The 41,653-nt window shown below is 59.1% G+C and carries 44 protein-coding genes and 2 pseudogenes; 28 read left to right on the forward strand and 18 right to left on the reverse strand.

All coding sequences use genetic code 11. From position 1 onward, the window contains the following. Positions 1 to 237, forward strand: a 237-nt coding sequence (locus L9059_RS27420; protein WP_247294073.1) for an amidohydrolase family protein, incomplete at its 5' end; no start/stop codon positions are given. A 36-nt stretch (positions 238 to 273) separates the two neighbouring features. Here the strand turns inward: L9059_RS27420 and L9059_RS27425 are convergent. Next, a complete protein-coding gene (locus L9059_RS27425) occupies positions 274 to 705 on the reverse strand; it encodes an NINE protein (RefSeq protein WP_247294075.1) in 432 nt (143 codons plus the stop codon). A gap of 250 nt (positions 706 to 955) precedes the next feature. Here L9059_RS27425 and L9059_RS27430 point away from each other — a divergent pair, with 250 nt between their 5' ends. Beyond that, positions 956 to 1,564 carry a C40 family peptidase gene (locus tag L9059_RS27430; RefSeq protein ID WP_247294076.1) on the forward strand — a complete coding sequence of 203 codons (609 nt, stop codon included), beginning with the start codon at positions 956 to 958 and terminating at the stop codon, positions 1,562 to 1,564. 139 nt (positions 1,565 to 1,703) lie between these two features. On the opposite strand, the gene L9059_RS27435 is transcribed toward L9059_RS27430, so the two are convergent. Further along, the gene (locus L9059_RS27435; RefSeq protein ID WP_247294078.1) at positions 1,704 to 2,738 is read right to left on the reverse strand and encodes a type IV pilus twitching motility protein PilT; all 1,035 of its coding nucleotides are present in this window, start codon (positions 2,736 to 2,738) and stop codon (positions 1,704 to 1,706) included. A 57-nt stretch (positions 2,739 to 2,795) separates the two neighbouring features. On the opposite strand from L9059_RS27435, the gene L9059_RS27440 reads away from it, so the two are divergent. From L9059_RS27440 to L9059_RS27480, 9 genes are all read left to right on the forward strand, one after another. Further along, positions 2,796 to 3,494, forward strand: a complete 699-nt coding sequence (locus L9059_RS27440; RefSeq protein ID WP_247294080.1) for a YggS family pyridoxal phosphate-dependent enzyme — start codon at positions 2,796 to 2,798, stop codon at positions 3,492 to 3,494. 24 nt (positions 3,495 to 3,518) lie between these two features. Continuing rightward, entirely contained in the window at positions 3,519 to 4,337 is an 819-nt protein-coding gene (proC, locus tag L9059_RS27445; RefSeq protein WP_247294082.1) for a pyrroline-5-carboxylate reductase, read from the forward strand. Between the two features lie 10 nt (positions 4,338 to 4,347). Then, positions 4,348 to 4,938, forward strand: a complete 591-nt coding sequence (locus L9059_RS27450; RefSeq protein ID WP_247294084.1) for a YggT family protein — start codon at positions 4,348 to 4,350, stop codon at positions 4,936 to 4,938. A gap of 195 nt (positions 4,939 to 5,133) precedes the next feature. Then, positions 5,134 to 6,273 (forward strand): homoserine O-succinyltransferase MetX, encoded by a 1,140-nt coding sequence (gene metX, locus L9059_RS27455; RefSeq protein ID WP_247294086.1) that lies wholly within the window; start codon positions 5,134 to 5,136, stop codon positions 6,271 to 6,273. A gap of 7 nt (positions 6,274 to 6,280) precedes the next feature. Then, the gene (gene metW, locus L9059_RS27460) at positions 6,281 to 6,901 is read left to right on the forward strand and encodes a methionine biosynthesis protein MetW (protein ID WP_045059822.1); all 621 of its coding nucleotides are present in this window, start codon (positions 6,281 to 6,283) and stop codon (positions 6,899 to 6,901) included. A 26-nt stretch (positions 6,902 to 6,927) separates the two neighbouring features. Then, positions 6,928 to 7,362, forward strand: a complete 435-nt coding sequence (locus L9059_RS27465; protein ID WP_247294088.1) for a DUF4426 domain-containing protein — start codon at positions 6,928 to 6,930, stop codon at positions 7,360 to 7,362. Beyond that, a complete protein-coding gene (gene rdgB / locus L9059_RS27470; RefSeq protein WP_247294090.1) occupies positions 7,359 to 7,955 on the forward strand; it encodes an RdgB/HAM1 family non-canonical purine NTP pyrophosphatase in 597 nt (198 codons plus the stop codon). The genes L9059_RS27465 and rdgB overlap by 4 nt, the downstream gene beginning before the upstream one ends. Beyond that, on the forward strand, positions 7,952 to 9,157 hold the full coding sequence (hemW, locus tag L9059_RS27475) for a radical SAM family heme chaperone HemW (protein ID WP_247294091.1): 1,206 nt from the start codon (positions 7,952 to 7,954) through the stop codon (positions 9,155 to 9,157). Before rdgB ends, hemW begins: the two co-directional genes overlap by 4 nt. 22 nt (positions 9,158 to 9,179) lie before the next feature. Beyond that, the gene (locus L9059_RS27480; protein ID WP_122841138.1) at positions 9,180 to 9,503 is read left to right on the forward strand and encodes a DUF3392 domain-containing protein; all 324 of its coding nucleotides are present in this window, start codon (positions 9,180 to 9,182) and stop codon (positions 9,501 to 9,503) included. Between the two features lie 132 nt (positions 9,504 to 9,635). Here L9059_RS27480 and trmB read toward each other — a convergent pair whose 3' ends face one another. The 4 genes from trmB to L9059_RS27500 form a co-directional block, all read right to left on the reverse strand. Then, the gene (trmB, locus tag L9059_RS27485) at positions 9,636 to 10,361 is read right to left on the reverse strand and encodes a tRNA (guanosine(46)-N7)-methyltransferase TrmB (protein ID WP_247294093.1); all 726 of its coding nucleotides are present in this window, start codon (positions 10,359 to 10,361) and stop codon (positions 9,636 to 9,638) included. A 9-nt stretch (positions 10,362 to 10,370) separates the two neighbouring features. Then, positions 10,371 to 11,165 (reverse strand): thiazole synthase, encoded by a 795-nt coding sequence (locus L9059_RS27490; RefSeq protein ID WP_247294095.1) that lies wholly within the window; start codon positions 11,163 to 11,165, stop codon positions 10,371 to 10,373. A gap of 60 nt (positions 11,166 to 11,225) precedes the next feature. Then, positions 11,226 to 11,426 carry a sulfur carrier protein ThiS gene (thiS, locus tag L9059_RS27495; RefSeq protein ID WP_247294097.1) on the reverse strand — a complete coding sequence of 67 codons (201 nt, stop codon included), beginning with the start codon at positions 11,424 to 11,426 and terminating at the stop codon, positions 11,226 to 11,228. A gap of 199 nt (positions 11,427 to 11,625) precedes the next feature. Continuing rightward, entirely contained in the window at positions 11,626 to 11,997 is a 372-nt protein-coding gene (locus tag L9059_RS27500; protein ID WP_247294099.1) for a DUF423 domain-containing protein, read from the reverse strand. Between the two features lie 73 nt (positions 11,998 to 12,070). Between L9059_RS27500 and mtgA the strand changes: the two genes are divergently transcribed. After that, the gene (gene mtgA, locus L9059_RS27505) at positions 12,071 to 12,793 is read left to right on the forward strand and encodes a monofunctional biosynthetic peptidoglycan transglycosylase (protein ID WP_247294100.1); all 723 of its coding nucleotides are present in this window, start codon (positions 12,071 to 12,073) and stop codon (positions 12,791 to 12,793) included. Between the two features lie 124 nt (positions 12,794 to 12,917). Here mtgA and rpoH read toward each other — a convergent pair whose 3' ends face one another. The 4 genes from rpoH to ftsY form a co-directional block, all read right to left on the reverse strand. Further along, on the reverse strand, positions 12,918 to 13,772 hold the full coding sequence (gene rpoH / locus L9059_RS27510) for an RNA polymerase sigma factor RpoH (RefSeq protein WP_033060492.1): 855 nt from the start codon (positions 13,770 to 13,772) through the stop codon (positions 12,918 to 12,920). Between the two features lie 113 nt (positions 13,773 to 13,885). After that, positions 13,886 to 14,908: a permease-like cell division protein FtsX gene (gene ftsX / locus L9059_RS27515; protein WP_247294101.1), complete on the reverse strand. Its 1,023-nt coding sequence runs from the start codon at positions 14,906 to 14,908 to the stop codon at positions 13,886 to 13,888. Next, a complete protein-coding gene (gene ftsE, locus L9059_RS27520; RefSeq protein ID WP_095164552.1) occupies positions 14,905 to 15,576 on the reverse strand; it encodes a cell division ATP-binding protein FtsE in 672 nt (223 codons plus the stop codon). The genes ftsX and ftsE overlap by 4 nt, the downstream gene beginning before the upstream one ends. After that, the gene (gene ftsY, locus L9059_RS27525) at positions 15,573 to 17,051 is read right to left on the reverse strand and encodes a signal recognition particle-docking protein FtsY (RefSeq protein WP_247294102.1); all 1,479 of its coding nucleotides are present in this window, start codon (positions 17,049 to 17,051) and stop codon (positions 15,573 to 15,575) included. Before ftsY ends, ftsE begins: the two co-directional genes overlap by 4 nt. Positions 17,052 to 17,394: 343 nt before the next feature. Between ftsY and L9059_RS27530 the strand changes: the two genes are divergently transcribed. The 4 genes from L9059_RS27530 to L9059_RS27545 all read left to right on the forward strand — a co-directional run bounded on the left by L9059_RS27530 (position 17,395) and on the right by L9059_RS27545 (position 21,926). After that, a complete protein-coding gene (locus tag L9059_RS27530; protein ID WP_247294103.1) occupies positions 17,395 to 18,750 on the forward strand; it encodes a M16 family metallopeptidase in 1,356 nt (451 codons plus the stop codon). Continuing rightward, a complete protein-coding gene (locus L9059_RS27535; RefSeq protein WP_247294104.1) occupies positions 18,743 to 20,233 on the forward strand; it encodes a M16 family metallopeptidase in 1,491 nt (496 codons plus the stop codon). The genes L9059_RS27530 and L9059_RS27535 overlap by 8 nt, the downstream gene beginning before the upstream one ends. Continuing rightward, entirely contained in the window at positions 20,233 to 20,847 is a 615-nt protein-coding gene (gene rsmD, locus L9059_RS27540; protein WP_247294105.1) for a 16S rRNA (guanine(966)-N(2))-methyltransferase RsmD, read from the forward strand. Before L9059_RS27535 ends, rsmD begins: the two co-directional genes overlap by 1 nt. Positions 20,848 to 20,909: 62 nt before the next feature. Continuing rightward, positions 20,910 to 21,926: a hydrolase gene (locus L9059_RS27545; RefSeq protein ID WP_247294106.1), complete on the forward strand. Its 1,017-nt coding sequence runs from the start codon at positions 20,910 to 20,912 to the stop codon at positions 21,924 to 21,926. A gap of 95 nt (positions 21,927 to 22,021) precedes the next feature. Here the strand turns inward: L9059_RS27545 and L9059_RS27550 are convergent, their stop codons facing one another. Together L9059_RS27550 and L9059_RS27555 are read right to left on the reverse strand one after the other, a co-directional pair. Then, entirely contained in the window at positions 22,022 to 22,876 is an 855-nt protein-coding gene (locus L9059_RS27550) for a sulfurtransferase (protein WP_247294108.1), read from the reverse strand. A 15-nt stretch (positions 22,877 to 22,891) separates the two neighbouring features. Then, the gene (locus tag L9059_RS27555; protein WP_247294109.1) at positions 22,892 to 23,581 is read right to left on the reverse strand and encodes a TetR/AcrR family transcriptional regulator; all 690 of its coding nucleotides are present in this window, start codon (positions 23,579 to 23,581) and stop codon (positions 22,892 to 22,894) included. Positions 23,582 to 23,730: 149 nt separating this feature from the next. Here L9059_RS27555 and L9059_RS27560 point away from each other — a divergent pair, with 149 nt between their 5' ends. From L9059_RS27560 to L9059_RS27580, 5 genes are all read left to right on the forward strand, one after another. After that, entirely contained in the window at positions 23,731 to 25,161 is a 1,431-nt protein-coding gene (locus L9059_RS27560) for a coniferyl aldehyde dehydrogenase (protein ID WP_247294110.1), read from the forward strand. 25 nt (positions 25,162 to 25,186) lie between these two features. Beyond that, positions 25,187 to 25,732: a twin-arginine translocation pathway signal protein gene (locus tag L9059_RS27565; protein WP_247294111.1), complete on the forward strand. Its 546-nt coding sequence runs from the start codon at positions 25,187 to 25,189 to the stop codon at positions 25,730 to 25,732. A 113-nt stretch (positions 25,733 to 25,845) separates the two neighbouring features. Next, the gene (locus L9059_RS27570; RefSeq protein ID WP_247294113.1) at positions 25,846 to 27,441 is read left to right on the forward strand and encodes a GMC family oxidoreductase; all 1,596 of its coding nucleotides are present in this window, start codon (positions 25,846 to 25,848) and stop codon (positions 27,439 to 27,441) included. A 115-nt stretch (positions 27,442 to 27,556) separates the two neighbouring features. Further along, positions 27,557 to 28,036, forward strand: coding sequence for a pantetheine-phosphate adenylyltransferase (coaD, locus tag L9059_RS27575; protein WP_045059801.1), 480 nt, complete (start codon positions 27,557 to 27,559; stop codon positions 28,034 to 28,036). A gap of 106 nt (positions 28,037 to 28,142) precedes the next feature. Then, positions 28,143 to 28,394, forward strand: a complete 252-nt coding sequence (locus tag L9059_RS27580) for a YfhL family 4Fe-4S dicluster ferredoxin (protein ID WP_247294115.1) — start codon at positions 28,143 to 28,145, stop codon at positions 28,392 to 28,394. A gap of 124 nt (positions 28,395 to 28,518) precedes the next feature. Here L9059_RS27580 and L9059_RS27585 read toward each other — a convergent pair whose 3' ends face one another. From L9059_RS27585 to L9059_RS27595, 3 genes are read right to left on the reverse strand one after another with little or no spacing between them, the layout of a single operon-like run. Continuing rightward, positions 28,519 to 28,842, reverse strand: coding sequence for a multidrug transporter (locus L9059_RS27585; RefSeq protein WP_247294117.1), 324 nt, complete (start codon positions 28,840 to 28,842; stop codon positions 28,519 to 28,521). Between the two features lie 52 nt (positions 28,843 to 28,894). After that, the gene (mutM, locus tag L9059_RS27590) at positions 28,895 to 29,707 is read right to left on the reverse strand and encodes a bifunctional DNA-formamidopyrimidine glycosylase/DNA-(apurinic or apyrimidinic site) lyase (protein ID WP_247294118.1); all 813 of its coding nucleotides are present in this window, start codon (positions 29,705 to 29,707) and stop codon (positions 28,895 to 28,897) included. 41 nt (positions 29,708 to 29,748) lie between these two features. Then, complete coding sequence (locus L9059_RS27595; RefSeq protein WP_247294134.1) at positions 29,749 to 30,564, reverse strand: HDOD domain-containing protein; 816 nt, start codon at positions 30,562 to 30,564, stop codon at positions 29,749 to 29,751. A 207-nt stretch (positions 30,565 to 30,771) separates the two neighbouring features. Between L9059_RS27595 and L9059_RS27600 the strand changes: the two genes are divergently transcribed. Next, positions 30,772 to 31,311 (forward strand): type 1 glutamine amidotransferase domain-containing protein, encoded by a 540-nt coding sequence (locus L9059_RS27600; RefSeq protein WP_247294120.1) that lies wholly within the window; start codon positions 30,772 to 30,774, stop codon positions 31,309 to 31,311. A 167-nt stretch (positions 31,312 to 31,478) separates the two neighbouring features. Further along, on the forward strand, positions 31,479 to 32,675 hold the full coding sequence (locus L9059_RS27605; protein WP_247294122.1) for a class I SAM-dependent rRNA methyltransferase: 1,197 nt from the start codon (positions 31,479 to 31,481) through the stop codon (positions 32,673 to 32,675). A gap of 195 nt (positions 32,676 to 32,870) precedes the next feature. On the opposite strand, the gene L9059_RS27610 is transcribed toward L9059_RS27605, so the two are convergent. Continuing rightward, a complete protein-coding gene (locus L9059_RS27610; RefSeq protein WP_247294124.1) occupies positions 32,871 to 33,512 on the reverse strand; it encodes a hypothetical protein in 642 nt (213 codons plus the stop codon). Between the two features lie 402 nt (positions 33,513 to 33,914). Here L9059_RS27610 and L9059_RS27615 point away from each other — a divergent pair, with 402 nt between their 5' ends. From L9059_RS27615 to ilvD, 3 genes and pseudogenes are all read left to right on the forward strand, one after another. Beyond that, complete coding sequence (locus L9059_RS27615; RefSeq protein ID WP_247294125.1) at positions 33,915 to 35,117, forward strand: Bcr/CflA family efflux MFS transporter; 1,203 nt, start codon at positions 33,915 to 33,917, stop codon at positions 35,115 to 35,117. Between the two features lie 188 nt (positions 35,118 to 35,305). Continuing rightward, positions 35,306 to 35,763 (forward strand): annotated as a pseudogene (locus L9059_RS27620) (REP-associated tyrosine transposase). A gap of 320 nt (positions 35,764 to 36,083) precedes the next feature. Continuing rightward, positions 36,084 to 37,925, forward strand: coding sequence for a dihydroxy-acid dehydratase (gene ilvD / locus L9059_RS27625; RefSeq protein WP_247294128.1), 1,842 nt, complete (start codon positions 36,084 to 36,086; stop codon positions 37,923 to 37,925). 136 nt (positions 37,926 to 38,061) lie between these two features. On the opposite strand, the gene L9059_RS27630 is transcribed toward ilvD, so the two are convergent. After that, entirely contained in the window at positions 38,062 to 39,117 is a 1,056-nt protein-coding gene (locus tag L9059_RS27630) for an HAD family hydrolase (RefSeq protein WP_247294130.1), read from the reverse strand. Positions 39,118 to 39,357: 240 nt separating this feature from the next. On the opposite strand from L9059_RS27630, the gene L9059_RS27635 reads away from it, so the two are divergent. Further along, complete coding sequence (locus L9059_RS27635; RefSeq protein WP_247294132.1) at positions 39,358 to 40,749, forward strand: L-cystine transporter; 1,392 nt, start codon at positions 39,358 to 39,360, stop codon at positions 40,747 to 40,749. An 88-nt stretch (positions 40,750 to 40,837) separates the two neighbouring features. Here the strand turns inward: L9059_RS27635 and L9059_RS27640 are convergent, their stop codons facing one another. Then, positions 40,838 to 41,380 (reverse strand): dihydrofolate reductase, encoded by a 543-nt coding sequence (locus L9059_RS27640; protein ID WP_247294133.1) that lies wholly within the window; start codon positions 41,378 to 41,380, stop codon positions 40,838 to 40,840. Positions 41,381 to 41,479: 99 nt separating this feature from the next. On the opposite strand from L9059_RS27640, the pseudogene L9059_RS27645 reads away from it, so the two are divergent. Beyond that, positions 41,480 to 41,653: pseudogene (locus L9059_RS27645) on the forward strand (DUF2868 domain-containing protein); the annotation flags it as partial.

The raw sequence follows: 41,653 nt of genomic DNA on the forward strand, positions 1-41,653 counted from the left end.
GATCTGCCGACACTGCTGGCGCGCCTGAGTGCCGGTCCGGCCGAGGCACTGCGCCTGCCGGCGGGCAAGCTGGCGGTGGGAGGCGCAGCGGATATCGTGTTGTTCGATCCGGCGGCTTCGACCGTGGCCGGTGAAACCTGGCTGTCCAAGGGGGAGAACTGCCCGTTTATTGGCCACAGCCTGCCGGGGGTGGTGCGTTACACCCTGGTGGATGGGCGGATTAGCCACCAGGCGTAACACCTGTGGTGAGGGAGCTTGCTCCCTCGCCACCAATTACTGGAAAGTGCCGCGGTTTTGGGCGTTACGCACCGACACCTGGTCATTCAAAGTCCAGAAGTCATACAGCACCCCTATAAAGAACAACCCGCCTGTCACCAGATACAACAACCCGCTGATCCATTTTCCCTGATACATGCGGTGCACACCAAGCACACCCAGGAAAGTCAGCAGAATCCAAGCGACGTTGTATTCGATCGGCCCAGCGGTAAAACGCAGGTCCGCCTCACGGTCCATGGCCGGGATCAGGAACAGGTCGATCAGCCAACCTATCCCCAGCAAACCAAAAGTGAAAAACCAGATCGTCCCGGTCACCGGCTTGCCGTAATAAAAGCGGTGAGCACCAGTGAATCCGAAGATCCACAGCAGGTAGCCAATGACCTTGCTATGGGTGTCCTGGTGCGGAACAGGGTGTTGATAGGTATTCATGGATGACCTCGATTCACACGATAGATAAATATTCTTTAATTCTTTGTGACTTTTTTACGGGTGGCCGACAGATGGCAAATGTTATCCTCCGGCTCGCTAAAGTCTTGTCGCATAAGACATTTGCTTAAAGTCCCGCGTACATCTGTCGCCCACTTGGTTCCCTTGAGACTGTTGCGAATCGACCAACGGACCCGGAATGGACCAAAAAGCTGTTATAAAGTTGCGCGCTAACCAATATGAGCCCTGCCTAATGCGTCCATTTTTCAAGACATGGCTAACCATTTGCCTTTTGATGCCACTGGCCGCCCACGCCACCAATCGTGAGCAACGTCTTCCTAACGTTAATGGTTACACCCCGAAATCCCATGCGTCTGCTCCTTCGAGCAAAAGCAAAAACACCGCTCCAACCCTGACCAGCAAAAGCAGCCTGGTTCCGCCGATGGCGAGCAAGGAAAGCAGCAATGTCCTGAGCCGTGCGGTAAACGTACTCGGTACTCCTTATCGTTGGGGCGGTAGCAGCCCAAGTAAAGGGTTCGACTGCAGCGGCTTGGTGAAATACGCGTTCAACGACGCAACATTCGATCTGCCTCGCACCTCGAATGCCATGGCCAGTGGCCATGGCGAGAAAGTCGATCGCAAGGATCTGAAGCCTGGCGATCTGATTTTCTTCAACATCAAAAGCCGTCGGGTCAATCACGTCGCCATTTACCTGGGCAATGACCGCTTCATCCACGCACCGCGTCGTGGCAAGTCGGTGAGCATCGATACCCTGAAGAAACCGTATTGGGAAAAACACTACGTGGTGGCCAAGCGAGTGCTGCCGAAAGAACAGGCCGCGTTGCGGGTTGTTCAGCGCTGATCTGAAGCCACGATTCAGGCCCGGCACTTGCTTCGGTCATGCCGGCCTCTTCGCGAGCAAGCCCACCACCTTGGAATGCATTCTCCTGTGGGGGCGGGCTTGCTCGCGAAGGCGCCTCTGAACACACCACAAACTCTCCTCAGAAGTTATCCGGCGACCGCGCCTTCTCCCGCGCATGCTCGCGACTGATCAGCCCCTTGCTGACCAGATCCTTCAAGCACATATCCAACGTCTGCATCCCCAGCGACGCACCAGTCTGAATCGACGAATACATCTGCGCCACCTTGTCCTCGCGGATCAGGTTACGGATCGCCGACGTTCCCACCATGATCTCGTGCGCGGCAACCCTACCGCCGCCAATCTTCTTAATCAGCGCCTGTGACACCACCGCTAGCAACGACTCGGACAGCATCGAACGCACCATGGACTTCTCGTCACCCGGAAACACGTCCACCACCCGGTCGATGGTTTTCGCCGCTGAAGTGGTGTGCAGCGTGCCGAAGACCAGATGCCCGGTTTCCGCCGCCGTCAGCGCCAGGCGAATAGTCTCCAGGTCGCGCATTTCACCCACAAGAATCACGTCCGGATCCTCGCGCAGGGCCGAGCGCAGGGCGGTGGCGAAACTGCGGGTATCGCGGTGGACTTCACGCTGATTGATCAGGCATTTGCGCGATTCGTGAACAAATTCGATCGGGTCCTCGATCGTGAGGATGTGGTGATGACGGTGGTTATTCAGATAATCGATCATGGCCGCGAGGGTGGTCGACTTGCCTGACCCGGTGGGCCCGGTCACCAATACCAGGCCGCGCGGGGCCTCGGTAATCTTACGAAACACGTCCCCCATGCCCAGGTCATCCATGCTCAGGACTGTCGAAGGGATGGTACGAAAAACCGCGCCAGCGCCACGGTTCTGGTTGAAGACATTGACCCGAAAGCGCGCCACGCCGGGCACATCAAAGGAAAAGTCGGTCTCCAGGTGCTTCTCGAAGTCCACGCGCTGGGTATCATTCATGATCGCGTAGATGAGTTCCTGCACCTGCTTGTGATCCAGTGCTGGCAGGTTGATGCGCCGCACATCGCCATCGACTCGAATCATCGGCGGCAGGCCGGCGGACAAGTGCAGGTCGGACGCGCCCTGTTTGGCGCTGAAAGCCAGCAGCTCAGTGATATCCATAGCACTCCTCAATTCCAGTAGAATGCCGCCAACCTCAGAACCGCTGGCGCCTCTTGAATGTCCACGATAGCAGACAACATCACTCAGGTTAGTTCGCGCATCCATGCTGCGGCCCAGGCGGCTCACCGCGACGAGCACAGCGTGCAGTTGCTCGCAGTGAGCAAGACCAAGCCCGCCGAAGCGTTGCGCGAAGCACACGCCGCCGGGATTCGCGACTTCGGCGAAAACTACCTGCAGGAAGCCTTGGGCAAACAGCTCGAATTGGCCGACCTGCCCTTGATCTGGCACTTCATCGGCCCCATTCAATCGAACAAGACTCGCGCTATCGCCGAGCACTTCGCCTGGGTGCATTCCGTGGATCGCTTGAAAATCGCACAACGCCTGTCCGAACAACGTCCCTCCGATCTGCCCCCACTGAACATCTGCATCCAGGTCAACGTCAGCGGTGAAGCCAGCAAATCCGGCTGCACCCCTGAAGATCTGCCGGCGCTGGCGCAAGCCATCAGCCAATTGCCACGCATCCGGTTGCGCGGGCTGATGGCGATTCCCGAGCCGACTGAAAATCGCGCTGACCAGGACGCGGCCTTTGCTGCCGTACAGCAACTGCAAGCCAGTTTGAACCTGCCGCTCGACACACTTTCCATGGGCATGAGCCACGACCTCGAGTCGGCCATCGCCATGGGCGCCACCTGGGTCCGTATCGGTACGGCCCTGTTTGGCGCCCGGGGCTCTCAACAAACGCCTAGCCAGCCTTAATGGCTCTCTTTATAAGGACCTGACATGAGCAAGACTCGTATTGCCTTTATCGGTGCCGGCAACATGGCCGCCAGCCTGATCGGCGGCCTGCGCGCCAAAGGTCTGGGAGCCGCGCAAATCAGCGCCAGCGATCCTGGCGCCGAAACCCGCTCGAAAGTCGCCGCTGAACACGGTATTGCCGTATTTGCCGACAACGCCGAGGCCATCCAAGACGCCGAAGTGGTCGTTCTGGCGGTCAAACCCCAGGCAATGAAGGCGGTGTGCGAAGCGATTCGTCCGAGCTTGAAGCCGAATCAACTGGTGGTGTCCATCGCCGCCGGCATTACCTGCGCGAGCATGAATAACTGGCTTGGCGCCCAGCCGATCGTGCGCTGCATGCCCAATACCCCGGCATTGCTGCGCCAGGGCGTAAGCGGTTTGTTCGCCACTGCCGAAGTCAGCGCCGAGCAACGTCAGCAAGCCGAAACGTTGCTGTCTGCTGTCGGCATTGCCTTATGGCTTGACCAGGAACAGCAGCTGGACGCGGTCACCGCCGTTTCCGGCAGCGGCCCGGCGTATTTCTTCTTGCTGATTGAAGCGATGACCGCTGCCGGCGTCAAACTCGGCCTGCCGGCGGACATCGCCGCTCAGCTGACGGTGCAAACGGCACTGGGCGCCGCGCACATGGCGGTTGCCAGTGACGTCGACGCGGCTGAATTGCGTCGCCGGGTGACGTCGCCGGGGGGTACCACCGAAGCTGCAATCAAATCGTTCCAGGCTGGCGGCTTTGAAGCGCTGGTAGAAAAAGCACTTGGCGCCGCTGCGCACCGCTCGGCCGAGATGGCCGAACAATTGGGTCAATAAGGAGCCTTACATGATTGGATTGAACACTGCAGCGGTTTACGTGCTGCAAACCCTCGGCAGTCTGTATCTGCTGATCGTGCTGTTGCGCTTCGTACTGCAACTGGTGCGGGCGAACTTCTATAACCCGCTCTGCCAATTCGCGGTAAAAGCCACCCAGCCGCTGCTCAAGCCCCTGCGCCGGATCATCCCGAGCATGTTTGGCCTGGACATGTCGTCCCTGGTGCTGGCGATCCTGGTGCAACTGGCGCTGATGGCGCTGACGCTGCTGCTGACCTACGGCACCCTTGGCAACCCGCTGCAGCTGCTGATCTGGTCGCTGATTGGCGTGACCGCGCTGTTCCTGAAGATTTTCTTCTTTGCCCTGATCATCAGCGTAATCCTGTCGTGGGTTGCACCGGGCAGCCACAACCCTGGCGCCGAATTGGTCAACCAGATCTGCGAACCGGCCCTTGCACCGTTCCGCAAAATCCTGCCAAACCTCGGCGGCCTGGACATCTCGCCGATCCTCGCGTTCATGGCCCTGAAGCTGCTCGACATGCTGGTGATCAACAACCTGGCCGAGATGACGATGATGCCGCAGATTTTGCGGTTGCTGATCTGACTCGCAGGCTGACCGCGTTTTCGTTCTTCGCGAGCAAGCCCGCTCCTACATTTGAAATGCATTCCAATGTGGAAGCGGGCTTGCTCGCGAAGGGAGCGCCTGGGCGCTGACTGAATGAAATCATCCCCGGCCTTTGCTTGCCGCTAACCCCACCGGTCTTTAGACTTACGCCTCATTTCAACGAGAGCAGGGTCGATGCCAACTGCCTTTCCCGCCGATTCTGTTGGTCTGGTGACGCCGCAAGTGGCGCACTTCAGCGAACCCCTGGCCCTGGCCTGTGGCCGCTCGCTTCCAGCCTATGACCTGATCTACGAAACCTACGGCACACTGAACGCCACGGCGAGCAACGCCGTGCTGATTTGCCACGCCTTGTCTGGCCACCACCACGCCGCCGGCTTCCATAGCCCCGACGACCGCAAACCCGGTTGGTGGGACAGTTGCATAGGCCCCGGAAAGCCCATTGATACAAATAAATTCTTCGTCGTCAGCCTGAACAACCTGGGCGGCTGCAATGGTTCCACCGGTCCGAGCAGCATCAACCCGGACACCGGCAAGCCATTTGGTGCCGACTTTCCGGTGCTCACCGTTGAGGACTGGGTGCACAGCCAGGCGCGCCTGGCCGACCTGCTCGGCATCGGCCAATGGGCCGCCGTGATCGGTGGCAGCCTGGGTGGCATGCAGGCGATGCAATGGAGCATCACCTATCCCGAACGCATCCGGCACTGCCTGGCCATCGCCTCGGCGCCCAAGTTGTCGGCGCAGAACATCGCGTTCAACGAAGTGGCGCGCCAGGCAATCCTTACTGACCCAGAGTTCCATGGCGGTTCGTTCCAGGAAGCAGGCGTGATCCCCAAGCGCGGCCTGATGCTGGCACGGATGGTCGGGCACATCACTTACCTGTCCGATGACTCCATGGGCGAGAAATTCGGCCGCGGGCTGAAAAGTGAAAAGCTCAACTACGACTTCCACAGCGTCGAGTTCCAGGTCGAAAGCTACTTGCGTTATCAGGGCGAGGAGTTTTCCGGGCGCTTCGACGCCAATACCTATCTGCTGATGACCAAGGCTCTGGATTACTTCGATCCTGCGGCGAATTTCGACGACGACCTGGCGAAAACCTTCGCCAACGCCCAAGCCAAATTCTGCGTGATGTCCTTCACCACCGACTGGCGCTTCTCCCCTGCCCGTTCGCGCGAGTTGGTGGATGCGCTGATGGCAGCCAAGAAAGACGTTTGCTACCTCGAGATCGATGCTCCGCAAGGCCACGACGCCTTCCTGATTCCGATCCCGCGTTACCTGCAGGCGTTCAGCAACTACATGAACCGAATTTTGCGTTGAGGACATCATGAGAGCCGATCTGGAAATCATCCAGGAATGGATCCCCGCCGGCAGCCGCGTGCTCGACCTGGGCTGCGGCGACGGCGAACTGTTGACCTGGCTGCGCGACAACAAGCAGGTGACCGGGTACGGACTGGAAAACGATCCAGACAACATTGCCGAGTGCGTCGCCAAAGGCATCAATGTCATCGAGCAGGACCTGGACAAGGGCCTTGGCAACTTCGCCAGCAACAGTTTCGACATCGTGGTCATGACCCAGGCGTTGCAAGCGGTGCACTATCCGGACCGGATCCTCGACGAGATGCTGCGGGTCGGTCGCCAGTGCATCATCACCTTCCCGAATTTCGGCCACTGGCGCTGCCGCTGGTATCTTGCGAGCAAGGGGAGGATGCCGGTTTCCGACTTCCTGCCGTACACCTGGTACAACACACCAAACATCCACTTTTGCACTTTCGGTGACTTTGAAGAGTTGTGTCGCGAACGTGAAGCCAAGGTCATTGATCGGCTTGCCGTGGATCAACAGCACCGCCACGGGTGGGCAAGTAAGCTATGGCCTAATCTATTAGGTGAAATCGGCATCTACCGCGTCAGCAGCCCCGGGCTGCAGGATCACAAGATCGCGGTGTGAAACACCACATTTCGAGGAGAACCAACATGGGTCGTCTAGCGCTGTTTCTACTTACTGCCTGCCTGAGCGTAACCGCCATGGCCGCCGACGTCATCAAGGGTGAACGCCAGGAAAAATTCGGTGACGTGACGGTGCACTACAACACCTTCAACTCCACCTTCCTGACCCCGGACATTGCCAAAGCCACGGAACTGACCCGCAGCAAGAACCAGGGCGTGATCAACATTTCGGTGCTCAAGGACGGCAAACCGCAGATGGCCCAAGTCAGCGGCACCATTAAGGACCTGACCAGCCAGAGCGTGAAGCTCAACTTCCGCCAGATCACCGAACAGAACGCGATCTACTACATCGCGCAATACCCGGTCGATCAGCAGGAGACCCGCACCTTTGAAATTCAGGTGCAGATTGGCGATAAAATCAACACCATCAACTTCAACCAAGAGCTTTTCCCCGGCCGATGATGAACTTCACCCAACTCGTACTGGCCAGCCACAACGCCGGCAAGCTCAAGGAACTCCAGGCCATGCTCGGCGACTCGGTGCAATTGCGCTCGATCGGCGAGTTAAGCACTGTCGAGCCTGAAGAAACCGGCCTGTCGTTCGTCGAGAACGCCATTCTCAAGGCCCGCAACGCCGCGCGCATCTCCGGCCTGCCGGCGCTGGCCGATGATTCGGGCCTTGCAGTGGATTTCCTCGGCGGCGCACCGGGCATTTATTCGGCTCGCTACGCTGACGGTCAAGGTGACGCGGCGAACAACGCCAAGCTGCTCGACGCCCTGAAGGGCGTGCCTGAGGCCGAGCGCGGCGCTCAATTCGTTTGTGTACTGGCACTGGTGCGGCACGCCGATGACCCGTTGCCGATCCTCTGCGAAGGCTTGTGGCAAGGGCGCATCCTGGCCCAGGCCAGCGGCGAGCATGGTTTTGGCTATGATCCGCTGTTCTGGGTACCGGAACGCGACTGTTCCAGCGCAGAGCTGAGCCCTGGCGACAAGAACCTGATCAGCCACCGCGCCCGCGCAATGGAACTGCTGCGCCAGCGTCTGGGCTTGAAATGACCCACGACGCCTCCGCGCCGCCGTTGATTTACGGCGGTGCCGCACAATCACCTCGGGCTGCGCTGGCGGTGCTGCCGCCCCTGGCGCTGTACATCCACATCCCGTGGTGTGTACGCAAATGCCCTTATTGCGACTTCAATTCCCACACGGCCAGCCCGGTGCTGCCGGAAGAGGAATACGTCGACGCGTTGCTGGCCGATCTCGATCAGGATTTGCATGCGGTCTACGGCCGCGAGCTGAGTTCGATCTTCTTTGGCGGTGGCACGCCGAGCCTGTTCAGCGCTGCGGCCTTGGGTCGACTGCTCAAAGGCGTTGAGCAGCGCATAACGTTTGCTGCCGACATCGAAATCACCCTGGAAGCCAATCCCGGAACCTTCGAGCAAGAGAAATTCATTGCTTACCGGGCGCTGGGGATCAATCGCCTGTCGATCGGCATCCAGAGCTTTCAGGAAGAGAAACTCAAGGCGCTGGGGCGCATTCATAATGGTGACGAAGCACTGCAGGCCGCCGGCATGGCGCGTCAGGCCGGGTTCGACAACTTCAACCTGGACCTGATGCACGGCTTGCCCGATCAGTCCCTGGACGACGCGTTGAGCGACCTGCGCCAGGCCATCGCCCTGAAGCCGACTCATCTGTCCTGGTACCAACTGACCCTGGAACCGAACACGGTGTTCTGGAACCAGCCGCCCGCGCTGCCGGAAGACGACACGCTGTGGGACATTCAGGAGGCCGGGCAGGCGTTGTTGGCCGAGCACGGTTACGCGCAATATGAAGTGTCCGCCTATGCACAGGCTGGCCGCGCGGCGCGCCATAACCTGAACTACTGGAGTTTCGGCGACTTCATCGGCATCGGCGCTGGAGCCCATGGCAAGCTCAGCCATCCGGACGGGCGCATCGTACGCACCTGGAAGACTCGGCTGCCCAAGGATTACCTCAACCCGGCGAAAAATTTCCAAGCCGGAGAGAAAGCGCTGCCCAACGAAGAGCTGCCATTCGAGTTCCTGATGAATGCCCTGCGCCTGACGCAAGGCGTGGATTCGCGGCTCTATCCCGAGCGTACCGGTCTGCCGCTGGAAAGCCTCGCGCAACGTCGGCTGGAGGCAGAACAAAGTGGCTTGTTGCAGGTCGAACCGTCACGTCTGGCGGCCACCGAACGCGGCCAGCTGTTTCTCAATGACTTGCTGCAGAATTTTCTGAGCTGATTTCAGCCCTAAGGGAAAACGAATGGATTTGGTACTCGACCTTCTCGCCACGGTGTCTCGCTGGAGCCGCAGCAACCTATCGGAAATCGCCCTGGCCCTTGTGGGGTGCCTGCTGGTGTTGTTTGGAGCGGATTTCAAAGGCTGGGTCGAGCAACGCCTGGGCAGCGTCGCGGGCGCCTTGCGTGTCCCGATGATGGCCCTGCTGTGCATGGTCGGCAGCGGAGCCGCGCTGATTTATGCGACCCCATGGATCGTCAAGGGCTTGAGCCAGTTCAATAACTACAGCCTGGCACCGGTATTGGTGGTGGTGCTGGTGTTGATTGGCGTAGTGGCTGACCGCCGCTGACCTCTGGACACACCCAAAACAACTGTGGGAGCGAGCCTGCTCGCGATGGCGTCATAACATTCAACATCTTCGTTGACTGTCAGACCGCAATCGCGAGCAAGTTCGCTCCCACAGTTTTTACAGCGTTACGGTTCAGGACTGCTTTTCGAACTTCAGATCCCACACGCCATGCCCAAGACGTTCGCCGCGGCGTTCGAACTTGGTGATCGGCCGCTCGGCCGGGCGCGGTACGCACTTGCCGTCTTCGGCCAGGTTGCGATAACCCGGCGCGACGCTCATCACTTCCAGCATGTATTCCGCGTACGGCTCCCAGTCCGTGGCCATGTGCAGCACACCGCCGACCTTCAACTTGCTACGCACCAGTTCAGCGAACGACGCCTGCACGATACGACGCTTGTGGTGACGGCTCTTGTGCCACGGGTCCGGGAAAAACAGCATCAGCCGATCGAGGCTGTTGTCGGCCACGCAGCGGTTGAGCACCTCGATCGCATCGCAATCGTAGACCCGAAGGTTGGTCAGGCCCTGGGTCAGCACGCCATTGAGCAGCGCGCCAACACCCGGACGGTGCACCTCGACGCCAATGAAATCCTGCTCCGGCGAAGCTGCGGCCATCTCCAGCAACGAATGGCCCATGCCGAAGCCGATTTCCAGGGAACGCGGTGCAGAACGACCAAACACCTGATCGAAGTCTACAGGCGCGTCAGCCAGCGGCAGAACGAACAGCGCAGTGCCCTGCTCCAGGCCTTTCTGCTGGCCTTCGGTCATGCGCCCAGCGCGCATCACAAAACTCTTGATACGGCGATGTTGGCGTTCTTCGCCTTCTTCCGGCTGGATAGGCGTTTCGTTTGATTCAGTCATCAATGGCTCTTACTTGATCAGACCATCCAGCGGCGAGGAGGCGCTGGCATAGAGTTTTTTCGGCATGCGACCGGCGAGGTAGGCCAAGCGGCCCGCGACGATGGCGTGTTTCATGGCTTCGGCCATCATGACCGGCTGTTGGGCATGGGCGATGGCCGAGTTCATCAGCACCGCCTCGCAGCCCAGTTCCATGGCAATAGTGGCGTCCGAAGCGGTACCCACACCGGCATCTACCAGTACGGGAATCCTGGCTTCTTCAAGGATGATCTGCAGATTGTAAGGGTTACAGATCCCCAGGCCCGTACCGATCAGACCGGCCAGCGGCATCACCGCGATGCAGCCGATTTCCGCCAACTGGCGGGCAATGATCGGGTCATCGCTGGTGTAAACCATCACATCAAAACCTTCCTTGACCAACACTTCGGCGGCCTTGAGGGTTTCAATAACGTTGGGAAACAGGGTCTTCTGGTCCGCCAGCACTTCCAGCTTCACGAGGTTGTGGCCGCCAAGCAGTTCCCGGGCCAGGCGACAGGTGCGCACGGCCTCGGTGGCATCGAAGCAACCGGCAGTGTTCGGCAGGAAGGTGTAGCGATCCGGCGACAGGACTTCCAGCAGGTTCGGTTCGCCCGGGTTCTGGCCAAGGTTGGTACGGCGCACCGCGAATGTCACGATCTCGGCACCCGAGGCCTCGATGGCCAGGCGGGTTTCTTCCATGTCACGGTACTTGCCGGTACCTACCAGTAAACGCGACTGGTAAGTACGACCGGCCAGGACGAAGGGCTTGTCGCTACGAACGATGCTCATGGGAAATCCTCTGTAGGAGTGAGGTTCTTGCAGAATTCTGTGACCTTGCGGACCGGGCGACTAGCCGCCGCCGATGGCGTGCACGACTTCGACTGAATCGCCGTCATTCAGGATGGTTTCGGTATGCTGACTGCGCGGGACGATATCCAGGTTAAGCTCCACTGCCACCCGGCGTCCGGTCAGTTCCAGACGGGTCAACAGGGCCGCAACGGTTTCACCGTCGGGCAATTCAAGGGATTCGCCGTTCAACTGAATGCGCATGCCGCAGGCCACCATCATTTTAAGGGGCTGGCATTCTAGCCCGATCAGTCAGATCGACCCAAGCCATTCGTCATGTCGCCGACCTTGCAGGAGCGAGCTTGCTCGCGATGGACGTTCACGATAACGCTGGGAGCCTGGCGCCTCGCGGCGCTCTCAGGTTTTTCGCGAGCAAGCTCGCTCCTACAGGGATCGGGGCAACTCAGGAGAGGCGCCAGGCGGCAAGACCCAGGCAGAACCAGCCTACCAGGAACGCCAGCCCGCCAAACGGGGTGATGATCCCAAGCTTGCTGATGCCCGTCATGGTCAACACATACAAGCTGCCGGAAAACAGCAGGATGCCGATCGCAAACGAAGCACCCGCCCATGTAACCAGCCGTCCCGGCATTTGCGTGGCCAGTAGCGACACGCCCAGCAACGCCAGGGTATGCACCAGTTGATAAGTGACGCCGGTATGGAAAATCGCCAGGTATTCAGGCGTCAGGCGGCTCTTCAGGCCATGGGCGGCGAACGCTCCAAGGGCAACTCCGGTAAAGCCGAAAAAAGCAGCCAGCATCAGAAAGCCACGCAGCATGAGAACTCCAGTCAGACTCGATCAACAGGGTCTGTATAATGGCCCGCTCAACGGGTTCGGCCAAGCCATCTCTATGCTGCGTTTAATTCTACGAAGATTCTCCAAGGCCGCACTCTGGTTCGCGGGCGGCAGCGTGCTGCTGGTGCTGATATTTCGCGTAGTACCACCCCCAGGCACGGCCTTGATGGTCGAGCGCAAGATCGAATCCTGGCTCGACGGCGAGCCCATCGACCTGCAACGCACCTGGAAACCCTGGAATGAGATCTCCGACGACCTCAAGCTCGCGGTGATTGCCGGTGAAGATCAGAAATTCCCGGAGCATTGGGGATTCGATTTTGTCGCGATACAAAAAGCCCTGGCTCACAACGAGCTTGGCGGCTCGATTCGAGGTGCCAGTACCTTGAGCCAACAGGTTGCGAAGAACCTGTTCCTGTGGTCAGGCCGCAGCTGGCTGCGAAAGGGCCTGGAGGCGTGGTTTACCGGGTTGATCGAGGTGTTCTGGCCAAAGCAGCGGATACTTGAGGTTTACCTCAACAGTGTCGAGTGGGATGAGGGCGTGTTTGGCGCTGAAGCGGCGGCCCGGCATCACTTTGGCGTCAGCGCAAAAGGGCTCAGTCGTCAGCAATCCAGCCTGCTGGCGGCCGTACTGCCAAACCCGCGAGCCTGGAGCGCGAGCCATCCCACCAGCTATGTCGCGCGACGCGCAGGGTGGGTTCGGCAGCAGATGAGTCAGTTGGGTGGTGACAGCTACCTGCTGGGCCTGAACGATTCGCGCCGGGCGCCTTGGTCCCAATAGCCGAACATCAAAATACCAGTCAAAAAATCTCCAATAGGGGGCCAAGGCGCCGCTAAATATGGGCACCCAACAAAAACGCCCCGATCAGTGCTGATCGGGGCGTTTTTCATGGCGTTCGCGGAAGTTAAGCGGCGATCGACAACTTGAGCTTGTTCATCGCGCTTTTCTCAAGCTGGCGAATACGCTCGGCCGACACGTTGTACTTCTGCGCCAGGTCATGCAGCGTGGCTTTCTCTTCAGCCAACCAGCGCTGATAGAGAATGTCACGACTGCGGTCGTCCAGCACTTCCAGCGCTTCGTGCAGGTTGTGGTTGGAGTTGTCACTCCAGTCGGCATCTTCCAGTTGACGGGCCGGGTCGTACCGGTGGTCTTCCAGATAGTTGGCTGGCGATTGGAACGCACTGTCGTCGTCTGCTTCCGTAGCAGGGTCGAAGGCCATGTCATGGCCGGTCAGGCGGCTTTCCATCTCGCGCACTTCCCGCGGTTCAACGCCCAGGCTCTCCGCCACACGGTGAACTTCCTCGTTGTTCAACCAGGCCAGACGTTTCTTCTGGCTGCGCAGGTTGAAGAACAGCTTGCGCTGGGCCTTGGTGGTCGCGACTTTCACGATGCGCCAGTTGCGCAGGATGAACTCGTGAATTTCCGCCTTGATCCAGTGCACAGCAAACGAAACCAGACGCACGCCCATTTCCGGATTGAAGCGCTTCACGGCCTTCATCAGGCCGACGTTGCCTTCTTGGATCAGGTCAGCCTGAGCCAGACCGTAGCCGGAATAGCTACGGGCAATGTGTACAACAAAACGCAGGTGGGCGAGCACCATCTGCCGAGCCGCCCCCAAATCCTGCTCATAATAGAGACTCTCGGCCAGTTCACGCTCCTGCTCCGGCGTCAGCAAAGGAATGCTGTTCACCGTGTGCACATAGGCTTCCAGGTTCGCACCCGGGACCAGAGCATATGCAGGTTGCAAAGAATTGGTCATACGAAAAAACCTCCGTCTTACATAACTCGTGCAGTTCAGCACTGCGAAAATTGACCGGAAACCGAAGAACAAGTTCCCATAAACGCTGAAAGGTCAATACGAGCAAAATGATATTACTTTGGCGCAAGCTCCCGCAGGTGGCGTGCGACTGCAATCCATGCACCGATATACCCCAACAGCACCGCGCCAAGCAAGAGTGACAGACCATCGGCAACCGGCACGCCGGCCAAGGCGAAATCACTGCCGTACAAACCGGCCAGGCCGACCACCGCATCGTTCAGCCAGTCCAGGCCAAACGCCAATACGCCCCAAGAAAAAACCCCTGCACCGAAGCCATATAGCGCACCCATGTACAGAAAGGGTCTGCGCACATAACTGTCAGTGCCTCCGACAAGTTTAATCACTTCTATCTCTGTGCGGCGGTTTTCAATATGAAGACGAATGGTATTGCCTATCACCAAAAGTAATGCAGAAACCAGCAGCACCGTCAGACCGAAGACAAAACGGTCGCCCAGCTTCAGGATCGCGGCCAAACGCTCGACCCAGACTAGATCAAGTTGCGCCTGTTGTACCTTCGGCAACTCGGAAAGTTTTTGTCTCAATGCTTCAAGGGCGGGCTTGTCGACCTCGTTGGGGGTCACCAGCACCACGCCCGGCAGCGGGTTTTCCGGCAATTCCTTGAGCGCATCGCCTAGGCCAGACTGCTGCTGGAACTCTTCGAGCGCCTGATCGCTGCCCACGTATTCAGCCTCGGCAACGCCGGGGATAGCCTTTATCTGCTCTCGCAACGCTTCCCCCTGCTCGGGGCTGGCGTCGAGTTGCAGGTAAAGGGAAATCTGCGCCGCCCGCTGCCAGGAACCACCGAGGCGTTCGACATTACCTAGCAGAAGTGACAGCCCCATGGGCAGGCTCAAGGCGACCGCCATCACCATGCAAGTAAAAAAGCTGCCAATGGGTTGCTTACCCAAACGGCGCAGGCTGTCCATCAGGCTGGCGCGATGGCTTTCGACCCAGGCATGGAACAGCGTCGAAAAGTCGGGACCGTCATCGTCGTCGCGTTTTTTCTTCTTCGGCTGCGGATCGGCGGCCTTGGGGGCCACGCGCTCGGAAACCTTGGGGCTGCGAGTCGCACTCATACGCCGGCCTCCCCGTCACCGATCAATCGACCGCGCTGCAAGGTCAGCATGCGGTGACGCATGCGGGCGATCAGCGCCAAGTCATGACTGGCGATCAGCACGCTGGTACCCAGGCGATTGATATCTTCGAAAACACCCATAATCTCGGCCGCCAGGCGCGGATCGAGGTTACCTGTGGGTTCATCCGCCAGCAGCAAGGCCGGGCGATGCACGATGGCCCGGGCAATACCGACGCGCTGTTGTTGACCGGTAGACAGGTCACCCGGGTATAGATCGGTTTTGTCGGAAAGCGCCACTCGCTCAAGGGCAGAGTCCACGCGCTTAACGATCTCGGCCTTCGACAGGCCGAGAATCTGGAGCGGCAAGGCGACGTTGTTGAACACGGTGCGATCGAACAGTAGCTGGTGATTCTGGAACACCACGCCAATCTGCCGCCGCAGAAAGGGGATCTGCGCATTGCTGATGGTGGCCAGATCCTGCCCGGCCAGCAGCAATTTGCCGGTCGTCGGGCGCTCCATGGCCAACAGCAGGCGCAGCAATGTGCTTTTACCGGCTCCGGAATGCCCGGTTACAAACAAGAACTCGCCCCGACGGACACGAAAGCTCAGCTCATGCAAGCCGACGTGACCGTTCGGATAGCGTTTACCGACCTGTTCGAAACGAATCATGAACGCTCCCGCTCGGCAAACAGCGCCTGGACAAAGGGTTCTGCTTCAAAAGTACGCAAATCATCGATGCCTTCGCCGACGCCGATATAGCGAATAGGCAAACCGAACTGCTTGGCCAGGGCGAAAATCACCCCGCCCTTGGCCGTGCCGTCAAGCTTGGTCAGGGCCAGACCGGTCAATGCAACGGTCTGGTTGAATTGCTTGGCCTGGTTGATAGCGTTCTGGCCTGTCCCTGCGTCGAGCACCAGCAACACCTCGTGCGGCGCGTCCGCATCGAGCTTGCCGATCACCCGGCGAACCTTCTTCAGCTCTTCCATCAGGTTGTCTTTGGTGTGCAGGCGCCCGGCAGTGTCGGCGATCAGTACGTCGATGCCACGGGCCTTGGCGGCCTGCACGGCATCGAAGATAACCGATGCCGAGTCGGCGCCGGTGTGCTGTGCTATCACCGGGATCTTGTTGCGCTCGCCCCAGACCTGCAACTGCTCGACTGCAGCAGCGCGGAAGGTGTCACCGGCAGCCAGCATGACTTTCTTGCCTTCGAGCTGCAGCTTTTTGGCCAGCTTGCCGATGGTGGTGGTCTTGCCGGCGCCGTTGACGCCGACGACCAGAATAACGAACGGTTTGCTCTGCGAGGTGATCTTCAGTGGCTGCTCAACTGGCTTGAGCATCGCGGCCAACTCCGCCTGCAGCGATTTGTACAGCGCATCGGCATCGGCCAGCTCCTTGCGCGCGACCTTCTGGGTCAGGCGCTGGATGATCACCGAGGTGGCTTCGACGCCAACGTCGGCAGTCAGCAGACGGGTTTCGATGTCTTCGAGCAACTCGTCATCGATTAACTTTTTGCCCAGGAACAGGCTGGCCATGCCTTCGCCGATGCTGGCGCTGGTCTTCGACAACCCTTGCTTGAGCCGCGCGAAGAAGCCCGCCTTGGATTCTTCGGTACGCACAGGCTCGGCAACAGGCTCGATGACGGCCATCGACGTCTCGACCACTGGCGGGATAACTGGCGCTGGCGCCGGGGCAGGCACTGGCACCTCTACTAGCGGCTCGGGTTCGGCCAACACCACCGCAGCGGCAGGCGGCTCGACAACCGGTGCCTGAACGGGCTCAGGCGCAACAACAGTCAGCGCCGGGATTGGCGGCGGCAGATGCGGCGCCATTTCATCCACGACCAACGCCACCGGTTCCTCTGCCACGGGCAGCTTCAACCAGGGCTCGGCGACCGGGGTCGAAATCGAGGGTTGCTCCGCCACGACTTCAGGTTCAGGCTCGACGGGCGGCTGCAGCACCGGCTCGACGATCGGCAGGACAATGGGCGCCGGCTCCTCATTCAATAGCGGCTCTGGGGCCGGCTCATTAAGCGGCTGTGGCTGTTCGACGACGGTTTCCTGCGGCTTTTTGCGCAGCCATCCGAACAGGCCTTTTTTCTCGCCAGCCGCAGCTGGGGTCTTCTTGTCGTCGTTGGAACCAAACATGGAGGACGGCTATCTCACGGTAGCGACGCGCCCACAGGCGCCTCGGCAAATAAATATTCAATGCTGAACAGACTGCGATTGATCGAGCTTGTTCACGCGCAACATTTTGTAGAGGTACCCAGGACACCTCAGGAAAACGATTTAACACAGGACTGATGCGGCAAAATCGGCGAAAAAGTACAACTCTGCTGATAAATGTCGAATTCCCGTCGCGAACCCATACAACCTGATCAAGCATCAAGGCCTGATAGGCGTGGCCGCCGCTAAAACGGATCAGTATCCTAGCACCCTCTCGCCCGCTGACGCTAAGACCAAGCGGGCAGCCCAACAGGTTTAAAAACGAATGAATGCTCTTGCCCGCCGCGCTGCCGGCCTGCTGCTCAGCACAGTTTGTCTGCCACTCTCAGCCATGGCTGCCGCCCCCCAACCCACCCACGAATTCACCCTGGACAACGGCTTGAAGGTCGTGGTGCGCGAAGACCATCGTGCCCCGGTGGTCGTTTCCCAAGTCTGGTACAAGGTCGGCTCCAGCTATGAAACCCCAGGCCAGACAGGCTTGTCCCATGCACTGGAACACATGATGTTCAAGGGCAGTGAAAAAATCGGCCCCGGCGAAGCCTCGCTGATCCTGCGCGACCTGGGCGCTGAAGAGAACGCATTCACCAGCGACGATTTCACCGCCTATTACCAAGTACTGGCCCGGGATCGCCTGGGCGTGGCCTTCGAACTTGAAGCCGACCGCATGGCCAGCTTGCGCCTGCCACCTGACGAGTTTGCCCGCGAGATCGAAGTCATCAAGGAAGAACGTCGCCTGCGCACTGATGACAAGCCGATGTCCAAGGCTTATGAGCGCTTCAAGGCCATGGCTTACCCGGCCAGCGGCTATCACACGCCGACCATCGGCTGGATGGCCGACCTGGACCGCATGAAGGTCGAAGAGCTGCGTCACTGGTACCAATCCTGGTACGTACCGAACAATGCCACCCTGGTGGTGGTCGGCGACGTCACTCCGGACGAGGTCAAGAGCCTGGCCCAGCGCTATTTCGGCCCGATCGCCAAGCGTGACGTTCCATCAGCGAAACAGCCTCTGGAATTGGCCGAGCCCGGTGAACGCAAGATAACCCTGCACGTGCAGACCCAATTGCCGAGCCTGATGCTGGGCTTCAATGTGCCGAGCATCGCCACCGCCGAAGACAAGCGATCGGTAAACGCCTTGCGTCTGATTTCGGCGCTGCTTGACGGCGGCTACAGCGGACGCATCCCGACTCAACTGGAGCGAGGTGAAGAACTGGTGTCCGGCGGCTCGTCGAGCTATGACGCCTATACCCGTGGCGACAGCCTGTTCACCTTGTCGGCTACCCCCAACACCCAGAAAAACAAAACCATCGCCCAGGCCGAGGCCGGTTTGTGGAAACTGCTCGACCAATTGAAAACCACCGCGCCTACCGCCGAAGAACTTGAGCGAGTGCGGGCACAGGTTATCGCCGGCCTTGTCTACGAACGCGACTCAATTACCAGCCAGGCCACCGCCATCGGCGAGCTGGAGACGGTAGGCCTGTCGTGGAAGCTGATGGACACCGAGCTCGCCGACCTGGAAAGCGTGACCCCGGAAGACATCCAGAAAGCCGCCAAGCTGTATTTCACCCGCGAACGTCTCAGCGTCGCCCATGTACTGCCACAGGAGACGACTCATGAGTGAGCGTAAAAAACCGAGCCTGGCGCTGATCGGCCTTATCGTTGTCGCGCTGATCGGCTCCGCGACCGTCTACTTGCTGCGGCCCGATGACTCGACGGCCAGCGAGGCCCTCGACAAGGCCAAGTCCAGCCAGAAGCTGCAATCCCTGGCCGAGCTCGATGGCAAGGCGCCGAGCCACCGCACGCTCGACGTGCAGACCTGGAACACCGCCGAAGGCGCCAAAGTACTGTTCGTCGAAGCTCGCGAGCTGCCGATGTTCGACCTGCGCCTGATTGTTGCAGCCGGTAGCAGCCAGGACGGCGATGCGCCAGGCCTGGCCCTGCTGACCAACGCCATGCTCAATGAAGGCGTTGCAGGCAAGGATGTCGGCGCTATCGCCCAAGGCTTTGAAGGCTTGGGTGCCGACTTTGGCAATGGTGCATTCAAGGACATGGCGCTGGTCTCGCTGCGCAGCCTCAGCGCAGCGGATAAACGCGCGCCAGCCCTGGAGTTGTTTTCTGAAGTAGTAGGTAAACCGACCTTCCCTGCCGACTCCTTTGCGCGCATCAAGAACCAGATCCTCGCCGGCTTCGAATACCAGAAGCAAAACCCCGGCAAACTCGCGAGCATGGAACTGATGAACCGTTTGTACGGCGATCACCCCTACGCCCATTCGAGCGACGGCACGGCGAAAACCATTCCTGCCATTACCCTGGCGCAACTCAAGGCCTTCCATGAGAAAGCCTACGCAGCTGGCAACGTGGTCATTGCCTTGGTGGGAGACCTCTCGCGCGCCGATGCCGAGGCGATTGCCGCGCAAGTTTCCAGTGCTCTGCCAAAAGGCCCGGCACTTGCGAAAATCGCGCAACCGGCAGAGCCCAAGGCCAGCGTCGGCCATATCGAGTTCCCATCCAAGCAGACCAACCTGATGCTCGCGCAATTGGGCATCGACCGTGCCAATCCGGACTATGCAGCATTGTCCATGGGCAACCAGATCCTTGGCGGTGGCGGTTTCGGTACTCGGTTGATGACCGAAGTCCGGGAGAAACGCGGCCTGGCCTACGGTGTCTACTCCGGCTTCACGCCGATGCAGGCGCGCGGCCCGTTCATGATCAACCTGCAGACCCGCGCCGAAATGAGCGAAGGGACGTTGAAGCTGGTGCAGGATGTCCTCGCCGACTACCTCAAGACCGGCCCGACCCAGAAAGAACTCGACGACGCCAAGCGCGAACTGGCCGGCAGCTTCCCGCTGTCCACTGCCAGTAATGCCGATATCGTCGGCCAACTGGGCGCCATGGGGTTCTACAACCTGCCGCTGAGTTACCTGGACGACTTCATGCGCGAGTCGCAAAGCCTGACCGTCGAGCAGGTCAAGGCGGCATTGAACAAACACCTGAGCACGGACAAAATGGTCATCGTCAGCGCTGGCCCGACCGTGCCGCAAAAGCCGTTACCGGCCCCTACTGATAAACCTGCCGAGCAACCGCTCGGGGTTCCGGAGCATTAATGGCCAGTTCTCGCCCTAAAAAACCTGTTCACAACGTGCATAACGGCGTGAATCAATTGCGCATCATTGGCGGCGAATGGGGTAGCCGAAAGCTGAGCTTCCCCGATGCACCGGGCTTGCGCCCGACGCCGGACCGGGTGCGTGAAACCCTGTTCAACTGGCTCGCGCCCTATGTCGCCGGGGCGAAAGTATTCGACCCGTTCGCCGGGAGCGGTGCGCTGTTCCTCGAAGCGTTGTCCCGTGGCGCAGCGATGGGCCAGGCGCTCGACGCCAGCAACATTGCCGTATCGAGCATCAAGGAGCACCTGGGCACGCTGCGCTGCACCACCGGGCAAATCCAGACGGCCGACGCCTTACGCTACCTGGAAACCCAGGCTGCCGTCGCTTACGACCTGGTATTCCTCGACCCACCGTTCAACCAGAACCTGTTGCCGACCGTGTGCACCCTTCTTGAAGAGCGCCAGTGGCTGGCCGATGAGGCCTGGATTTATACCGAGAGCGAAAACGCGCCATCAAGCCTTGGTTTGCCTGGCAACTGGCGCCTGCACCGGGAGCAGAAATCCGGGCGGGTGTACTACTCACTGTGGCAACGTATGGCAGAGATCGCCGGTTAATCGACCCGCCTGAAAAGGTGCATGCCTCAGCAGAGGCAAGCACCTCTGCCTCGAGAGCAATCGTGTCCCTTCCGTCAAAACGCTTCACCCCCGCCTTCGGCCTTGGCAACCCGCACTTGCAGACTTTGTGGGGACCGCTGTGGCGTAAAACCACCCATATTGAACGCGAGCGCGAGCGCCTATGGCTTGAGGATGGTGACTTTCTTGACCTCGACTGGCATGGCCCGCATAACGCAGACACACCCCTGGTGCTGGTGCTGCACGGGTTGACCGGCTCTTCGAATTCACCTTATGTCGCCGGCGTGCAAAAGGCGCTGGCGGCCCAAGGCTGGGCCAGTGTCGCGCTGAACTGGCGCGGCTGCTCGGGGGAACCCAACCTGCTGCCGCGCAGTTACCATTCCGGCGCCAGTGAAGACTTGGCTGAGACCCTCAAGCATTTGCGCGCCAGGCGGCCACTCGCTCCCCTGTACGCAGTCGGCTACTCACTAGGCGCTAATGTGCTGCTTAAGTACCTGGGCGAAACCGGCGGCGACAGTGGCTTACAGGGTGCGGTGGCGGTATCGGTGCCCTTTCGCCTGGATCAATGTGCCGATCGCATCGGCCAGGGGTTTTCAAGGGTCTATCAGGCGCACTTCATGCGCGAGATGGTGGCCTACATCAAGAACAAGCAGCGCCAGTTCCAGCATGACGGACGCGAGGACGGGCTGGCGGCGCTGGCAGCTCTGGGCTCTCTGGAGAACATGCGCACTTTCTGGGACTTCGATGGCCGGGTAACTGCCCCTCTGCACGGTTATGCCAATGCCGAAGATTATTATCGCCGAGCCTCGAGCCGTTATTTCCTTGGGCAGATCGAAACTCCAACACTGATGATCCAGGCGGCTGACGATCCGTTTGTATTCCCGCACAGCCTGCCCCAGGCCGACGAATTATCCGCAGCCATCCAGTTCGAATTGCACGCCAGCGGCGGGCATGTCGGCTTTGTCGATGGCTCGATCAGGCAGCCGGGATATTACCTGGAGCGGCGTATCCCGGCGTGGCTGGCAAATCCCCTGGAGCGAGCTTGCTCGCGAAAAGCCTGAGAGCGCCGCGCGGCGTCAGATTTCCCGCGTTATCGTTCACCTCCATCGCGAGCAAGCTCGCTCCTACAGGGACCGTTACAGGTATGGGTTTGCGGTTAATCGCCTTGGGCGATGCCCCGTGCTGGATCATTGATCCACTCGCTCCAGGACCCCGCATACAACGCCCCAAGCGGATAACCCGCCAAGCACAGGGCGAACAGGTTGTGGCACGCTGTCACGCCAGACCCGCAATATGCCACCAGCTCCGTCGGCGAACGGCCTGCCAGTTTCGCGGCAAAGCGCTGCTTGAGCTGATCCGCCGGCAGGAATCGCCCGTCGACGCCCAGGTTGTCGGTGAACGCTGCGCACTGAGCACCGGGAATGTGCCCGGCCACAGGATCGATCGGCTCCACTTCACCCTTGAAACGCGCCAAGGCACGGGCATCGAGCAAGGTCATGGCCGGCCGGTCGAGCCGCTGCTGCAATTGTTCGGAACTCAACAGCAACGAGGCGTCCGGCTGACCGGTAAAGGTGCCGCGCTCTTTACCGGGAGCGTCCAGGCTCAGTGGCAGGCCGGCGGCATGCCAGGCCTTGAGTCCGCCATCGAGGATAAACACGCCATCACGCTTGCCCAGCCAGGCCAGCAACCACCAGGCTCGCGCCGCGAAAGCACCGGGGCCGTCGTCATACAGAACCACTTCACTGTCGGCATTGATGCCCCAAGCCTGCAGTCGTTCGATCAGGTCTTCGGGGTTTGGCAACGGATGTCGGCCGGTCACTCCCTTGACGACCGCCCCGCTCAGATCACGCTCCAGGTCGGCGAAACTCGACCCGGCGATATGGCCTTCCGAGTAACTGCGCTGGCCGTAGTCCGGGTCCTCTAGGGCAAAACGACAATCCAGGATCACCAGCCCCGGCTGCTCCTTCTTCAGGTCCAACGCTTGCGGGCTGATCAACTGCGCAATAGGCATAACGGGCTCCTGTGATTAAAGCGGTTCTGAATCCTCATGCGCTTCTTCAAGCGCCTGACCCAATGGCACATAAAATTCTTCATAAAGCGCATTGACCGCATCCCGCGCCTGATCCGTAACGAAACCGGCCTCCAGCACCAACACCTGATACACCCCGCGCTTGATGGCCTGCTCACTCAAGTGATTGGAGTTGTCTCGCGTAGTGCAGAGAAAGCGCACCCAGGAGGTCAGGATAATCCAGGCGTTGAGGGTCAGGGACTCGATCTGCACCTTGTCCATGCGCAGGATCCCGGCCTCGACGAAGCCGGCGTAGATGTGGGTGCCATGAATCAGGCAGCGCTGGGAAAAGCGCCGGTAGCGCCCGGCCAGCTCCGGATCGCTGTCGAGCAGGTGCTCGAGGTCTCGATGCAAAAATCGATATCGCCACATGGCCGCCAGCAGTTCCTTGAGATAGAAACGCTTGTCTTCAACCGTGGAGGCGCGGCCCTGCGGCGGGCGCAGAAAACTGTCCACCAGGCTTTCGTACTCACTGAACAGTACGGCGATGATCGCCTGCTTGTTAGGAAAGTGGTAGTACAGGTTGCCCGGAGAAATCTCCATGTGGGCGGCAATATGGTTGGTGCTGATGCTGCGTTCGCCTTGCTGGTTAAACAGCTCGAGGCTGTTCTGCACGATGCGCTCGCTAGTTTTTATTCGAGGTGCCATGGCTTGAGCTTTAATTCAGGAATGCGATGAAGAGCATCTTACGGCCTATCCGTAAACGGATAAAACAAAGCTGCACCAGGATGTCAGTTGACTTTATAGAGCATAGACTCTAGAAAGTGTTTCAGTAAAATAAAAATCCGGAGCTGACCATGACCGCTGACATCGCCTATCTGCAAAATTTGCAGCAGCCGTTGGATGAATTACGCAGCCTATTTGATGCTCAACGCGCTGCGTACGCTACCAACCCGATGCCACCTGCGGCTCAGCGTCAGCAATGGCTGAAAGCGCTAAGGGACCTGCTCAGCAATGAGCGTCAGGCCCTGATCGACGCCATCAGCCAGGACTTCAGTCACCGCAGCGCCGATGAAACCCTGCTCGCCGAACTGATGCCCAGCCTGCATGGTATCCATTACGCAAGCCAGCACCTCAAAAGCTGGATGAAACCCTCGCGGCGCAAGGTCGGGGTTGCCTTCCAGCCAGCCAGCGCCAAAGTCGTATACCAGCCATTGGGCGTGGTCGGCGTGATCGTGCCGTGGAACTATCCGTTGTACCTGGCCATTGGGCCGCTGGTGGGCGCGTTGTCGGCGGGCAACCGGGTGATGCTCAAGCTCAGTGAATCCACGCCTGCCACCGGATTGCTGCTCAAGCAACTGCTGGGGCGCATCTTCCCCCAGGATCTGGTCTGCGTCGTGCTCGGCGAAGCTGATATTGGCGTAGCATTTTCCCGACTGCGCTTTGACCATCTGTTGTTCACCGGCGCCACCAGCATCGGCAAGCACGTAATGCGCGCGGCGGCCGAGAACCTCACACCGGTGACCCTCGAGCTCGGCGGCAAATCCCCCGCTATCGTGTCCAGCGATGTGCCGCTTAAAGATGCTGCCGAGCGCATCGCCTTCGGCAAGACCCTCAATGCCGGGCAAACCTGCGTGGCTCCGGACTACGTGCTGGTGCCGCAAGACCGGGTCGGAGGTTTCGTTGAAGCTTATCGCCAGGCCGTTCGCGGGTTCTATCCAACACTGGCGGACAACCCGGACTACACCGCCATCATTAATGACCGCCAACTGGCGCGCCTCAACGGCTACATAAGCGACGCCACCAGCAAAGGCGCGCTGTTGATTCCGCTGTTCGAGCAGGGACAGGGTCGGCGCATGGGCCATAGCCTGCTGCTCAACGTCAGCGATGACATGACCGTGATGCAGGACGAAATCTTCGGCCCAGTGTTGCCTATCGTGCCCTATACCGATCTTGATCAGGCATTTACATACATCAACCAGCGCCCCCGCCCGCTCGCCCTGTATTACTTCGGCTACAACAAGCGCGAACAGGATCGCGTTCTTCATGAAACCCACTCCGGCGGTGTCTGCCTCAATGACACCTTGCTGCACGTGGCTCAGGACGACATGCCATTTGGGGGTATCGGCGCATCGGGCATGGGTCACTACCACGGTCACGAGGGTTTTCTGACGTTCAGCAAAGCCAAGGGGGTGTTGATCAAGCAGCGTTTTAATGCGGCCAAGCTGATCTATCCACCTTATGGCAAAACCATCCAAAGACTCATCCAGAAACTGTTCATTCGCTAAACCTTATCGCCGGGTAATAACAATAATGAGCCCCAGCCTGTCCGATACACCTGAACTGTCACGTCGCGGCCTGCTGAAATTCAGCCTGGGAGCAACTGCTTTCCTTGCCACGGCCGGATTGGGCGCCAGCCTCAGCGGCTGCTCCTCAACTACTCCAGCCAGCGGTTTCGCGATCCTGCGCCGAGGCGACCTGCTGTTTTTGCGCGCACTGATTCCAGTGCTGCTCGATGGCGCGGTAGCCACCGAAAAAATGGCGCAAGCCGTCGATAACACGCTAAAAAATCTGGATAACAGCCTGAATCACCTCTCGCCGGAGATGCTCAAGCTGACACAGCAGTTGTTCGACGTTCTGGGATTGACCGTCACTCGCGGTCCGCTGACCGGAGTCTGGGGGAGCTGGGAGAATGCCAGCGCCGATGAAATCCGGCAGTTCCTCGATCGCTGGGAAAACAGTTCGCTGAGTTTGCTGCGCATGGGCCATAACTCGCTGCTGCAGTTGGTGATGATGGCTTGGTATAGCCGGCAGGAGTCGTGGGCACATTGCGGGTATCCGGGGCCGCCTGCAGTCTGAGACCGGGGGAATGCCATCGCGAACAGGCTCACTCCCACCTTTATCGCGTAACCCTGCTCGCGATGGCGTCGGTAGCCTCACCACAAAACCAAAACAATAACGAGAACCCGAACATGCCCGTACCTGATCCGTTCCGTGAAGGCCTGGCCCGCGGCTGGAAAACCTACAACGGTTCGCAACTGACCGAGGACCTGACCCTGGAAGCCGACGTGGCGATTATCGGCAGCGGAGCAGGTGGCGGCACTACTGCGGAAATTCTCAGCGCCGCCGGATACAAGGTGCTGCTTATCGAAGAAGGCCCACTCAAGACCAGCAGCGATTTCAAGATGCTCGAAGACCAGGCCTACACCAGCCTGTATCAGGAAGGCATCGCCCGCATGAGCAAGGACGGCGCCATTACCATCCTGCAAGGGCGCGCAGTGGGCGGTACCACGCTGATCAACTGGACATCGAGCTTCCGCACCCCGCCCCCGACGCTCGAACACTGGGCCCGGGAACATGACGTAATAGGCCACAGCCCCACCGACATGGCGCCCTGGTTTGAGAAAATGGAGCAGCGCCTGGGGGTCTCCCCATGGATGGTACCGCCCAACGCCAATAATGACGTGATCCGCAAAGGCTGCGAGAAACTGGGCTACAGCTGGCATGTGATTGCGCGCAACGTTCGCGGCTGCTGGAACCTGGGATATTGCGGCATGGGCTGTCCGACCAACGCCAAGCAGTCGATGCTGGTGACCACCATTCCCGCGACCCTGGAAAAAGGCGGTGAATTACTTTATCTGGCGCGCGCTGAAAAGCTCTTGATCAAGGACGGCAAGGTCACCGGCCTGAATTGTGTCGCTATGGATGAGCGCTGCGTTGCGCCAACGGGCAGGACTGTCACGGTCAAGGCACGGCATTACGTACTGGCTGGTGGAGGCATCAACAGTCCGGCACTGCTGCTGCGCTCCGCCGCCCCCGACCCTCACAAACGCCTGGGCAAACGCACGTTCCTGCACCTGGTGAACATGTCCGTCGGCTTGTTCGATGAGGTGATCAACCCGTTCTACGGCGCCCCGCAGTCGATTTATTCCGATCATTTCCAGTGGCAAGACGGTACCAGCGGCAAGATGTCCTACAAACTGGAGGTGCCACCTCTGCACCCGGCACTGGCCACCACCCTGCTGGGCGGCTTCGGCGAAGAAAACTCCCGACACATGGAAAATCTGCCGCACACCCACGCCATGCTGGCGCTGCTGCGCGACGGTTTCCACCCGGACAGTCCTGGTGGCAGCGTCGAATTGCGCGGGGATGACACCCCGGTCCTCGACTACCAGGTTTCTGCCTACGCCTGGGACGGCTTGCGCCGGGCGTTCCACAGCATGGCCGAAATCCAGTTCGCCGGCGGCGCCAATGCGGTAATGCCAATGCACGCTGATGCTCGACACGTTAAAACCCTGGCCGAAGCGCGCACGCTGATCGACGGTTTGAGCCTGGAGCTGTACCGCACCCGCTTGGGAAGTGCTCATGTGATGGGAGGCTGCGCCATGGGCGAAGATCCGAAAAACGCCGTGACCGACAGCCTCGGCCGTCACCACCAGATCAGCAATCTGTCGATCCATGATGGCTCGCTGTTCCCCACCAGCATTGGTGCAAACCCACAATTATCGGTATACGGACTGACCGCGCAATTGGCCACTTTCCTCGCCGATCGTTTAAAAAACCCGTGAAAACGAGGAATATTCCCATCGTCTATAGTGCTTTCTTACCCAACTGGCGACTTGGCCGACCGGGAAGGCTGCGATACCATCCGACTCCCCAACGGACTCCCGCCAGGACGACGCGATGAACCGAGTGTTGTACCCAGGTACCTTCGACCCTATTACCAAGGGCCATGGCGATCTGGTCGAACGCGCCTCGCGCCTGTTCGATCACGTGATCATTGCCGTCGCCGCCAGCCCGAAGAAAAACCCCTTGTTTCCCCTGGAACAACGGGTGGAGCTGGCTCGCGAGGTCACCAAACATCTGCCGAACGTGGAAGTGGTCGGTTTCTCGACGCTGCTGGCGCATTTCGCCAAAGAGAAAAACGCCAACGTTTTTCTCCGTGGTTTGCGCGCAGTGTCGGACTTCGAATACGAATTTCAGCTGGCCAACATGAACCGTCAGCTGGCACCGGACGTGGAAAGTCTGTTTCTCACTCCGTCCGAGCGATATTCGTTCATCTCTTCGACGCTGGTCCGTGAAATTGCGGCCCTTGGCGGCGATATCACCAAGTTCGTGCACCCTGCGGTGGCGGACGCCCTGACCGAACGCTTCAAAAAGTAAACCGGTAGGAGCCGGCCGTAACAAGCTGGCTCCTACAGCGCCAATGCGGCACAATTGCGCGCATTGGTTTATAGCGCCCGGGTCTTGCACCCTGGCTGGAGTTAGCATGTCCCTGATAATCACCGACGATTGCATCAACTGCGACGTCTGCGAACCTGAGTGCCCGAACGCTGCGATCTCCCAAGGCGAAGAGATCTATGTGATCGACCCCAACCTGTGCACCCAGTGCGTCGGCCACTACGACGAGCCGCAGTGCCAGCAAGTGTGCCCGGTGGATTGCATTCCGCTGGATGAGGCGCATCCGGAAACTCAAGAGCAGTTGATGGCTAAATATCGGGTGATTACCGGTAAGGCCTGATTTCTGTTGTGTGGTTGATGGCCCCTTGGCGGCAAGCCCACTACCACAGTGTGCGCAGCGAATCCTTGTGCGAGCAGGCTTGCCCGCGAAGGGGCCATCAGCCATACCAAAGCTCTGAACACCTTCATTCCCTCTGCTCAAACCCCTCCCCGATACATCCCAAACACCGTACAAACGCTGCCCGCGCCGGATCCACCACCAGCGCCTGACCCGCATCCCCAATGCCGCCGCCCAACGCAGTAAACGGAAGCGACAGCACAAACGCACCGGCACCGATCACCGTCGCCACCACCAGCAAGGGTCGGGCGATCAGCAAGTCGCCGATCATGGCGTAAGCCGGAGGATTCTGGATGGTGTAGCGCGGGTCGCCGCTGCCATTGCTGGCTGCCAGTACCGGCGCAGCGACGCTTAACAACAACACGACGACAAGGGTTCGAAACGAATTCATGGCACGGTCCTTCGGCTGGGCAGTGAACATTGACTATAGCCTGTCGAACCTGTCAGCTTTGACAACGGGGGCAAAAGACGCTGGCGCGCTGTCCCAGCTTCACTTCCCGCAACCCGGTTCCGCAGACCTTACAGTGCTCGCCGCTGCGGCCGTAGACAAATAATTCCTGCTGGAAATAACCCGGCTGCCCGTCACCGCCGATAAAGTCGCGCAAGGTGGTGCCGCCGCGCTCGATGGCGTGGATCAAGATGCGCTTGATCTCGATCGCCAGTTTCAGATAACGCGCCCGGGAAATGCTCTTGGCCTCGCGGCGCGGGTCGATTCCGGCGGCGAACAGCGCTTCGGTCGCGTAGATATTACCCACGCCCACCACCACTGCGTTATCCATGATGAACGGCTTGACCGCCATAGATCGCCCGCGGGACTGTTGAAACAGGCGCTCGCCGTCGAACAGCTCGGTCAACGGCTCCGGCCCCAGGCGTGTCAGCAGTTCGTGATTGAGCGGATCAAGGCTCCACAGCATTGCACCGAACCGTCGCGGGTCGGTGTAGCGCAGCGCCAAGCCTGATTCCAACTCGATGTCCACGTGCTCATGCTTGGCGGCCGGGGTGCCGACTTCCACCAGGCGCAAATTGCCGGACATGCCCAAGTGGCTGATCAAGGTGCCGACTTCGGCATTGATCAGCAGGTACTTGGCTCGCCGCTCCACCAGCACGATGCGCTGCCCGGATAGCCGCACGTCCAGGTCCTCGGGTATCGGCCAGCGCAGGCGTCGATCACGCACAATCACCCGGCTGACGCGCTGGCCTTCAAGGTGTGGCGCGATCCCGCGGCGAGTTGTTTCAACTTCTGGCAGTTCAGGCATGGCGAACTCGAATCAGGACGTTGTCAAAGAAGGATCAGCACTCAGCGGTGATTGCCAAGGTCGCGAATCGTTTGCTTGAGGGTCTCGAAGTCGTAGTCCGAGAGGCCGACATAATCGAGCACCAGATGGCTGATGCTGTTCCACTCGTGGTCGATTTTCTGATTGCCCAGCACCCGATAAGACACGCAGATATGCTCGGCCATCTTGAGGATCGCCAGCAGATTCTTCAACTGACTGTTGCGTGACGAGTCGTCGCTGAAGATCGCCAGAGCATTGTGATGGTTGGCGATCGCATGGGACACGTGTTCCGGCAGGCGCCAGGACTTGGCCGTGTAGTAGCCCACAACAGCATGATTGGTGTTGAACCGGCTGTTTTCCGTATCGACCACCCGACATTCCGCGCTAGCGTTGGCGTAAGCCTCCTCCAGTACGCTCATGTAGGCGGGGAAGCGCTGCAGCATCAGCGGCACACCGCAGTCGTGGAACAGGCCCAAAGCGTAGGCTTCGTCACCTGCCTGACCACCCAGGCGCTTGGCCAGTGTGAGGCAGGTCATCGCCACGTCCTGAGCGGTGTCCCAGAAGCGGTTCAAAGTGACAATGGTGTCATCGTTCATCTCGCCCTTGATCGACATCGCATTGATCAGGTTGATGACCGAACGGCTACCCAGCAGATTCACCGCGCGCTGAATCGAGGCGATCTTGTTGCTCAAGCCGTAGTACGGCGAGTTGACGATCTTCAACAGTGAACCGGACAGGCCGGGGTCCTGGGAGATCAGCTTGGCAATTACCTCCAGGTCCGGGTCCGGCATGTACTGCTCCATTTGCAAATCCACCATGATCTGCGGCTGCGCCGGCACGCTAATGCCTTGCAGGGTCTGTTGAATCTGTTCGGTGGTCAGCTCTTGGGACATAAGTACACGCTCGGGGACAGGCGGCAATTCTAACCTTTATGAAGTTGGATCCGACACACCAGCGGGCACATCGAAGGAACTTTCATCCGCGCCCAGGCTTCGGACTGAGTAATGCCCACACGCAATAATTCAATCTTTTCAGGAGCTGTAATCATGTCCAATTCCCTGAACGGCAAGCGTGTCGCGATTCTGGTTACCGATGGTTTCGAACAGGTCGAACTCACGGGCCCAAAACAGGCTCTTGAGGAGGTCGGCGCCCAAGTCGATATCCTGTCGGCCGAGGAAGGCCAGGTCAAAGGTTGGAATCACGACGAGCCCGCAGATGATTTCAAGGTCGACGGCACTTTCAAGGGGGCCAGCGTCGACCATTACGACGCCATTATCCTGCCAGGCGGCGTGCAGAACTCCGACACCATCCGCCTCGACCAGAACGCCCAGCATCTGGTCAAGACCGGCACCTCGGCCGGCAAGCCGATCGCAGTGATTTGCCATGGTGGCTGGTTGCTGGTGTCTGCCGGACTGGTCAACGGCAAGACCATGACCAGCTACAAGACGCTCAGAGACGATCTGGTAAATGCAGGGGCTAACTGGGTCGACAAGGAAGTGGTGAAGGACGGCAACTTGATCAGCAGCCGCCAGCCGGATGATATTCCTGCGTTCAATCGGGAGTTGATTGCCGCACTCTCCGAGTAATAATTCGAGACCGCCTTCGCGGGCAAGCCCGCTCCCACAGGGATCTGCTGTGCATGCATTATTTGCATTCGGCACCAAAGCGCTGTGGGAGCCGGCGTTTCATCACCTCCAAGCCCGCCACCGACCCCAACACGCTATACTCCCGCTCTTTTTTCCGGAGCGACGTCATGTCCCTGCCTAGCCTGCGCCTCAAAGCCAACGCCGACCGTCGCCTGCGAAACGGCCACCTGTGGGTCTACAGCAACGAAATCGATGTTGCCGCCACACCGTTGCACGGCTTCAAGGCCGGCGATCAGGCGATCCTCGAAGCCGCCGGTGGCAAGACGCTGGGCATCGTTGCCATGAGCCCGAACAACCTGATCTGCGCCCGCCTGCTGTCGCGCGACATCAAGTTGCCGCTGGACAAGTCGCTGCTGGTGCACCGCCTCAACGTTGCCCTGTCCTTGCGTGATCGCCTGTTCGACAAGCCGTTCTATCGCCTGGTCTACGGTGATTCCGACCTGCTGCCAGGCCTGGTAGTCGACCGTTTCGGCGACATCCTGGTGGTGCAGATCGCCTCGGCGACCATGGAAGCGCATAAGGAAGACGTGATTGCCGCACTGACCCAAGTGCTCAAGCCAAGCGGCATTCTGTTCAAGAACGACTCCGCCGCCCGTGACGCCGAAGGCCTCAACCGCTACGTCGAGACCGTATTCGGCCTGGTGCCTGAGTGGGTCGCGCTGGAAGAGAACGGCGTGAAATTCGAAGCACCGGTCATTCAAGGCCAGAAAACCGGCTGGTTCTATGACCACCGCATGAACCGTGCACGCCTGGCGCCTTATGCCAAGGGCAAGCGCGTACTCGACCTGTACAGCTACATCGGCGGCTGGGGCGTGCAAGCGGCTGCCTTCGGCGCCAGTGAAGTCTTCTGCGTCGACGCTTCGGCCTTCGCCCTCGACGGTGTCGAGCGCAACGCTGCGCTGAACGGCTTCGCCGAGAAAATGACCTGCCTCGAAGGCGATGTGTTTGATGCCCTGAAAGAACTCAAAGCCAGCGAAGAACGTTTCGACGTGATCGTGGCCGACCCGCCGGCGTTTATCAAACGCAAGAAAGACATGAAAAATGGCGAAGGCGCCTACCGTCGCCTGAACGAGCAAGCCATGCGCCTGCTCACCAAGGACGGCATCCTGATCAGCGCTTCGTGCTCGATGCACCTGCCGGAAGATGACCTGCAGAACATCCTTCTGACCAGCGCCCGCCACCTGGACCGCAACATCCAGGTGCTGGAACGCGGCGGCCAAGGCCCGGATCACCCGGTTCACCCGGCAATTGCCGAGACGCGGTACATCAAGAGCATCACCTGCCGTTTGCTGCCCAACAGCTGAGAAACTCCCGAGTGCCGACTGACAGAGTGCTCATCGCTTGCAGAGACTATGTTCTGAGACTGTACAGCCGGCACATCGGGCGCTTTGGACCTTCACACAATAACCTCTGACTTAGCCTGAGGTTATTGATTGTGGAGTTAATAATATATCGAATACATATCCTACACGGGCATTATGCAGCGCAGGCACTTCACGTCATAGTCTTTCAAATGAAAACCAAGTGGCATCCTTAGTATAGTCATACTCTTGCACGAGCATGCCATCGCTGCACTTCACCCCTAGCCAATACGATTTGCCCTGCACACCAAACGCATAATAATTTGGGTTGCCACCATAAGGTTTTTGGTAGGCCACAAACCAATGATCTCGACTACTATACACATAGTTATAAGGCCCTAAGCCTAATATGGTATAGGGGGTTTTTATCCTATCAAAAAACTCCATTCTATTATCAGCCTGCATTCGCGAAAGATATACCACAGAACGTTGTGTTGCAGACCAATGGGTACTCCACGTATAAGAAAACACGCCACCCCCTCCACTCACACGCCAGGTGATTGGCTTCTGGGTTGTAACTCCGGAACATACATAAGTTGCGTACACTTCATAAGTCTGACCTGGAACCAGGCTTCTTCCTTGGGTATCGGTAGGTACTGCGTAACGAAGTCCTTGTTTATCCGGAGCCACTACGGCAGTCGTCGAAAGCTCTTCGGACGTGCCGATATTATTTTTCACCTCTGCAACAGCACTAAAAGAAAAGATGCCCATCAGGCATAGAGCCTTTCGTAACACATGCATTTTTTTCGCATAATTTGATAAAACAGATGATGCAATCATGAGATTTCCCTCATTCCTTGTGGACAGGGTGACAAGCCTGCATCACAACCTACTTGAAATCTACTGACAGAGCTGACAGGTATACACGCGAGAACATGATGCTTTTCGGCATTCAAATGGCATGTGCGCCTTAATATAATTCACGAGACTTTTGGCTCGGAAGGCATTAAGACATCTTGACATGGCACTTTATCGGCCGAGATACCCAGTGGTGGTTTCGCGCGCTAGCGCTCGCACACTCATTAACAAAATTCGCAACGCTGGCGGGTTGAGACTCATCTCGGAGTTCGCAAGCAAGCTCGCTCCTACAACAGACTCAGAAAGGTCTTACAGGGCCTGTATTGACTTCCATGCTCATCAAGCCAACTCTCGACCACCCCTCACGGATCGAGAGCATTGTCGATGTCCCCTGCTGCGCACACTGCGAAAAAATCCTCGCTGATCCTACTATTAATGACCCTGACGCTGCTGGGCGTTTTCCCCCTGGACGTTGTCCTCCCGTCATTTCCCGCGCTGTCTGACCACTTCCAGACCTCGTCATCGGAGATCGCTCTTTCTGTCAGCCTGTTCGCCATCGGCTTGGGGATATCCGTGGTGCTGGTGGGGCCGTTGTCGGACTTATGGGGACGCAGGCAGCTTCTGCTGATCGGTATCGCCATCTCGGTGATCGGTGCGGCAGGCTGCCTGATGGCCCCTGACTACGGCTGGTTCCTGGTTTTCCGCGTTGTCCAGGCGGTGGGCTGCGGCTCCTTCGTGCTGTCGCAGGCATTGATCCAGGATTTGTTCGTCGGCAGGGAACAGGAGCGCCTCAGGATCTGGATGACCACCGCGGGAGGCGTCTTCATTTCCATATCACCGCTGCTGGGAACATGGCTGCAAATGCATCTGGGCTGGAACGGCAGTTTCTATGTCTTCATCGCCCTGGCGGTCATCGTCTGGACTAAGGCTGGTGTGCTACTCAAGGAAACCCCACGCAGTCGCAATCCGGCCTCCAGGCGCTTTTTCAGCGCCTACTGGCGCCTGTGTTCGGACCCACGGTTCATGGGCTATTGGCTGATTTCGGCGCTGGCTTTTGCCTGTCATTTTTCATTCATCGTCATCTCGCCGATCATTTTCATGGAGCGCCTGGCGCTCACGCCGTACGAATTTGCCTGGGCACTGTTGTTGTACGGCGTGGCTTACATTTGCGGGGGGATAGTCGCCAGCGCGCTGCATCGGCGCCTGCAGGCCAATACCCAAATCATCATCGGCCTGGGACTGATTGCCCTCTCGGGATTGGCCATGCTGTGGCTCGCCAGCCTGGTTGGCCTCACTGCCGCAGCGGTGCTGATACCGATGCTCATTTGCACCGCCGGCACCACCATTGCCAGGCCGATCGCCAACTCCAAGGCCATGACCCTCTACCCACAGGATGCCGGCACTTCCTCGTCGGTGGGTGGTGTGATGATTTTCATGTGCGGTGGAGTGATCAGCGTGGTGATCAATCTGGCATCCGCAGACCTGACCACGGCGCTTGCCTCGTGCTTCCTGATACTCAGCGCTGCGGGTCTGGCTGTGAACGCGCTGATCACGCGCATTAACCTCACATCATGCAGCCAACGATAACGCGGGCAGCCTGGCACCCCGCGGCGCCCTCTGGTTTTTCGCGAGCAAGCTCGCTCCTACAGGGTGTTGCGTCATGGCCGGATACGCCGCTCCTGCAGTGGCCGTGACATATCCGGAACTACTGTCGCGGCGACAACCGCCAGTCATGCATCTACCGTTTCTCTTGTACCCAGAATGAGGACAACGGAATGTCCAGCACGCCAAGAGCCCACTGCTTACGAACTGGCCGTTACTCTGAACCCGGCCGTATTTATCTTCTGACTGGGTTACCCATCGACGACAACCAAACTTCAAGGATTGGCGTACTGGACGGCTGCAGGTCAATGAACTCAGACGAGCCCAGGAAGACAGTAATGCCACTTCATTGGCCTGGGTTGTCATGCCTGATCACTTCCACTGGCTGGTTGAACTGCACAATGGTGATTTGCCGAAGCTGATGCAAACGACCAAATCTCGCAGCGCGAGAGCCATCAATCAGGCGCGGGGGGTTTCTGCTCCTGTATGGCAAAAAGGCTACTTCGATCGGGCGCTCCGCCGCGAGGAAGATCTGAAAGCGATGGCTCGATACGTTATCGCCAACCCATTACAAGCAGGGTTGGTCGCACGTATCGGTGACTATCCACTGTGGGACGCCATCTGGCTGTAGGAGCGAGCTCGCTCGCGATGGGCGTCAACGATGACGCTGGCAGCCTGGCACCCCACGGAGACCGTCCTCCTACAGGGCGCCCGCACGTCTCGTAAGCACTCCCTGCGCACTCACCGGCATTCCCTCTAGCCGCCAGCCGTGTAGAATCGCCTCATTCATCGCCAGTCATCCCCCGGCGGGTTTATGAGCTCAAGCTGAAGCGCGCGGCGATCCCGCAAAGTTATCGGCAACTTCCGGACACACGGCCATTTCTGAGTGTTCCAGACGTCAATAGAAGCTCACTTCCCTTTTGATACCTGATTAGCCGCCTGGAGTGCTTCATGCCTGATTACCGCTCGAAAACATCCACCCACGGCCGCAACATGGCCGGCGCCCGCGCACTGTGGCGCGCCACGGGGATGAAAGATGACGACTTCAAAAAGCCGATCATCGCCATTGCCAACTCCTTCACCCAGTTCGTACCGGGCCACGTCCACCTCAAGGACCTGGGCCAGCTGGTTGCCCGCGAAATCGAACGCGCTGGCGGTGTGGCCAAAGAATTCAACACCATCGCTGTCGATGACGGCATCGCCATGGGCCACGACGGCATGCTGTATTCGCTGCCGAGCCGCGAGATCATTGCCGACTCCGTCGAGTACATGGTCAACGCCCACTGCGCCGATGCGATCGTCTGCATCTCCAACTGCGACAAGATCACCCCCGGCATGCTGATGGCCTCCCTGCGCCTGAACATCCCGGTGATTTTCGTTTCCGGCGGCCCGATGGAAGCCGGCAAGACCAAACTCGCCTCCCACGGTCTCGACCTGGTCGATGCCATGGTGATCGCCGCCGACTCCAGCGCTTCTGACGAGAAAGTCGCCGAGTACGAACGTAGCGCCTGCCCAACTTGCGGCTCGTGCTCAGGTATGTTCACCGCCAACTCGATGAACTGCCTGGTCGAAGCCCTCGGCCTGGCATTGCCGGGCAATGGTTCGACCCTGGCCACCCACAGTGACCGCGAACAGCTGTTCCTGCAGGCTGGCCGCACCATCGTCGAGCTGTGCAAGCGTTACTACAGCGAGAACGACGAGTCGGTACTGCCACGCAATATCGCCAGCTTCAAGGCGTTCGAAAATGCCATGACCCTGGACATCGCCATGGGCGGTTCCACCAACACCATCCTGCACTTGCTGGCCGCCGCCCAGGAAGCCGAGATCGATTTCGACCTGCGCGATATCGACCGTCTGTCCCGTCACGTGCCACAGCTGTGCAAAGTCGCGCCGAACATCCAGAAGTACCACATGGAAGACGTGCACCGTGCCGGCGGGATCTTCAGCATCCTCGGTTCCCTGGCCCGTGGCGGCCTGTTGCACACCGACCTGCCGACCGTGCACAGCAAGTCCCTGGCCGAAGGCATTGCCAAGTGGGACATCACCCAGACCGACGATGAGGCAGTGCATCACTTCTTCAAAGCCGGCCCGGCGGGCATCCCGACGCAAACGGCGTTCAGCCAGTCGACCCGCTGGGAAACCCTGGACGACGACCGTGAACACGGCTGCATCCGCAGTGTTGAACACGCTTACTCGAAAGAAGGCGGCCTGGCCGTTCTGTACGGCAACATCGCGCTGGACGGCTGTGTGGTGAAAACGGCTGGCGTTGACGAGTCGATCCACGTGTTCGAAGGCAACGCGAAGATATTCGAAAGCCAGGACAGCGCCGTACGCGGCATTCTCGCGGACGAAGTAAAGGCCGGCGACATCGTGATCATCCGTTACGAAGGCCCGAAAGGCGGCCCAGGCATGCAGGAAATGCTCTACCCGACTTCGTACCTGAAATCCAAAGGCCTAGGCAAGGCCTGCGCCCTGCTCACCGACGGTCGCTTCTCCGGCGGCACTTCGGGCCTGTCCATCGGCCACGCTTCGCCGGAAGCCGCAGCGGGTGGTGCAATTGGTCTGGTTCAGGACGGCGATAAGGTGCTGATCGACATTCCGAACCGTTCGATCAACCTGCTGATCAGCGACGAAGAAATGGCTGGCCGCCGTGCCGAACAGGATCAGAAAGGCTGGAAGCCTGTGGAAAAACGTCCACGCAAAGTGACCACGGCCCTGAAGGCCTACGCGCTGCTGGCGACCAGCGCCGACAAGGGTGCGGTGCGTGACAAGGCGATGCTTGACGGGTTGTAAGCGTCAGTCGCAGTAATAAAATGCCCCGCCAAGAGCGGGGCATTTTTTTTGCTATCAACTCGGACACTGCCATCCACAACTTTGCAGACAACCCGAATCAACTGTGGGGCTTGCCCGCGATGGCAGCACCTCGGTGTTATTGAATCTCTTCAGGCTTCACGATCACCCAGTTCTTGTCTGCCGTCACCGGCAACCCTTCCTTGGCCTGGGCCGCAGCATTCTTCGCCATCATCCCGTTAATCTGAGTCATGTACTTGTCCTTGCGGTTGATCCACAAGTGAATGCCGCCCTTGGCCACGTCGACGCTGTGGAACAGCATGAAACCATCACTGGTTGGCGTATCACCGCCGACCAGTACCGGTTTTTTCCACTCGTCGATGTAAGTCAGGATCGCCGCGTGCTTGCCCGCCATCCACGTCGCCGGGGTCCACAGGTACGGGGTCAATTCGAGGCCGAGGTTGGCTTTCTCGTCATATTTGCCGGCGGTGATCTGCTTGCGTGCGGTGGTCAGTTCGCCGGTCTTGGTGTCCTTGAGCAACAGACTCACGCCGATTACGTTCTGCGGCTTGACGTTGTAGCCGTACTGCGGATCCGAGGCGACCATACGCACCAGCTCTTCCGAGGCAGCGGTCATCACGTAGACCTCGATGCCGTTTTCCATCAGCTTGTTGTAGAGCTCTTTCTGCCCGGTGAAGATTTTCGGCGGGTTGACGTCGAGTTTCTTCACCACGTCGCCTTCGTAGTAAGTGGCCGGCACCGGTTTACCTGATGCCATCAACTCATCGACGTAACCCTTGAGCTCTTTGAGGGTGAAACCGGAAAACACCTGCGCGACCCATGGATAGCAGACCATGTCGTCGAGCTCGCAGAGGCGATAGTAATAACTGAACAGGCTTTCCTTGTGCTCGGCGGTGTCTTTGAAAGGGATCAGTTTCAAGGAGGGGTCGAGCTTGTCGCGAGTGATAAGGCCCTTGTTCTCCATGAACGGCAGCAATGACTCTTCGAGGTCATAACGGTAACTAGTGTTGTCCATGTCGAACACCGCGTAGTTACCTTTGTTGGCATTGGCCGCGATCATCGCGTCCAGCGCCTTGGCCTGATCGGCTGGCCAATGTTTAAGGTCCGTGGCGAAGGCCTGGCCAGCCAAGCCCAGGCAGAGTGCTGCAACCAGAAATTTCGGTGCAAGCTTCATCGTAGTTCTCCCTGATTCAAAGAGATCGACGCTATCAAATTAGTGTGACAGTCCCCACCTGCTTGCGACGGCTCACGTCTCCATTGCGCCAGCTGCGCTCCAGAAAGCGACATGCGCTTATTCCAAAAACGACAGCTACCATGCGTTTTTGGTATTAATTCATTATTTTTCAAGCTGTTAGGCTTGCCGGTTCGCACCTGCCCCGCAAGGCAACGGGCACAAGTCTTACTCGGAGTTTTCATGAATCTGCCGCTGATCCTCAATCTGCTGGTGTTCCTTGCCTTGCTGTTCGGCTTGGCGCAAACCCGTCACTCCAACTGGAGCCTGGCGAAAAAAGTTCTGCTCGCACTGGTGCTGGGCGTTGTGTTCGGCGTGGCTTTGCACACCATTTATGGTGCTGGCAACCCGGTGCTGAAGGCGTCGATCGGCTGGTTCGATCTGGTGGGTAATGGTTACGTGCAACTGCTGCAAATGATCGTGATCCCGCTGGTGTTCGCCTCGATCCTCAGTGCGGTGGCGCGTCTGCACAACGCCTCGTCGCTGGGCAAAATCAGCTTCCTGACCATTGGCACGCTGCTATTCACCACCGCCATCGCCGCCCTCGTCGGTATTGGCCTGACCAACCTGTTCGGCCTGACAGCTGAAGGCCTGGTCGCCGGCACCCAGGAAATGGCCCGCCTGCAAACCATCCAGACCGACTACGCAGGCAAGGTCGCGGACCTGAATGTGCCGCAGCTCTTGTTATCGTTCATCCCGCAAAATCCGTTCGCCGACCTGGCGCGCGCCAAGCCGACTTCGATCATCAGCGTGGTGATCTTCGCGGCCTTCCTCGGGGTTGCCGCCTTGCAACTGCTCAAGGATGACGTTGAAAAAGGTCAGAAAGTGATCAACGCCATCGACACCCTGCAAGCCTGGGTAATGCGCCTGGTGCGTCTGGTAATGAAGTTGACCCCCTATGGCGTGTTGGCGCTGATGACCAAGGTGGTCGCCGGTTCCAACCTGCAAGACATCGTCAAGCTTGGCAGTTTCGTGGTGGTGTCCTACATCGGCCTGGGCTTGATGTTCGTCGTACACGGCCTGCTGGTGGCGGCAGCCGGGATTAATCCGCTGCGCTTCTTCCGCAAGATCTGGCCAGTGCTCACATTTGCCTTCACCAGCCGTTCGAGCGCCGCGACAATTCCGCTGAGCATCGAAGCCCAAACCAGCCGCCTGGGGATTGCGCAATCTATCGCCAGCTTCGCCGCCTCGTTTGGTGCGACCATCGGCCAGAACGGCTGCGCCGGCCTGTACCCGGCGATGTTGGCAGTGATGGTTGCGCCGACCGTGGGCATCAACCCGCTGGACCCGCTATGGATCGCGACGTTGGTGGCGATTATTACCTTGAGTTCGGCTGGAGTGGCCGGGGTCGGCGGTGGCGCGACGTTTGCCGCGCTGATCGTGTTGCCGGCAATGGGTTTGCCAGTGTCACTGGTGGCGTTGCTGATTTCGGTTGAGCCGCTGATCGATATGGGCCGCACGGCGTTGAACGTGAGCGGTTCGATTGCAGCGGGTGCAGTGACCAGCCAGATCATGCAGCAGACGGTTAAAGAATTGCTGGATGCGGATGAGCATTCGGCGTTGACTCAGGCCTGATTCACATCGATAGCCAGCCCCTGTAGGAGCGAGCTTGCTCGCGATGGATTCGAAAGCGCCGCGATCATTGTGATGGCCAGCGTTATCGTTATCCACCATCGCGAGCAAGCTCGCTCCTACAGGCTTTTTCCCAGACCTCGAAGCTGTACGCAGGTTTACCATCCAAGGCCGGGTTTGGCACTTCTGAAACCAGCGTCCACTGCCCCAGATCAACCTCCGGAAACCATGCATCCCCTTCAGGGCTAAGCGCCACACGGGTCAGATATAACCGATCCGCCTGCGCCATGCCCTGGGCATACAACTGCGCACCGCCAATCAACATCACCTCGTCGACGCCCTGCTCGTTCGCCCATTCCTGCGCGCGAACCACTGCGGCTTCCAGCGACGGATAAACCTCGGCGCCTTCGAGCTGCAGATCGGCCTGGCGACTGACGACGAGATTCAACCTTCCCGGCAGCGGGCGACCGAGGGAATCCCAAGTCTTGCGCCCCATGATGATCGGCTTGCCCAGAGTGGTGGCCTTGAAGTATTTGAAGTCCCCCGGCAAGTGCCAGGGCATGCTGTTGTCGACGCCGATCACACGGTTTTCACCGAGGGCTGCGATCAGGCTGAGGGGGAGTGATTTAGTCATGTCGGCGAGGATACCAGAGCCTTAGCTTCTCGCAACGTAGCCCCCCGACAAGCGCTACAGCGGTTATGCTCACGGCTCAATTGAGCGACGGGATGCCGCGTGACTGAACTGACTAACCTCTGGCTGACTGAAACTATCCGCCTGCGCGAAGAACACGCCGGGGCCCTGGACGATCTGGAAGCGAATAGAATGGCCCGCAGCGCGGGCGGCGACCTGCCGGCACGAATTCAACGCCGGGCGCTGTGGCTGGCGGAGCGCGACGGTCTGAGCAGC

The organism is Pseudomonas violetae, from assembly GCF_023072615.1.
Taxonomy (GTDB): domain Bacteria; phylum Pseudomonadota; class Gammaproteobacteria; order Pseudomonadales; family Pseudomonadaceae; genus Aquipseudomonas; species Aquipseudomonas violetae.

What these genes read in the sequence shown, in the direction of transcription:
- L9059_RS27425 (WP_247294075.1), bottom strand. Translation starts at nt 705, where the DNA reads ATGAATACCTATCAACACCCTGTTCCGCACCAGGACACCCATAGCAAG.
- L9059_RS27430 (WP_247294076.1), top strand. Translation starts at nt 956, where the DNA reads ATGCGTCCATTTTTCAAGACATGGCTAACCATTTGCCTTTTGATGCCA.
- L9059_RS27435 (WP_247294078.1), bottom strand. Translation starts at nt 2,738, where the DNA reads ATGGATATCACTGAGCTGCTGGCTTTCAGCGCCAAACAGGGCGCGTCC.
- L9059_RS27440 (WP_247294080.1), top strand. Translation starts at nt 2,796, where the DNA reads ATGTCCACGATAGCAGACAACATCACTCAGGTTAGTTCGCGCATCCAT.
- proC (WP_247294082.1), top strand. Translation starts at nt 3,519, where the DNA reads ATGAGCAAGACTCGTATTGCCTTTATCGGTGCCGGCAACATGGCCGCC.
- L9059_RS27450 (WP_247294084.1), top strand. Translation starts at nt 4,348, where the DNA reads ATGATTGGATTGAACACTGCAGCGGTTTACGTGCTGCAAACCCTCGGC.
- metX (WP_247294086.1), top strand. Translation starts at nt 5,134, where the DNA reads ATGCCAACTGCCTTTCCCGCCGATTCTGTTGGTCTGGTGACGCCGCAA.
- metW (WP_045059822.1), top strand. Translation starts at nt 6,281, where the DNA reads ATGAGAGCCGATCTGGAAATCATCCAGGAATGGATCCCCGCCGGCAGC.
- L9059_RS27465 (WP_247294088.1), top strand. Translation starts at nt 6,928, where the DNA reads ATGGGTCGTCTAGCGCTGTTTCTACTTACTGCCTGCCTGAGCGTAACC.
- rdgB (WP_247294090.1), top strand. Translation starts at nt 7,359, where the DNA reads ATGATGAACTTCACCCAACTCGTACTGGCCAGCCACAACGCCGGCAAG.
- hemW (WP_247294091.1), top strand. Translation starts at nt 7,952, where the DNA reads ATGACCCACGACGCCTCCGCGCCGCCGTTGATTTACGGCGGTGCCGCA.
- L9059_RS27480 (WP_122841138.1), top strand. Translation starts at nt 9,180, where the DNA reads ATGGATTTGGTACTCGACCTTCTCGCCACGGTGTCTCGCTGGAGCCGC.
- trmB (WP_247294093.1), bottom strand. Translation starts at nt 10,361, where the DNA reads ATGACTGAATCAAACGAAACGCCTATCCAGCCGGAAGAAGGCGAAGAA.
- L9059_RS27490 (WP_247294095.1), bottom strand. Translation starts at nt 11,165, where the DNA reads ATGAGCATCGTTCGTAGCGACAAGCCCTTCGTCCTGGCCGGTCGTACT.
- thiS (WP_247294097.1), bottom strand. Translation starts at nt 11,426, where the DNA reads ATGCGCATTCAGTTGAACGGCGAATCCCTTGAATTGCCCGACGGTGAA.
- L9059_RS27500 (WP_247294099.1), bottom strand. Translation starts at nt 11,997, where the DNA reads ATGCTGCGTGGCTTTCTGATGCTGGCTGCTTTTTTCGGCTTTACCGGA.
- mtgA (WP_247294100.1), top strand. Translation starts at nt 12,071, where the DNA reads ATGCTGCGTTTAATTCTACGAAGATTCTCCAAGGCCGCACTCTGGTTC.
- rpoH (WP_033060492.1), bottom strand. Translation starts at nt 13,772, where the DNA reads ATGACCAATTCTTTGCAACCTGCATATGCTCTGGTCCCGGGTGCGAAC.
- ftsX (WP_247294101.1), bottom strand. Translation starts at nt 14,908, where the DNA reads ATGAGTGCGACTCGCAGCCCCAAGGTTTCCGAGCGCGTGGCCCCCAAG.
- ftsE (WP_095164552.1), bottom strand. Translation starts at nt 15,576, where the DNA reads ATGATTCGTTTCGAACAGGTCGGTAAACGCTATCCGAACGGTCACGTC.
- ftsY (WP_247294102.1), bottom strand. Translation starts at nt 17,051, where the DNA reads ATGTTTGGTTCCAACGACGACAAGAAGACCCCAGCTGCGGCTGGCGAG.
- L9059_RS27530 (WP_247294103.1), top strand. Translation starts at nt 17,395, where the DNA reads ATGAATGCTCTTGCCCGCCGCGCTGCCGGCCTGCTGCTCAGCACAGTT.
- L9059_RS27535 (WP_247294104.1), top strand. Translation starts at nt 18,743, where the DNA reads ATGAGTGAGCGTAAAAAACCGAGCCTGGCGCTGATCGGCCTTATCGTT.
- rsmD (WP_247294105.1), top strand. Translation starts at nt 20,233, where the DNA reads ATGGCCAGTTCTCGCCCTAAAAAACCTGTTCACAACGTGCATAACGGC.
- L9059_RS27550 (WP_247294108.1), bottom strand. Translation starts at nt 22,876, where the DNA reads ATGCCTATTGCGCAGTTGATCAGCCCGCAAGCGTTGGACCTGAAGAAG.
- L9059_RS27555 (WP_247294109.1), bottom strand. Translation starts at nt 23,581, where the DNA reads ATGGCACCTCGAATAAAAACTAGCGAGCGCATCGTGCAGAACAGCCTC.
- L9059_RS27560 (WP_247294110.1), top strand. Translation starts at nt 23,731, where the DNA reads ATGACCGCTGACATCGCCTATCTGCAAAATTTGCAGCAGCCGTTGGAT.
- L9059_RS27565 (WP_247294111.1), top strand. Translation starts at nt 25,187, where the DNA reads ATGAGCCCCAGCCTGTCCGATACACCTGAACTGTCACGTCGCGGCCTG.
- L9059_RS27570 (WP_247294113.1), top strand. Translation starts at nt 25,846, where the DNA reads ATGCCCGTACCTGATCCGTTCCGTGAAGGCCTGGCCCGCGGCTGGAAA.
- coaD (WP_045059801.1), top strand. Translation starts at nt 27,557, where the DNA reads ATGAACCGAGTGTTGTACCCAGGTACCTTCGACCCTATTACCAAGGGC.
- L9059_RS27580 (WP_247294115.1), top strand. Translation starts at nt 28,143, where the DNA reads ATGTCCCTGATAATCACCGACGATTGCATCAACTGCGACGTCTGCGAA.
- L9059_RS27585 (WP_247294117.1), bottom strand. Translation starts at nt 28,842, where the DNA reads ATGAATTCGTTTCGAACCCTTGTCGTCGTGTTGTTGTTAAGCGTCGCT.
- mutM (WP_247294118.1), bottom strand. Translation starts at nt 29,707, where the DNA reads ATGCCTGAACTGCCAGAAGTTGAAACAACTCGCCGCGGGATCGCGCCA.
- L9059_RS27600 (WP_247294120.1), top strand. Translation starts at nt 30,772, where the DNA reads ATGTCCAATTCCCTGAACGGCAAGCGTGTCGCGATTCTGGTTACCGAT.
- L9059_RS27605 (WP_247294122.1), top strand. Translation starts at nt 31,479, where the DNA reads ATGTCCCTGCCTAGCCTGCGCCTCAAAGCCAACGCCGACCGTCGCCTG.
- L9059_RS27610 (WP_247294124.1), bottom strand. Translation starts at nt 33,512, where the DNA reads ATGATTGCATCATCTGTTTTATCAAATTATGCGAAAAAAATGCATGTG.
- L9059_RS27615 (WP_247294125.1), top strand. Translation starts at nt 33,915, where the DNA reads ATGTCCCCTGCTGCGCACACTGCGAAAAAATCCTCGCTGATCCTACTA.
- ilvD (WP_247294128.1), top strand. Translation starts at nt 36,084, where the DNA reads ATGCCTGATTACCGCTCGAAAACATCCACCCACGGCCGCAACATGGCC.
- L9059_RS27630 (WP_247294130.1), bottom strand. Translation starts at nt 39,117, where the DNA reads ATGAAGCTTGCACCGAAATTTCTGGTTGCAGCACTCTGCCTGGGCTTG.
- L9059_RS27635 (WP_247294132.1), top strand. Translation starts at nt 39,358, where the DNA reads ATGAATCTGCCGCTGATCCTCAATCTGCTGGTGTTCCTTGCCTTGCTG.
- L9059_RS27640 (WP_247294133.1), bottom strand. Translation starts at nt 41,380, where the DNA reads ATGACTAAATCACTCCCCCTCAGCCTGATCGCAGCCCTCGGTGAAAAC.